The 57,021-nt window shown below is 75.4% G+C and carries 54 protein-coding genes and 1 tRNA gene (1 of these 55 only partly in view); 26 read left to right on the forward strand and 29 right to left on the reverse strand.

Annotated elements, in window-relative coordinates:
- Positions 1–96: 96 nt before the first annotated feature.
- Complete coding sequence (locus tag FN207_RS23070) at positions 97–456, reverse strand: Rieske (2Fe-2S) protein (RefSeq protein WP_142460800.1); 360 nt, start codon at positions 454–456, stop codon at positions 97–99.
- A 99-nt stretch (positions 457–555) separates the two neighbouring features.
- Between FN207_RS23070 and FN207_RS27405 the strand changes: the two genes are divergently transcribed.
- Positions 556–2,607, forward strand: a complete 2,052-nt coding sequence (locus FN207_RS27405) for a TPM domain-containing protein (RefSeq protein ID WP_142460801.1) — start codon at positions 556–558, stop codon at positions 2,605–2,607.
- Between the two features lie 106 nt (positions 2,608–2,713).
- A complete protein-coding gene (locus FN207_RS23080; RefSeq protein WP_142460802.1) occupies positions 2,714–3,475 on the forward strand; it encodes a VOC family protein in 762 nt (253 codons plus the stop codon).
- Between the two features lie 42 nt (positions 3,476–3,517).
- Here FN207_RS23080 and FN207_RS23085 read toward each other — a convergent pair whose 3' ends face one another.
- From FN207_RS23085 to FN207_RS23120, 8 genes are all read right to left on the reverse strand, one after another.
- On the reverse strand, positions 3,518–3,940 hold the full coding sequence (locus tag FN207_RS23085; RefSeq protein ID WP_142460803.1) for a PPOX class F420-dependent oxidoreductase: 423 nt from the start codon (positions 3,938–3,940) through the stop codon (positions 3,518–3,520).
- Positions 3,937–4,908, reverse strand: coding sequence for a pirin family protein (locus tag FN207_RS23090; RefSeq protein ID WP_142460804.1), 972 nt, complete (start codon positions 4,906–4,908; stop codon positions 3,937–3,939). The genes FN207_RS23085 and FN207_RS23090 overlap by 4 nt, the downstream gene beginning before the upstream one ends.
- Positions 4,909–4,936: 28 nt before the next feature.
- On the reverse strand, positions 4,937–5,848 hold the full coding sequence (locus tag FN207_RS23095; RefSeq protein WP_142460805.1) for a DUF5996 family protein: 912 nt from the start codon (positions 5,846–5,848) through the stop codon (positions 4,937–4,939).
- An 82-nt stretch (positions 5,849–5,930) separates the two neighbouring features.
- A complete protein-coding gene (locus FN207_RS23100; protein WP_142460806.1) occupies positions 5,931–6,926 on the reverse strand; it encodes a pirin family protein in 996 nt (331 codons plus the stop codon).
- 114 nt (positions 6,927–7,040) lie between these two features.
- A complete protein-coding gene (locus FN207_RS23105; RefSeq protein ID WP_142460807.1) occupies positions 7,041–8,579 on the reverse strand; it encodes a Mur ligase family protein in 1,539 nt (512 codons plus the stop codon).
- Between the two features lie 45 nt (positions 8,580–8,624).
- A complete protein-coding gene (locus FN207_RS23110) occupies positions 8,625–9,281 on the reverse strand; it encodes a hypothetical protein (protein WP_142460808.1) in 657 nt (218 codons plus the stop codon).
- Positions 9,278–10,783 carry a prealbumin-like fold domain-containing protein gene (locus FN207_RS23115; protein WP_142460809.1) on the reverse strand — a complete coding sequence of 502 codons (1,506 nt, stop codon included), beginning with the start codon at positions 10,781–10,783 and terminating at the stop codon, positions 9,278–9,280. The genes FN207_RS23110 and FN207_RS23115 overlap by 4 nt, the downstream gene beginning before the upstream one ends.
- Before the next feature lie 160 nt (positions 10,784–10,943).
- Entirely contained in the window at positions 10,944–11,714 is a 771-nt protein-coding gene (locus FN207_RS23120) for a hypothetical protein (RefSeq protein WP_142460810.1), read from the reverse strand.
- A gap of 188 nt (positions 11,715–11,902) precedes the next feature.
- Here FN207_RS23120 and FN207_RS23125 point away from each other — a divergent pair, with 188 nt between their 5' ends.
- Positions 11,903–13,714, forward strand: coding sequence for an ABC-F family ATP-binding cassette domain-containing protein (locus tag FN207_RS23125; RefSeq protein WP_142460811.1), 1,812 nt, complete (start codon positions 11,903–11,905; stop codon positions 13,712–13,714).
- An 83-nt stretch (positions 13,715–13,797) separates the two neighbouring features.
- Here the strand turns inward: FN207_RS23125 and FN207_RS23130 are convergent, their stop codons facing one another.
- Positions 13,798–14,505, reverse strand: coding sequence for a hypothetical protein (locus FN207_RS23130; RefSeq protein ID WP_142460812.1), 708 nt, complete (start codon positions 14,503–14,505; stop codon positions 13,798–13,800).
- A 185-nt stretch (positions 14,506–14,690) separates the two neighbouring features.
- Between FN207_RS23130 and FN207_RS23135 the strand changes: the two genes are divergently transcribed.
- The 8 genes from FN207_RS23135 (at position 14,691) to mnhG (ending at position 22,965) form a co-directional block, all read left to right on the forward strand.
- Complete coding sequence (locus FN207_RS23135; protein ID WP_142460813.1) at positions 14,691–15,863, forward strand: sensor histidine kinase; 1,173 nt, start codon at positions 14,691–14,693, stop codon at positions 15,861–15,863.
- Positions 15,860–16,519 carry a response regulator gene (locus FN207_RS23140; RefSeq protein ID WP_142460814.1) on the forward strand — a complete coding sequence of 220 codons (660 nt, stop codon included), beginning with the start codon at positions 15,860–15,862 and terminating at the stop codon, positions 16,517–16,519. Before FN207_RS23135 ends, FN207_RS23140 begins: the two co-directional genes overlap by 4 nt.
- Positions 16,520–16,631: 112 nt before the next feature.
- Positions 16,632–19,508, forward strand: a complete 2,877-nt coding sequence (locus FN207_RS23145) for a Na+/H+ antiporter subunit A (RefSeq protein ID WP_142460815.1) — start codon at positions 16,632–16,634, stop codon at positions 19,506–19,508.
- Positions 19,505–19,996, forward strand: a complete 492-nt coding sequence (locus FN207_RS23150) for a Na(+)/H(+) antiporter subunit C (RefSeq protein ID WP_142460816.1) — start codon at positions 19,505–19,507, stop codon at positions 19,994–19,996. Before FN207_RS23145 ends, FN207_RS23150 begins: the two co-directional genes overlap by 4 nt.
- Entirely contained in the window at positions 19,993–21,678 is a 1,686-nt protein-coding gene (locus FN207_RS23155; RefSeq protein ID WP_185938532.1) for a Na+/H+ antiporter subunit D, read from the forward strand. Before FN207_RS23150 ends, FN207_RS23155 begins: the two co-directional genes overlap by 4 nt.
- Entirely contained in the window at positions 21,675–22,235 is a 561-nt protein-coding gene (locus FN207_RS23160) for a Na+/H+ antiporter subunit E (RefSeq protein ID WP_142460817.1), read from the forward strand. The genes FN207_RS23155 and FN207_RS23160 overlap by 4 nt, the downstream gene beginning before the upstream one ends.
- Positions 22,232–22,561, forward strand: coding sequence for an MrpF/PhaF family protein (locus tag FN207_RS23165; protein ID WP_142460818.1), 330 nt, complete (start codon positions 22,232–22,234; stop codon positions 22,559–22,561). The genes FN207_RS23160 and FN207_RS23165 overlap by 4 nt, the downstream gene beginning before the upstream one ends.
- Positions 22,558–22,965, forward strand: coding sequence for a monovalent cation/H(+) antiporter subunit G (gene mnhG / locus FN207_RS23170; protein ID WP_142460819.1), 408 nt, complete (start codon positions 22,558–22,560; stop codon positions 22,963–22,965). The genes FN207_RS23165 and mnhG overlap by 4 nt, the downstream gene beginning before the upstream one ends.
- A 21-nt stretch (positions 22,966–22,986) precedes the next feature.
- Here the strand turns inward: mnhG and leuA are convergent, their stop codons facing one another.
- From leuA to FN207_RS23185, 3 genes are all read right to left on the reverse strand, one after another.
- The gene (leuA, locus tag FN207_RS23175; RefSeq protein ID WP_246066296.1) at positions 22,987–24,723 is read right to left on the reverse strand and encodes a 2-isopropylmalate synthase; all 1,737 of its coding nucleotides are present in this window, start codon (positions 24,721–24,723) and stop codon (positions 22,987–22,989) included.
- A 175-nt stretch (positions 24,724–24,898) separates the two neighbouring features.
- Positions 24,899–25,543, reverse strand: coding sequence for a helix-turn-helix domain-containing protein (locus FN207_RS23180; RefSeq protein WP_142460820.1), 645 nt, complete (start codon positions 25,541–25,543; stop codon positions 24,899–24,901).
- A 214-nt stretch (positions 25,544–25,757) separates the two neighbouring features.
- Positions 25,758–27,350 carry a phospholipase D family protein gene (locus FN207_RS23185; RefSeq protein ID WP_246066297.1) on the reverse strand — a complete coding sequence of 531 codons (1,593 nt, stop codon included), beginning with the start codon at positions 27,348–27,350 and terminating at the stop codon, positions 25,758–25,760.
- A gap of 94 nt (positions 27,351–27,444) precedes the next feature.
- Between FN207_RS23185 and FN207_RS23190 the strand changes: the two genes are divergently transcribed.
- From FN207_RS23190 to FN207_RS23200, 3 genes are read left to right on the forward strand one after another with little or no spacing between them, the layout of a single operon-like run.
- A complete protein-coding gene (locus FN207_RS23190; RefSeq protein WP_142460822.1) occupies positions 27,445–28,713 on the forward strand; it encodes an aspartate kinase in 1,269 nt (422 codons plus the stop codon).
- The gene (locus FN207_RS23195; RefSeq protein ID WP_142460823.1) at positions 28,710–29,759 is read left to right on the forward strand and encodes an aspartate-semialdehyde dehydrogenase; all 1,050 of its coding nucleotides are present in this window, start codon (positions 28,710–28,712) and stop codon (positions 29,757–29,759) included. The genes FN207_RS23190 and FN207_RS23195 overlap by 4 nt, the downstream gene beginning before the upstream one ends.
- Before the next feature lie 5 nt (positions 29,760–29,764).
- Positions 29,765–31,024, forward strand: coding sequence for a glycosyltransferase 87 family protein (locus tag FN207_RS23200; RefSeq protein WP_142460824.1), 1,260 nt, complete (start codon positions 29,765–29,767; stop codon positions 31,022–31,024).
- On the opposite strand, the gene FN207_RS23205 is transcribed toward FN207_RS23200, so the two are convergent.
- The 5 genes from FN207_RS23205 to FN207_RS23225 form a co-directional block, all read right to left on the reverse strand.
- Positions 30,957–32,738 carry a S9 family peptidase gene (locus FN207_RS23205; RefSeq protein WP_142460825.1) on the reverse strand — a complete coding sequence of 594 codons (1,782 nt, stop codon included), beginning with the start codon at positions 32,736–32,738 and terminating at the stop codon, positions 30,957–30,959. The genes FN207_RS23200 and FN207_RS23205 overlap by 68 nt on opposite strands.
- 4 nt (positions 32,739–32,742) lie before the next feature.
- Positions 32,743–33,864 (reverse strand): hemolysin family protein, encoded by a 1,122-nt coding sequence (locus FN207_RS23210; protein WP_142460826.1) that lies wholly within the window; start codon positions 33,862–33,864, stop codon positions 32,743–32,745.
- Positions 33,861–35,207, reverse strand: coding sequence for a hemolysin family protein (locus FN207_RS23215; protein ID WP_142460827.1), 1,347 nt, complete (start codon positions 35,205–35,207; stop codon positions 33,861–33,863). The genes FN207_RS23210 and FN207_RS23215 overlap by 4 nt, the downstream gene beginning before the upstream one ends.
- 90 nt (positions 35,208–35,297) lie before the next feature.
- Positions 35,298–35,371 (reverse strand) — tRNA-Pro (locus FN207_RS23220).
- A gap of 60 nt (positions 35,372–35,431) precedes the next feature.
- Complete coding sequence (locus tag FN207_RS23225) at positions 35,432–36,343, reverse strand: metallophosphoesterase (RefSeq protein WP_142460828.1); 912 nt, start codon at positions 36,341–36,343, stop codon at positions 35,432–35,434.
- A gap of 69 nt (positions 36,344–36,412) precedes the next feature.
- Here FN207_RS23225 and FN207_RS23230 point away from each other — a divergent pair, with 69 nt between their 5' ends.
- On the forward strand, positions 36,413–36,865 hold the full coding sequence (locus tag FN207_RS23230; protein WP_110908344.1) for a GatB/YqeY domain-containing protein: 453 nt from the start codon (positions 36,413–36,415) through the stop codon (positions 36,863–36,865).
- A 33-nt stretch (positions 36,866–36,898) separates the two neighbouring features.
- On the opposite strand, the gene FN207_RS23235 is transcribed toward FN207_RS23230, so the two are convergent.
- From FN207_RS23235 to bagA, 3 genes are read right to left on the reverse strand one after another with little or no spacing between them, the layout of a single operon-like run.
- Positions 36,899–39,118, reverse strand: coding sequence for a transglycosylase domain-containing protein (locus FN207_RS23235; protein WP_142460829.1), 2,220 nt, complete (start codon positions 39,116–39,118; stop codon positions 36,899–36,901).
- Positions 39,119–39,159: 41 nt separating this feature from the next.
- Entirely contained in the window at positions 39,160–40,416 is a 1,257-nt protein-coding gene (gene bagB / locus FN207_RS23240) for an ATPase BagB (protein ID WP_246066298.1), read from the reverse strand.
- Positions 40,413–41,402 (reverse strand): ATPase BagA, encoded by a 990-nt coding sequence (gene bagA / locus FN207_RS23245; protein WP_142460830.1) that lies wholly within the window; start codon positions 41,400–41,402, stop codon positions 40,413–40,415. Before bagA ends, bagB begins: the two co-directional genes overlap by 4 nt.
- Positions 41,403–41,498: 96 nt before the next feature.
- On the opposite strand from bagA, the gene sp36 reads away from it, so the two are divergent.
- From sp36 to FN207_RS23260, 3 genes are read left to right on the forward strand one after another with little or no spacing between them, the layout of a single operon-like run.
- Positions 41,499–41,672, forward strand: a complete 174-nt coding sequence (gene sp36 / locus FN207_RS23250; RefSeq protein WP_110908346.1) for a Sp36 family protein — start codon at positions 41,499–41,501, stop codon at positions 41,670–41,672.
- A 10-nt stretch (positions 41,673–41,682) separates the two neighbouring features.
- Positions 41,683–42,162: a RidA family protein gene (locus FN207_RS23255; RefSeq protein WP_142460831.1), complete on the forward strand. Its 480-nt coding sequence runs from the start codon at positions 41,683–41,685 to the stop codon at positions 42,160–42,162.
- Positions 42,159–42,953: an NUDIX hydrolase gene (locus FN207_RS23260; RefSeq protein ID WP_142460832.1), complete on the forward strand. Its 795-nt coding sequence runs from the start codon at positions 42,159–42,161 to the stop codon at positions 42,951–42,953. Before FN207_RS23255 ends, FN207_RS23260 begins: the two co-directional genes overlap by 4 nt.
- Before the next feature lie 229 nt (positions 42,954–43,182).
- Here the strand turns inward: FN207_RS23260 and FN207_RS23265 are convergent, their stop codons facing one another.
- Positions 43,183–43,857 (reverse strand): Crp/Fnr family transcriptional regulator, encoded by a 675-nt coding sequence (locus FN207_RS23265; RefSeq protein ID WP_142460833.1) that lies wholly within the window; start codon positions 43,855–43,857, stop codon positions 43,183–43,185.
- A 151-nt stretch (positions 43,858–44,008) separates the two neighbouring features.
- The gene (locus FN207_RS23270; RefSeq protein ID WP_142460834.1) at positions 44,009–44,248 is read right to left on the reverse strand and encodes a hypothetical protein; all 240 of its coding nucleotides are present in this window, start codon (positions 44,246–44,248) and stop codon (positions 44,009–44,011) included.
- Between the two features lie 92 nt (positions 44,249–44,340).
- Between FN207_RS23270 and nth the strand changes: the two genes are divergently transcribed.
- From nth to FN207_RS23295, 5 genes are read left to right on the forward strand one after another with little or no spacing between them, the layout of a single operon-like run.
- The gene (nth, locus tag FN207_RS23275) at positions 44,341–45,123 is read left to right on the forward strand and encodes an endonuclease III (RefSeq protein WP_246066300.1); all 783 of its coding nucleotides are present in this window, start codon (positions 44,341–44,343) and stop codon (positions 45,121–45,123) included.
- Positions 45,120–45,710: a TlpA family protein disulfide reductase gene (locus FN207_RS23280; protein ID WP_246066302.1), complete on the forward strand. Its 591-nt coding sequence runs from the start codon at positions 45,120–45,122 to the stop codon at positions 45,708–45,710. The genes nth and FN207_RS23280 overlap by 4 nt, the downstream gene beginning before the upstream one ends.
- Positions 45,707–46,477 carry an NUDIX hydrolase gene (locus FN207_RS23285; RefSeq protein ID WP_246066303.1) on the forward strand — a complete coding sequence of 257 codons (771 nt, stop codon included), beginning with the start codon at positions 45,707–45,709 and terminating at the stop codon, positions 46,475–46,477. The genes FN207_RS23280 and FN207_RS23285 overlap by 4 nt, the downstream gene beginning before the upstream one ends.
- Positions 46,474–46,926 (forward strand): cupredoxin domain-containing protein, encoded by a 453-nt coding sequence (locus tag FN207_RS23290; protein WP_246066304.1) that lies wholly within the window; start codon positions 46,474–46,476, stop codon positions 46,924–46,926. The genes FN207_RS23285 and FN207_RS23290 overlap by 4 nt, the downstream gene beginning before the upstream one ends.
- A 3-nt stretch (positions 46,927–46,929) precedes the next feature.
- Positions 46,930–48,111 (forward strand): MarP family serine protease, encoded by a 1,182-nt coding sequence (locus tag FN207_RS23295; RefSeq protein WP_142460836.1) that lies wholly within the window; start codon positions 46,930–46,932, stop codon positions 48,109–48,111.
- Between the two features lie 13 nt (positions 48,112–48,124).
- Here the strand turns inward: FN207_RS23295 and FN207_RS23300 are convergent, their stop codons facing one another.
- The 3 genes from FN207_RS23300 to acs form a co-directional block, all read right to left on the reverse strand.
- Positions 48,125–49,078 (reverse strand): alpha/beta fold hydrolase, encoded by a 954-nt coding sequence (locus FN207_RS23300; protein WP_142460837.1) that lies wholly within the window; start codon positions 49,076–49,078, stop codon positions 48,125–48,127.
- Complete coding sequence (locus FN207_RS23305; protein WP_142460838.1) at positions 49,075–49,578, reverse strand: phage holin family protein; 504 nt, start codon at positions 49,576–49,578, stop codon at positions 49,075–49,077. The genes FN207_RS23300 and FN207_RS23305 overlap by 4 nt, the downstream gene beginning before the upstream one ends.
- A gap of 180 nt (positions 49,579–49,758) precedes the next feature.
- Complete coding sequence (gene acs, locus FN207_RS23310) at positions 49,759–51,711, reverse strand: acetate--CoA ligase (RefSeq protein WP_142460839.1); 1,953 nt, start codon at positions 51,709–51,711, stop codon at positions 49,759–49,761.
- Between the two features lie 124 nt (positions 51,712–51,835).
- On the opposite strand from acs, the gene FN207_RS23315 reads away from it, so the two are divergent.
- Positions 51,836–52,543, forward strand: coding sequence for a (2Fe-2S)-binding protein (locus FN207_RS23315; protein ID WP_246066305.1), 708 nt, complete (start codon positions 51,836–51,838; stop codon positions 52,541–52,543).
- Between the two features lie 9 nt (positions 52,544–52,552).
- Here the strand turns inward: FN207_RS23315 and FN207_RS23320 are convergent, their stop codons facing one another.
- The gene (locus FN207_RS23320; RefSeq protein WP_185938533.1) at positions 52,553–53,965 is read right to left on the reverse strand and encodes a glycoside hydrolase family 140 protein; all 1,413 of its coding nucleotides are present in this window, start codon (positions 53,963–53,965) and stop codon (positions 52,553–52,555) included.
- 202 nt (positions 53,966–54,167) lie between these two features.
- On the opposite strand from FN207_RS23320, the gene FN207_RS23325 reads away from it, so the two are divergent.
- Entirely contained in the window at positions 54,168–54,920 is a 753-nt protein-coding gene (locus FN207_RS23325) for a class I SAM-dependent methyltransferase (protein ID WP_185938534.1), read from the forward strand.
- A 9-nt stretch (positions 54,921–54,929) separates the two neighbouring features.
- Here FN207_RS23325 and FN207_RS23330 read toward each other — a convergent pair whose 3' ends face one another.
- Together FN207_RS23330 and FN207_RS23335 are read right to left on the reverse strand one after the other, a co-directional pair.
- Positions 54,930–55,952 (reverse strand): S-adenosylmethionine:tRNA ribosyltransferase-isomerase, encoded by a 1,023-nt coding sequence (locus FN207_RS23330; protein ID WP_246066306.1) that lies wholly within the window; start codon positions 55,950–55,952, stop codon positions 54,930–54,932.
- The gene (locus FN207_RS23335; protein WP_142460843.1) at positions 55,949–56,638 is read right to left on the reverse strand and encodes an SDR family NAD(P)-dependent oxidoreductase; all 690 of its coding nucleotides are present in this window, start codon (positions 56,636–56,638) and stop codon (positions 55,949–55,951) included. The genes FN207_RS23330 and FN207_RS23335 overlap by 4 nt, the downstream gene beginning before the upstream one ends.
- Before the next feature lie 46 nt (positions 56,639–56,684).
- Here FN207_RS23335 and soxR point away from each other — a divergent pair, with 46 nt between their 5' ends.
- Positions 56,685–57,021, forward strand: the 5' portion of a protein-coding gene (gene soxR, locus FN207_RS23340; protein WP_142460844.1) for a redox-sensitive transcriptional activator SoxR. The gene runs 131 nt beyond the window's last position; the window shows 337 of its 468 coding nt (coding positions 1–337); its start codon is at positions 56,685–56,687; its stop codon lies beyond the right edge, outside the window.

Below are 57,021 nucleotides of genomic sequence, written 5' to 3' on the forward strand. Positions count from 1 at the left end.
TGCTTGGCTACACGCCTACAACCACCATCGGCCCCACACCGGCATCGGCGGCCACCCACCCATCAGCCGCTTGACCAACCTGCCCGGTCAGTACACCTAGGCCTCGACGACGACGTCGTCCCCGCGGCGCAGGGCGCGCTTGACCCGCAGCCGCAGGACCTTGGCGTAGCCGCGGACGAGCTGGGTGTAGCCCGGGGTCGGCCCGTGGTAGCCGAGGAAGCCACGCGGGCCCTCGACCATGTCGCCGGTGCGGACGTCGTAGCGGGCCTGGTGCCAGGGGCAGACCAGGCAGCCGTCGGCGTCGAGGGTGCCCTCGGAGAGGTCGGCCAGCTGGTGGCGGCAGCGGCGGGAGACGGCGAAGTACTCGCCGTCGCGGTTGCCGACGGCCCACCTCCCGGCCCGGCCCACCGTCCCGGGGGGCAGCTGGGCGGCGGGGATGCGGTCGGTCTCGCTCACGGGTGGTCCTCCTCGGGCCGGATCTGGTCTGACCGGGCCCTACCCGGTTGCGCCCGTCCTACCCGGCCGCTCCGCGGCGGTCCGCCTAGGGTCGGTCGCGTGCGCCGGCTGATGGGGGTCCTCGCGGTCGCGGCGGCGGTCCTGCTCGCCGGCGGGGCCCCGGCGCTGGCCGAGCCGCCGTTCGACGTCCCCGAGGAGGTCACCGACCGCGCCGGTGTCCTCGGCTCCGGGGACCTCGCCGAGGTGCAGCAGGCCGTCGACGACCGGCAGGCCGACGACGGCACCCAGGTCTTCGTCGTCTACGTCAGCTCCTTCGACGGCGTCCCGCAGGGCCAGTGGGCCCAGGCCACCGCCGAGGCCTCGGGACTGGGCAGCACCGACGTCCTCTTCGCCGTCGCGGTGGACGACCGGCGCTACGGCTACTGGGTCGACGACGCGTTCCCGCAGACGGACGCCGAGATCGAGGACTTCACCGCGCGCGACGTCGAGCCGCAGCTCGGCGCCGACGACTGGGCCGGCGCCGCGGTGGCCTTCGCCGAGGGGGTGGGCGGCGCGTCGTCCTCGGGCTCGGGGTCGGGCGCGCTGACCGCGGCGGTGGTCGGCGGGATCGCCGTCGTCGGCGGCGGCGCCTACCTGGTGTCCCGGTCGCGGCGCCGCCGGGCGGGGACGGCGCCGACGACGACCCGCCTCGAGCGGCCCGACCCGAACGCGGGCGTCCCCACCGAGGAGCTGCAGGGCCGGGCCAGCGCGGCGCTGCTCGACCTCGACGAGGCGGTGAAGACCTCCCAGCTCGACCTCGACTTCGCCCGCCTGCAGTACGGCGAGGCCGCCGTCGCGGGGTTCGCCGAGGCGCTGGCGCAGTCCCGGCAGGAGCTCACCCGCGCGTTCACGCTGCGCCAGCAGCTCGACGACGAGGTCCCGGAGGACGAGCCGACCCGGCGGGCGATGCTGGCCGAGATGCTGCAGCTGACCTCGGCCGCCGACGCCCGCCTCGACGAGCAGGCCCAGGCCTTCGACCAGCTGCGCGACCTGGAGCGCACCGCGCCGCAGGTGCTGGAGGCGCTCGGGCCGCGGATCACCGCGCTGCACGGGCGGCTGCCGCAGGACGAGGAGCGGCTGGCCCGGCTGCAGCGGCGCTACGCGGCGTCCGCGCTGGCGCCGGTGGCCGACAACGTCGGGCAGGCCCGCGCGCGGCTGGCCGCCGCCGAGCAGGAGGCCGCCGAGGCCCGCGCCGCGCTCGAGGGCGGCCGCTCCGGCGAGGCGGTGGGCGACCTGCGCGCCGCCGAGGACGCGGTGGCGCAGGTCGGCACGCTGCTCGACGCCGTCGGCCGGCTGGAGCGCGACCTCGAGGAGGCCGCCGCCCGGGTGCCCGGCGTCCGCGCCGAGACCGAGGAGGACCTGGCCGAGGCCCGTGCGCTGGTCGCCTCCGGTGACTCCGCGGGACTGCGGCCGCAGATCGCCCGGGCCGAGGCCGGCCTGCGCGCCGCCGAGGAGTCGATGGCCCCGCAGGGCGGTGCGCTGCCCGACCCGCTCACCGCGCTGCGCCGCCTGGAGGAGGCCGACCTGGCGCTCGAGCAGGCGCTCGGCGTCGCCCGGGACGCGCAGACCCGGGCCCGCCGGGCGGCGTCGGCGCTGGACCAGACGCTGCTGCGCGCCCGGTCGGCGGTGGCCGCCGCGGCCGACTTCGTCGCCACCCGCCGCGGCGCCGTCGGCCCGGAGGCGCGCACCCGGCTCGCCGAGGCGCAGCGCCACCTCGACACCGCGGTCGGTGTCGGGCGCACCGACCCGGAGAGCGCACTGCGCGAGGCGCAGCTGGCCGACCAGCTCGCCCAGTCGGCGCTGCAGCTGGCGCAGTCCGACGTCGCGACCTGGTCGTCCGGCTACGGGGGCGGGTACGGCGGGGGCGGGTACGGCGGCGGCGGGTACGGCGGCGGCTACGGGGGTGGGCGCGGCGGCGTCGACCTGGGCAGCCTGGTGCTCGGCGGCATCCTGGCCGGCGGCTTCGGCGGGGGCCGCGGCGCCGGCTACGGCGGCGGTGGTCTCGGGGGCGGTCTCGGCGGCGGGTTCGGTGGCGGTGGTGGCGGGCGACCGCGCGGGAGCAGCTTCGGCGGCTCGCGCAGCCGCGGCCGGTCCGGCGGCGGTCGCTTCTAACCCGTTCGGGTGCACATCCGCGGAAGTGCACGGCCCGTCCCGCGGAGGGCTGGGAACTGTCGGCCCGCGGTGGGACGGTGCCCTCCCCGACACCCGAGGAGGAGCCATGCCCACCCGGAACACCCCCTGGCCCGACGGCACGCCCTGCTGGATCGACTACGGCGCCGCCGACCCCGCGGCGGCGAAGTCCTTCTACGGCTCGCTGCTCGGCTGGGACTGGACGGAGGACTCACCCGAGTACGGCGGCTACGTCAACGCGCTCAAGGACGGGCGCCAGGCCGCCGGTCTCGGCCCGCTGACCAACCCGGGCGACTCCCCGGCCTGGACGACGTACTTCGCCGCGAGCGACGCCGCGGCCACCTGCGAGCGCATCCGCGCGGCCGGCGGCACCGTCGTCGTCGAGCCGATGGAGGTCGGGCCGATGGGCACGATGGTCATCGCCCTGGACCCGCAGGGGAACGGGTTCGGCCTGTGGCAGGCCGGCACGCACACCGGCGTGGAGATCCACAACGAGCCGGGGTCGCTGGCCTGGAACGAGGCCGCCGTCGACGACCCCGCCGCCGCGCAGGCGTTCTACGCCGCGGTGTTCGGCTTCCGCTTCGACGAGCTCGACGGCATGGGCGGCTACGCCACCTTCGCCACCGGCGAGCGCCCCCTCGGCGGTCTCGGCGGGATCGTCCCCGGCGCGCCCAAGGGCTGGTCGACCTGCTTCTCCGTCGCCTCCACCGACGACGCGGTGGCCGCGGTCGAGGCCGCGGGCGGCAAGGTCACGATGGCGCCGGAGAACACCGAGTTCGGCCGCTTCGCCGTCGTCGCCGACCCGTGGGGCGCCGGCTTCTCGGTCATGCAGGAGCTTCCCGCGGCCTGAGCCGGGAGCCGGGCCGGCGCGGACGGGGCGCGCCGGCCCGGCTCAGGCCCGGACCTCGCCGTAGGTGTGCTCGGGGGTGAACCGGACGACCAGCCGCCGGTCGGCCACCATCGCCCTGCGGTAGTCGTCCCAGTCCTCGTGCTCGCCGGAGACGCCCCGGTAGTACGTGACGAGCTCCTCGACCGTGGCGTCGTGCGGGTCGGCGGCGACCGGGGTGAGCGCGGCGGTGCCCTCCACGGCCACCCACGACCAGAAGTCGCGCGACGCCACGTGCAGGGTGACCCGGGGGTCGCGCTGCAGGTTGCGGGTCTTGGCCCGGTCGGCGGTCACCGAGACGCGGAACAGCCGCTGCTGCGGGTCGTAGGCGTAGCCGACGTTGGACAGCTGCGGCCGGCCGTCGCGCTTGAGGGTGGTCAGCACGCCGAAGCGGTGCTCGGCGACGAAGGCGAGGTGACGCTCGTTCACCGGACCCGCCCGCGCGCCTTGAGCGGCACCGGCGGCAGCGCCGGCGCGAGCTGCCGCTGGTCCTCGGAGAAGCCCGCGACGACGCCGAACCGCGCGTCGCCGTCGTTCCACCGCTCGGCGTACTCGGTGACCTCCTCACCGGAGCGGCCGACGAAGTTCCACCACATGACCAGCCGCTCCTCGAACGGCTCACCGCCGAGCAGCAGCAGCTTCGTGGGCGCCTCGGTCCGGATCCGCACCGACCGGCGGCCGGTCCCCAGGTAGACCATCGCCCCGTGGGCCAGCGGCGCGCCCTCGACGTCGGCCCCGCCCGAGGCACCGAGCAGCGCGTGCTCGAAGTCCGGCTCCAGTGGCACCTCGACGTCGGCCCCGGCGGCCAGGTCGAGGTCGACGCCGACGATCGGCGTGTGCGCGGTCCCCGGCGAGACCGCGCCGCCGAACCCGCCCATCAGCACCGTCGCGGTGAGCCCGTCGGAGCTGAAGCCGGGCAGGGTCGTGTGGTGCTCGAAGGCCGGCGCGGTGTCGCGCGCGGCGTCGGGCAGGGCCACCCAGAGCTGCGCGCCGTGCAGGAACCGCGGGTGCGGCACCGGCGACTGCTCGGAGTGCGAGATCCCGTGCCCGGCGGTCATCAGCGCGAGCTGGCCGGGGCCGAAGGTGACGTCGCTGCCGAGGGAGTCGCGGTGGTGCACGCTGCCCTGCAGCAGCCAGGAGACCGTCTGCAACCCGGTGTGCGGATGCGGCGTCACCTGCATCCCGGACGTCGCGGCGACGTCGTCGGGACCGTAGTGGTCCACGAACGCCCAGGCGCCGACCATCCGGCGGCCGAGGGTCGGCAGCAGCCGTCGGACCTGCGTCCCCTCGCCCAGCGTCACCTCCTTGGCCGGCAGCAGGTCGAGCGCGGGGCCGGCGGCCGTGTCGTCGAGGCCGCCGATCTCCCGGGCGGACGGGCGGCGGTCGTCGGTGCTCATGGCGCAGGCCTCCGGACGGTGGGTCGTGTCATCGGGACTCGGGAGCGGTCGGGCTGCGCAGCGCGTCGAGGTCCCAACCGGCACGGCGGGCACCGGCGGCGTACGCGCTCTCCAGGAAGTCCAGGACGGTGGCCCGCGGGTCCGCCGCGGTCCGGGCGTCCTCGTAGGTGAGCAGCGCCAGGTGGGCACCGCGGCTGTCGACCCAGCGGGCCGCGGCCGGGCGCAGCGGCTCCTCGGTCAGCCCCGGCGGTTCGGGGGCGGTGTAGGAGTAGAAGGCCGGTTCAGGGACGGTGTCGTCCCCGAACCAGAAGCCGGCGCTGATCACCTCGTGCGAGTAGGCCTCGCGGGTGATCGGGTCGACGGTGTCCGGCTGCGACACCCGGCGATCGGAGAAGCGGGTGACGGCCAGGTCGAAGGTGTGCCAGAAGTGGTGCACCGGGCTGGTCTTGGCGTAGCTGCGCCCGGCGAACTCCTCGAGCACCTGCGCCACCTGCCCCAGGACCACCCAGTAGCGGGTGACCCAGGCGCGGTCGTAGGCGGCGTGGTGCTCGTCCTCGGCGAAGGGCGTGCGGTCGGGCAGGTCGAACGGGACGGGCACCTCGAGGGTGTCCGGCAGGCCGAGTGAGGCCAGGGTGCCGAGCAGCTGCCGGTGGAAGGCCGCCACGCTCAGCCCGGGCAGCGGGAACGACGCCCGCCGGCCGTCGGCCACGGCGATCTCGAGCCGGTGGTCGACGAGGTCGAGGTCGACGGCGAAGACGGGGTCCAGGCCCATCGGCCGGGTGGTCAGCCCGCGGCCGGTGAGGTGCATCGGGACGTGCCACCAGTGGTTGCGCGCCGGTGCGTTGGCCAGCCGCACCTTGCCCACGATCTGGACGAACCGGTGCAGCGTGTCCTTCGTGTCGGCCCACTCGGCCAGCGGGATGGGCGGGAAGACGGACACGGGAGCTCCTCCGTCGCGGATCCGGTCGCGGTCAGCATGCAACCCCCGGCGGCGGCGCGGAAGCCACCGCCGGGGGTCGCGCTCACTGTCCGGTCTCGCCGCGCACCGCGCCGTGCGGGGTGTCGCCGTACGCGGCGGGGATGCTGCCCAGCCGCCCGGCCTGGAAGTCGGTGAAGGCGTCGAGCACCTCCTGCCGGGTGTTCATGACGAACGGCCCGTACATGGCGATCGGCTCACGGATCGGGAGGCCGCCGAGGACGACGACGTCGAGGGCCGGCGTCCGCGACTCCTGGCGCACCGCGCCGCGCACCGTCACGGTGTCGCCGGGGCCGAGGACCGCCAGTTGCCCGGTGCGCACCGGCGCGCCGTCGATGCCGACCGAGCCGGCGCCGGAGAGGACGTAGACCAGCGCGTTGAACGACGGGTCCCACGGCAGGTCGAGCGTCGCACCGGGGGAGACGGTGGCGTGCACCATCGCCATCGGCGTGTAGGTCGAGCCCGGACCGCGGTGCCCGGCGACGTCGCCGGCGATCACGCGGAGGAACGCCCCGGCGTCGGGGCTGGCCAGCAGCACCGAGCGGTCGGCGCGCAGGTCCTGGTAGCGCGGCGGCACCCACTTCTGCGCCTGCGGCAGGTTGACCCACAGCTGCAGGCCGTGGAAGAGCCCGCCGCTGACCACCAGGTGCTCCGGCGGCCGCTCGATGTGCAGCACGCCGCCGCCGGCGGTCATCCACTGCGTGTCGCCGTCGCTGATCGTGCCGCCGCCACCGTGGGAGTCGGCGTGCTGGAACGTGCCGTCGATGATGTAGGTGACGGTCTCGAAGCCCCGGTGCGGGTGCCACGAGGTGCCCTTGGGCTCACCGGGCGCGTACTCGACCTCGCCCATCTGGTCCATGTGCAGGAACGGGTCGAGGTCGCGCAGGTCGACGCCGGCGAAGGCGCGGCGGACCGGGAAGCCCTCGCCCTCGAAGCCCGAGGGCGCGGTGGTGACCGAGCGGGTGCGGCGGCGGACGGTCCCGGGCGCCGGCAGCGGCACACGGGCCAGCGCGGTGGTGTCCTCGACGGTGACGGCGGGCATGGCCGGCCTCCCTTGTTGAGCTCTCAACCAGTGGTGACCGTAGCACCGCGGGAGCCCGTCCTGTTCCCGTTCGACCCCGGGCGGCAGAAATGGCCATTTCTGCCGCCCAGCGGGTCAGGAGGCCTGCTCGGCCAGGTCGTCGTCGGCGGCGACCGGCAGGCCGTGCTCGGCGATGAGCGCGGTGTTGGCCACCTCGGCGTCGTCGAGGTGGACGGCGTCGCGCGGGTCGGTGGTGTCGAGCATCCGGGTCTCGTGGCCGCGGCCGACGACCAGGGCGACGTCGGCGGGGCCGGCGGCACGCACCGCGGCCAGGATCGCCGCCCGGCGGTCGGGGACCGTGCGCACCGACGCGGCCGCGCCCAGCAGGCCGACCCGCAGCTCCGCCATGATCGCCGCCGGGTCCTCCCCGTGGCTGCCCTCGTTGGTCAGCCACACGACGTCGGCGGCGCGGGCGGACTCGCCCAGGCCCTGCCGCTTGTAGCGGTCCCGCCGGCCGCGGGCGCCGAGCACCAGGTGCACCCGCCCGCCGGGCCCGCACAGGTCGGAGGCGGTGGCGATGGCCGCGGCCAGCGCGCGGGGGGTGTGCGCGTAGTCCACGACGACGGTCGGCCGCCCGTCGCCCCCGAGCACGGTGTTGCGGCCCCGCGGCGGGGCGACCGTGGCCAGGCCGTCGGCGATCGTCGTCGCCGGGACCCCGAGCACCCGGCCGGCCGCCCACGCGGCGGCCAGGTTGGGAACGTGCACCCGGCCCACCAGCGGGCTGTGCAGGCGGTGCCCGCCGGTGTCGTCGGCCAGCAGCACCTCGGTGCCGCCGGCGCCGGTGCGCCAGCCGAGCACCCGGACGTCGGCGTCCTCGGCCGAGCCCACCCGCGTCACCGGCACCGGCGCCTGGTCGGCCAGCCGCCGGCCCCACGGGTCGTCGACGACGACGACGCCGGCCGTCGTCCGGTCCCGCTCGAACAGCCGCGCCTTGCTGGCCCAGTAGTGCTCGATGGTCCCGTGGTGGTCGAGGTGGTCCTCCTCGAAGCCGGTGAACACCGCGACGTCGAAGGTCAGCCCGTCGATGCGGCCCATGTCGAGGGCGATCGAGGAGGCCTCGACCACGGCCCGCTGCGCCCCGGCCTCGACCATCCAGGCCAGCAGCTCGTGCAGCTCCGGGGCCTCGGGCGTGGTCAGCGACGTCCCCCGCGAGCGGGTGCCCACCTGGGCGCCGAGCGTGCCGACCACGCCGGCGCGGGTGCCGGCGGCGTCGAGCACCCCGCGCAGCAGCGTGCTGGTCGTCGTCTTGCCGTTGCTGCCGGTGACCCCGGCCAGGCGCAGCCGCCGGGCCGGGTCACCGGCCAGGAGCGCGCCGAGCGGGCCGAGCTGCGCGCGCACCGAGGGGACGTGCAGCTGCGGCAGGCCGACGTCGACCGGGCGGTCGACCAGCAGGGCCGCGGCACCGGCACGCGCGGCGGCCGCGGCGAAGCGGTGCCCGTCGCTGGCGGCCCCGCGGACGCAGGCGAACAGCGACCCGGGCCCCACCCGGCGGGAGTCGGTGACCAGGCCCCGCACGGTCAGGCCGTCGTCGCCCCCGAGCCGGGTGACCGGCCCCCCGGGGACGGTCCCCGCCCGGCGCTCGACGTCCGACCAGGTCACCGGGGGGAGGCGCACCAGACGGACGATAGGCGGGGCGCCATCTAATCGCAGGTCGAGCGCTCAGGCGGGGTCGGGCACCAGGTTGCGCTCCGGCACCCCGACCGTGTCCCCGGGCGGGGTCATCGGCGGCAGCCACGCCCTGCGCACCGGGCGCTGCCAGTACGCGGGGGTCCCGCGCAGCCAGGCCTCCCCGAGGTCGGTGAACCGCCCGTCGGTGGTCAGCGGCGCCCAGCCCAGGACCGCCCGGATCCCCGCGGCCAGGCAGAACAGCTTGACCGCGACCCCCAGGCGCCGGAACCGCGGCGCCACGTAGAGCTGCGCGACCACGCCGGTCGACGGCGACCAGCGCAGCGCCCCCACCTGGTTGGACCACGCGATGCCCAGCGCCTCGAAGTCGGCCCGACCGACGACCGCGCCGTCGCCGAAGTCGCGGGTCGAGAAGGTGACGAGGTCGACCTGGTCGCCGTCGCCGGCCGGGAGCAGCACCGTCCACAGGTGCGGCGCCCCGGGCGCGACGTCGGGGGCGAGGGTGACCCGGCTCGGCGGCAGGCCGGGCGCCGGCACGTGCGCCTCGCCCTGCCAGCCCTCCGGATGGGCCGGCGGCCAGGGCAGCTCGACGACGGCGTCGGCCGGGAACTGCGTGCCCAGCACCCCCACCAGGACCGCCGCGCCGTCGGGGGCGGTGTGGCGCGCGTACCAGACGCCCGGGTCGCTCACGCCGTGCGCCGGCGCCGGGAGACGACGACGGCCGCGCCGCCGGCCGCGACGAGCACGCCGCCGATGCCGATCAGCGGGACCACGTCCGCGCCGGTGGAGGCCAGGTCGCCCTGCCGGGCGGAGGACGACGCGGGCGCGGCCGTCACCGTGAAGGGCACCTCGGCGGTCACGCCGCTGGTCAGGCCGGTCATGCTCACCGTGTGCGCGCCGGCCTCGAGGCCCGCGGGCACGGTGAAGGTGAAGGTGGCCACGCCGGCGGCGTCGGCCCGGACGGTGCCCAGGTCGACCGGCGTCGAGTGCAGGGTGCCGCGGACCAGCTCGCCGGGCCGGAACCCGCCGATGGAGACGGTCTGCTGCCGGCCGGCGGCGACCGTCGCGGCGGCGACCGAGGTGCTCACGGCCTCGGCGCGGGGGGCCGGGGTCGTCGCGGGGGTCGACGGCGTGCCGACCGGGGCGCTGCCGGGACGGGCCACGGGCAGCCGGACGGGGGTGTCGCGCTCGGCCACCGTGGTGGCGGGGGGGACCGTGAGCGTGCGGGGAGCGGGATCGAACGACCACCCGGCCGGGGCCGCGGTCTGGACGACCGGGTAGTCGCCCGGCAGCTGACGGCCCTCGAAGGTGGCGACGCCGCTCGCGTCCGTGGTGGCCGGGACCAGCTCGTCCTCGGTGCAGGCCGACCCGTGGACGGGGCACAGGGCGAACGCGGCGCCGGCGAGCGGGCCGCTGCCCGTGACCGCCACGCCGACCGGCCGGTAGGCGCTGTGCAGCGGCAGGGAGGCCGACGTCGTGCTGCCCGTGCTCGACGCCGTCGTGTAGCCGGCGATCGACGGGTGCTGGCCGGGCAGCAGCGCGCCCGAGGCGGTCGGCGGGCTGACGAGGGTCATCGTGAACGCGGAGTCCGCCGGCAGAGTGGTGCCGGAGAAGACGTCCGTGGTGACGGGGCTGCCCGCGGGGAACCAGCAGTCGGTGGTGGGGAGCGCGATCTCCCCGAGGATCGCCACCGACCTCGTCGCGAAGGTGCAGGTGGTCGTTGCGTCGGCCGGGGCCGGGACGCTGCCCCGCAGCACGCTGAACCGGACCTGGACCTGCGCGCCGGTGGGGTCGAGGACCTCCCGCCCGGCGGCGTGGTCGCCCTGCGCCCAGGCGAGGTCGACGCTGTTCTTCCCCAGGCCGAAGTGGGCGCCGTCGGTGGGCACCGGGACCGTCGGAGGGGCCGGCGGCGTGGTGGTCTCGGTGGCCGTGGTGGTCGGGGCGGTGGTCGTCGGGATCTCGGGCAGCGTCGACGGCGCGCTCGGGGTGGGCGACTCGGTGAGGACCGGCGCCTCGGTGGTGCTGGGCGCCGCGGGCGTGGTGCTGGGAGTCGGGCTGCCGGTCTCCTCGGCGCCCTCGTCCGTGGCCGACGCGGCGGGCGCGAAGGCCCCGGCGACGGTGAGCAGCCCGAGGGTGGCGACGGCGACGCGTCCCTTCGGCTTGGCGACATGTGCCAGTGCGGTGCGCGTCATCTCGGGTCCCTGCTGTCGTCACTGGCCGGTCCAGCACCGGCGGCGCAGCAGATCGTGGGGTAGCTCGACCGGGGCCGGACCCGCCCGCCCCGGCGTGTCGGGAGACGGAACGAGGACGTCCGCCGGGTGCGGGACGGGTGGGACGGCAGGGACGGACGGGTCAGCGGAGCAGCCGGGCCACGCCGGTCAGCTCCTCCTCGACGTCGGCGTCGGGGAGCACCTCGCTGCGCGCGGCCAGCCGTGGCCGCCACGCCGGAGGCGCGGACTCCAGCCACGCCGCGCCGGCGTCGGTGAGCCGGCCGTCGGAGCGCAGCGGCGCCCAGCCGCGGAGGAAGCGCAGGCCCTCGGCGGCGGTGACCAGGGTGCGGGCGACCCCGCGGCCGCGGTACACGGGCTCCACGGTGACGTCGTCGACGAGGCCCGAGCGGATCCACCAGCGGACCTCGGCGATCCGGTCGGTCATCCGCACGCCGGCCGCGGCGACCTCGTGCGGGCGGACGACCGTGCCGGGGCGGAAGGCGTTGCCGCGGAAGGCCAGCAGCGAGGCCGCGGGCACCGCGCTGGAGGCGTGGGTGAGCTCGGCGAACCACATCGGCGGGCAGGTGTCCGACAGCTCCTCGGCGACGTCGATCCGGACCACCCGGTTGTCCGAGGCGCGGTGCCGGACGTCGACCTGCCAGCCGGCCGGGCGGCGGCCGCGGGCGTCGACGGCGGTCATGTCCACCGGGGTGCCGTCGGGGAAGCGGTCGGAGTTGACGGCCACGAGCGAGTACTCGACCGGGCCGGGGCCGCGGCGCAGCAGCCGCGCCCACCACAGCGCCGTCGTCTCCGGGGCGGGCTCGGGCAGCGGGGGCACCGCCCGCAGGTGGGGGGTCGCCGGCGCCGGGATCGCCGGGATCGCCGCGTCGTGGGCCGCTGCGGTCATGCTCATGGGAGTTCCTCCGCTCGTCCGCCCCGGGGGACCGGGGTGTTGCTGCTGCTGACTCTCCGGACCCCGCTTGCGGGTGCCTTGGGGTCCACTAGCGACGCCGCAAGCGGCGCCCGGCCGGCTGCCGCGCCCGCCCCCCGGAGCGCCCGCGGGGCCGGGGATACTGGTGGCCCCATGACCCGGATCCCGCGGTGAGCGCGCCGCTGAACCTGCTCAACCTCGAGCGGGTGTCGAAGGCCCACGGCACGACCGTGCTGCTCGACGACGTCTCGCTCGGCGTCGCGGCCGGCGAGCGGATCGGCGTGGTCGGGCGCAACGGCAGCGGGAAGTCCACGCTGCTCGGCGTCCTCACCGGCCGGGAGGACGTCGACTCCGGGCGGGTGACCCGCCGCGGCGACCTCGCCGTCGGCGTCCTCGACCAGTCCGGGACGCTGCCGCCGGGGGCGACCGTCCGCGACGTCGTGCTGCCGTCCTCGCTGTTCGCCGCCGAGCACGAGTGGGCCGCCGACCCCGCCGTCCGCAGCGTGCTCTCCGGCCTGGAGCTCGACCGGCTGGGCCTCGACAGCCCGGTGGCGCCGATGTCCGGCGGCGAGCGGCGCCGGGTGGCGCTGGCCGCGCAGCTCATCCGGCCGCTGGACCTGCTGGTGCTCGACGAGCCGACCAACCACCTCGACGTCGAGGGCGTCGCGTGGCTGGCCGACTTCGTCAAGGACCGGGTCGGCGCGCTCGTCGTCGTCACCCACGACCGGTGGTTCCTCGACGAGGTCTGCACGCAGACCTGGGAGGTCTCCGACGGGTCGGTGCACGCCTACGAGGGCGGCTACGCGGCCTACACGCTGGCCCGCGCCGAGCGCGCCCGCATCGCCGCGGTGAGCGAGGAGCGGCGGCTCAACCTCGTGCGCAAGGAGCTGGCGTGGCTGCGCCGCGGCCCGCCGGCGCGCACCAGCAAGCCGCGCTTCCGGATCGAGGCGGCCGAGGCGCTCATCGCCGACGAGCCGCCGCCGCGCGAGACGATGGCCCTCAAGGGCTTCGCCGCGCGCCGGCTCGGCAAGACGGTCTACGACGTCGAGGACGTCGACTACGCGGTCCCCTCCGACGACGGTCCGCGGCCGCTGTTCCGCGACCTGACCTGGCACGTCGGCCCGGGCGACCGCATCGGCGTCGTCGGGGTGAACGGGGCCGGCAAGACCTCGCTGCTGCGGCTGCTGGTCGGCGAGACCGAGCCCGACCGCGGCACGGTGGTGCGCGGGCGGACCGTCTCGCCGGCGTACCTGTCCCAGCACGTCACCGAGCTGCCCGCGAAGCTGCGGGTGCTCGAGGCGGTGCAGGAGGTCGCGCGCATCGCCCGCATCGGCGGCCAGGACATCTCGGCGTCGTCGCTGGCCGAGCGCTTCGGCTTCCCGCCGGCGCGGCAGTGGACGCCGGTCGGCGACCTCTCCGGTGGCGAGCGGCGGCGCCTGCAACTGCTGCGCCTGCTCATGGCCGAGCCCAACGTGCTGCTGCTCGACGAGCCGACCAACGACCTCGACATCGACACGCTCAACCAGCTCGAGGACCTGCTCGACTCCTTCCCCGGCACCGTGCTGGTCGTCAGCCACGACCGGTACTTCGTCGACCGGGTGTGCGACTCGGTGGTCGCGCTGATGGGTGACGGCTCGATCGCCGCGCTGCCCGGCGGGGTGGAGGAGTACCTGTCCATCCGCGCCGGCGGCGGTGCGGCGCTGTCCTCGGCGCCGGGGCCCGCCGTCGCGGCGAGCCCGGCACCGGCCGCTTCGGGTCCCTCGGCGGCCGAGGTGCGCGCGGCCCGCAAGGAGGCCGCCCGGCTCGAGCGGCGGCTGGAGAAGCTCACCGCCGAGGAGGAGCGGCTGCACGCCGAGCTCGCGGCCGCGGCCACCGACCACGCGAAGGTCATGGAGCTCGACGGCCGGCTGCGGACCCTGCTGGCCGAGAAGGACCAGGTGGAGTCCGACTGGCTGGCCGCCGCGGAGCTCGCCGAGGCCTGATCCCGCCGGGCTCACCGTGGAGCGTCCTGGCTCACCGTCGGCGGTGAGCCAGGACGCGGCACGATCAGGTGGGCTGATCATGCTCACGCGGCGACGGCGGCCTCGGCCCGGGAGCGGGCGAGCATCCGCAGGCCGACGGCGACCGGGGCGACGGCGCCGACCAGCGCGAAGGCGCCGTGGGTGAGGGGCGAGAAGGGGACCACCGCGGAGGCCACGGTGCAGGCGAGGACCGGCGCCAGCAGCCACCAGCCGGTGACCCCGGCGCGGGCGAGGCCGACGTAGCCGACGACCGGGCCCAGGATCCCGAACAGCGTCAGGACGCCCACGACGGCGACGCCCGGGTTGGCCCCCACCGCGTCGAACAGGCCCAGGGCGGTGGCCGGGTCGAGCTCGCGGCCGATCGCGGCGGTCCAGTAGTCGTAGAGGACGAAGCCGGTCACGGTGACCAGGCCGATCGCCGACATCAGCGCGCCGACGACGGTCGGGATGCGGCCGCGGCGGCCCCGGACGAGCGCCGGGGCGGCCAGCCAGGCCAGGGCCAGCGCCATGTTGCCGTAGTGCAGCAGCATCGCCGAGAGCGTGGTGCGGCCCTCGTCGCGGCCCAGGGCGGCGATGTAGTCGGCGGCGGCGGGGGAGTCCTGCGGCGGCGAGGTCAGCATGCCGGCCACGTAGAGCAGCGAGCCCGCGACCATGGCGCCGCCGGCGAGCGTGAGCATCAGGGCGCCGGTGCCGCGGGCCGGCGGCTCCGCGGCGGCGGGGGTGGCGGGAGCGGGGGAGAAGGAGGTGGTCATCGGTCCTCGTCGGGTCGGGCACCGCATCGGTCGGTGCGTCGGCGAGGACTCTGCGGCCGCGGGGGTGCCCGGCACGTCCGTCCCGGCGGACCGACCGGCGTCCGTCGCACGGGGGAGGCGGGAGCCGCGTCCATCGGCCGCGCGGGGGATCCCGGGAGCCCCCACGGGCCCCTAGCGTGCTCGCCGTGCCCCGCTGGTCCTCCTCCCCGTCCTTGCGCCGGTTCCTCTGGCCGGCCCTCGGCGTGCTGCTGGGGGTGTTGTCGGTCGTCGAGGTGGCCGTCGACGTCGTGTTCGCCTTCCCGCTGGTCGCCGCGCTGCCGGGCATCGCCGTCGGGGCGCTCGTCGCGTCCTGCACGTCGCTGCCCGAGCTGGCGGCGGTGCTGGGTGCACTGTCGGTGCTCGGCAACTACGCCCTGGGCACGCCGGGTCCCGGCGGCGCCCAGCTGGTCGGCATGGCGCTGCTGGTCGGGCACGCGGCCGCCGTCCTGCCGGTGCGGAGGGGGCTGCGGGCCGCCGTCGTCGCGACGCTGGTCGTGGTCGTCGCCGGCGCGGTGTTCGGGCCCTCCGTCTGGGAGAGCGTGTTCTACCTGCTCGTGACCGGTGCGGCCTGGGGCGTCGGCGTGCTGGTCCGGCAGTCGCGCGAGCGCGCCCGCGAGCTGCAGGTGCTCGCCGCCCGGCTGGCCGGGCAGCAGGAGGCGGTGGCCGGCGCCGCGGTCGTGGCCGAGCGGGCGCGCATCGCCCGCGAGGTGCACGACTCCGTGGCGCACGCGGTCAGCGTGATGGTGCTGCAGATGGGCGGCCTGCGGCGGCTGCTGCCCGACCACCCGGAGGCGCAGGAGGTGCTGCTCGGGCTGGAGCGGCTGGGCCGGGAGTCGGTCGACGAGATGCGCCGGGTGGTGGGCATCCTGCGCGAGGGCGCCGACGGCGACACCGCACCGCAGCCCTCGCTGTCGCGCCTCGACGCCGTCCTCGCCGAGCTGCGCGCCGGCGGGATGCCGGTGGAGCTGGTGGTCACCGGGGAGCCCGCCGAGCTGCCGCCGCTGGTCGACGTCTCGGCCGTGCGGGTGGTGCAGGAGGCGCTGTCCAACGTCGTGCGGCACGCCGGCGCCGCGGCCACCCGCGTGGAGGTGGCCTGGACGCCGGGCCGGGTCACGGTCACGGTGACCGACGACGGCCGGCCGCGCGTGGAGCCGGTCCCGCACGCGCCGGGCGGGCACGGGCAGCTGCACATGCGCGAGCGGGTCGCCGTCGCCGGGGGTGACCTCGACGTCGGGCCGGTCCGGGGCGGCGGCTACCGGGTCCGTGCCGGCTTCCCGGTGCCGGCGCCGGCCACCGTTCCCGCGGCGGTGGGCGCGTGAGCATCCGGGTGGTGCTGGTCGACGACCAGTCGATGATCCGCACCGGCCTGCGGATGGTCCTGGCCGCCGAGCCCGACATCGAGGTGGTCGGCGAGGCCGGCGACGGCGCGAGCGGCGTCCGCGTGGTCACCGAGCTGACGCCGGACGTCGTGCTGCTCGACGTCCGGATGCCCGGGATGGACGGCTTGGAGGCGGCGCGGCGGATCGTCGACGCCGGCCTGCCCACCCGCGTCGTCGTGCTCACCACCTTCGACGAGGACGAGTACGTCGCCGCCGCCCTGCGGGCCGGGGTCAGCGGGTTCCTGCTCAAGGTGGCGCCGCCGGAGGACCTGGTCGCCGCGGTCCGCACCGTGGCCGCCGGGCAGGGACTGCTCGACCCGGCCGTGACCCTGCGGGTGATCCGGTCCTTCGCCACCGCGCCCGCGCCCGACCCCGGGCGGGCCGCGGAGCTGGCGCAGCTCACCGAGCGGGAGACCGACGTCCTCGCCCTGGTCGCCGCCGGGCTGTCCAACGCCGAGATCGCCGCCCGGCTGTACCTCGGTGAGGCGACGGTGAAGACGCACGTCAGCCGCGTGCTGCTCAAGCTCGGCCTGCGCGACCGGGTGCAGGCGGTGGCCTTCGCCTACGAGTCGGGACTGGTCTCCCCGGGCCGCTGACCGGCCCGCGCCCGGAGGGTCCGGCCGGCGTGCCCGGTACGCTGGGCTCACCGCCGGCCGTCCTGACCGACGTCCCTGGTGTCCCCGAGCCGCCCACGACTCCCGGAGACACGTGCTCGTACTGCTGCTCCTCCACCTGCTCGCCGGCCTGCTGGCGCCCGCGCTCGTGCGGTGGTGGGGGCGGCAGGCCTTCCTCGCCCTGGCCCTCGTGCCCGCCGCCGGCTTCGGCTGGGTCCTGTCCCGGCTCGGCCCGGTCCTGGCCGGCGAGGAGCAGCGCGAGACGGTGCGGTGGATCCCCGCGCTCGACCTCGACGTCGCGCTGCGCCTGGACGCCCTGGCGCTCACCTTCGCCGCGCTGGTCACCGGCGTCGGGGCGTTGGTGCTGGTCTACTGCGCGCGCTACTTCTCCCCGGGCGAGGAGGGCACCGGCCGCTTCGCCGGGTGCCTCACCGCCTTCGCCGGGTCGATGCTCGGCCTGGTCCTCGCCGACGACATGCTCCTGCTCTACGTCTTCTGGGAGCTCACCACCGTCTTCTCGTTCCTGCTGATCGGCGGGTCGGGACGGCGGCTGGCCGCGCGGCGGGCCGCCTCGCAGGCGCTGATCCTCACCACCGCCGGCGGCCTGGCGATGCTCGTGGGACTGATCCTCGTCGGCCAGGCCAGCGGCTCCTACCTGCTGTCGGACGTCGTGGCCGACCCCGGCAGCGGCACCGCCATGACCGTGGGCACGGCTCTGGTGCTCGCCGGCGCGGTGACGAAGTCCGCGCTGGTGCCGTTCCACTTCTGGCTGCCCGCGGCCATGGAGGCGCCGACGCCGGTCAGCGCCTACCTGCACGCCGCCGCGATGGTGAAGGCCGGTGTGTACCTCGTCGCCCGGCTGGCCCCCGGCCTGGCCGACGTCCCGGGCTGGCGGCCGGTGGTGCTGGGCCTCGGCGTGGCCACCATGCTCGTGGGCGGCTACCGGGCGCTGCGGCAGAAGGACCTCAAGCTGCTGCTCGCCTTCGGCACGGTCAGCCAGCTGGGCTTCCTGGTGACCCTGGTGGGTGCCGGCAGCGCCGAGCTCGCCGCCGCCGGGCTGACCATGACCCTGGCGCACGGGCTGTTCAAGTCCACGCTCTTCCTCACCGTCGGCGTCGTCGACCACGCCACCGGCACCCGCGACCTGCGCCGGCTGTCCGGCCTCGGCCGGCGGCTGCCGGTCCTCGCCGCGATCGGCGTCACCGCCGCGGCCTCGATGGCCGGGCTGCCGCCGCTGCTGGGCTTCGTCGGCAAGGAGGCGGCGTTCACCGCGCTCCTCGACGGCGGCCTGCCCGACCCGACCGCCGCCGCGGTCGTCCTCGTCGGCCTGGTCGCGGGCTCCGTGCTCACCGCCGCCTACACCGCCCGCTTCGTCTGGGGCGCCTTCGCCCGCAAGCCCGGCACCCCCGACACCGCGGTCGAGCACCGGCCGGAGGCGCTGTTCCTCGCCGCGCCGGCCGTCCTCGCGCTCACCGGTCTGGTGCTCGGGCCGGCCAGCCCGCTGCTGGACCCGCTGGTCGCCGCCTACGCCGAGACGCTGCCGCTCCTCGCGCCGGAGGCCGAGCACCTGGCGCTGTGGCACGGCTGGCAGCCGGCGCTGGCGCTGTCGGCGCTCACCGTGCTCGGCGGTGCCGCGCTGTTCGCCGTCCGCGGGCCCGTCCAGCGCCTGCAGGGGCGGGTGGCCGTCGGGGCCTCGGCCGACGAGGGCTACTGGAACGTGGTGCAGGGCGTCGACCGGCTGTCGGTGCTGGTCACCGGCACCACCCAGCGCGGCTCCCTGCCGGCCTACCTCGGCACGATCCTCGTCGTCGTCCTCGCGCTGCCGGGCACGCTGCTGCTCACGCAGGCGCCCTGGCCCGGGGAGTGGCGGGCGTGGGACACCCCGGTGCAGGCGGTCGTCGGCGTCGTCGTCGTCACCGCCGCCGCGCTGACCCTGCGGATCCGCCAGCGGCTGTCCGCGGTGCTGGTCGTGGGCGTCACCGGCTACGGCATCGCCGTCGTCTTCGCGCTGCAGGGCGCCCCGGACCTCGCGCTCACCCAGTTCCTCGTCGAGACGCTGACCCTCGTCGTCTTCGTGCTGGTGCTGCGCAAGCTGCCCAAGGACATCTCCGAGCGGCACCGGCCCCGCGAGCGCGCCGTCCGCGGGGTGATCGCCGTCGCGGTCGGGGCGTTCATGGGCGCGGCCGGCGCGGTGGCGCTGGCGGCCCGGACGGCGACGCCGGTGTCGGCGGGCTGGCCCGAGTCGGCGTACGAGTTCGGCGGCGGCAAGAACGTCGTCAACGTGACGCTGGTCGACATCCGCGCCTGGGACACCATCGGCGAGATCTCGCTGCTCGTCGTCGCCGCCACCGGCGTGGCCAGCCTGGTCTTCCTCCGCGGCCGCACCGGCGGGGTGGACCGGGTGACCCGGGCCGAGCTGTCCCGCTCGGGCGAGCGCGGCCGCCGGGCGCCGCGCGACCGCTGGCTGGCCGCCACCGCGACGCTCGACCCGGCGCGCCGCTCGGTCGTGCTCGAGGTGGTCACCCGGCTGCTGTTCCACACGATCATGGTCTTCTCGCTGTACCTGCTCTTCAGCGGGCACAACGAGCCCGGCGGCGGGTTCGCCGGCGGGCTGGTCGCGGGCCTGGCGCTGGTGCTGCGCTACCTGGCCGGCGGGCGCTACGAGCTGGGTGAGGCCGCGCCGGTCGCCCCGGGCCTGCTGCTGGGCAGCGGGCTGCTCATCGCCGGGGTCACCGGCGTCGCCGGCCTGCTGCTCGGCGGCGGGGCCCTGCAGACGGCGGTGCTGGAGACGACGCTGCCGGTGCTCGGCGACGTCAAGCTCGTGACCTCGCTGTTCTTCGACTGCGGCGTCTACCTGATCGTCGTCGGGCTCGTCCTCGACGTGCTGCGCAGCCTGGGCGCGGAGCTCGACCGCCAGGAGGACCAGGAGGACCCGATCGAACTGACCCCCGGGGAGGTGGTGCTGCGATGACCCCCACGATCGTGCTGCCGGTGATGATCGGCGGGCTCTACGCGGCCGGCGTGTACCTGCTGCTCGACCGCAGCCTCACCCGCGTGCTGCTCGGCTTCCTGCTGCTCGGCAACGCCACCAACCTGCTGCTGCTGTCCACCGGCGGCCCGGCCGGGCTCGCGCCGATCCTCGGCTACTCCGACGCCGAGGACATCAACGACCCGCTGCCGCAGGCGCTCATCCTCACCGCCATCGTGATCACCTTCGGCGTCTCGGCGTTCCTCCTGGCGATCATCCACCGCTCCTGGCGGCTGGCCCGCAACGAGGTCGTCGGCACCGACGAGGAGGACCGCCGGGTCGCCGCCCGCCGGGCCACCGACGCCGACGAGCTCGACCCCGACGACCTCGCCCCCGAGGACCGCGCGGCCATGCACGCCGACTCGCTGCCCGCCGACCTCGAGGAGCTGGCCGACGACGTCGACGTCCCGGCCGGGCGCGGTGCCCCGTGATCGAGGTCCTCGCGCCGCTGCCGGTGCTGCTCCCGCTGCTCGGCGCGGCCGGCGCGCTGCTGGTCGCGCGGCGCCCCACCTTCCAGCGCACCCTGAGCACGGTCGTGCTCGTCGCGGTGCTCGCCGTCTCCGTGGCGCTGCTGTTCATCGCCGACGCCGAGGGTGCCGGCGCGGTCTCCGTCGGCGGCTGGCCGGTCCCGCTGGGCATCGTCCTGGTCGTCGACCGGCTGTCGGCGCTGATGCTGGTGGTCGCCTCGACCGTGGCGCTGGGCGTCCTCGTCTTCGCCGTCGGGCAGGGCGCGGCCGACGGGTCGGAGGAGACGCCGCTGTCGATCTTCCACCCGACGTTCCTCGTGCTCGTCGCGGGCGTGAGCAACGCCTTCCTCGCCGGCGACCTGTTCAACCTCTACGTCGGCTTCGAGATCCTGCTGATGGCGTCCTACGTGCTGCTGACCCTCGGCGGGACGGCGGCGCGCATCCGCGGCGGCATCACCTACATCGTGGTGAGCCTGACCAGCTCCCTGCTGTTCCTCGCCGCGATCGCCCTGGTCTACGCCGCGACCGGCACGGTGAACATGGCGCAGCTGGCGGTGCGCCTCGGCGAGCTGCCCGAGGGCACGCAGCTGCTGCTGCAGTCGATGCTGCTGGTCGCCTTCGGGATCAAGGCCGCCGTCTTCCCGCTGTCGGCGTGGCTGCCCGACAGCTACCCGACCGCGCCGGCGCCGGTCACCGCCGTCTTCGCCGGCCTGCTCACCAAGGTCGGCGTCTACGCGATCATCCGCACCCAGACGCTGCTGTTCCCCGGCGGCGCGCTCGACGACGTGCTCATGTGGGCGGCGCTGGCGACCATGCTCGTGGGCATCCTCGGCGCCGTCGCGCAGAGCGACCTGCGCCGGATGCTGTCGTTCACGCTGGTCAGCCACATCGGCTACATGGTGTTCGGCATCGCCCTGGGGACGGCGGCGGGCCTGGCCGGTGCGGTCTTCTACGTCGCCCACCACATCGCCATCCAGACCACGCTGTTCCTCGTCGCCGGGCTGGTCGAGCGCCAGGGCGGGACGACGGCCGTCGACCGCCTCGGCGGCCTGGCCCGGCGCTCGCCGCTGCTGGCGGTGCTGTTCTTCGTGCCGGCGATGAACCTGGCCGGGATCCCGCCGCTGTCGGGCTTCATCGGCAAGCTCGGCCTGCTCGAGGCCGGCGTCGCCGAGGGCAGCGCCGCCGCCTACACGCTGGTCGCCGGCGGGGTGGTCACCAGCCTGCTCACGCTGCTCGCGGTCGGCCGGGTGTGGACCCGCGCCTTCTGGCGGTCCCCGAACCAGGCCCCGGCCGAGGACACCGCCGCGGCCGCTGCCGCCGACGCCACCCAGCGGCGGCGCCCCTCCGACGACCTCGCGTCCACCGACGACGACGACCGGCCGCGCACCCCGCTGCAGGACGCCTGGCGCCGGCACACCGCAGTGGCGACGGCGACCGAGGTCGAGACGCCGCCCGCCGCCGGCGCGGTCCGGGCGCTGCGCCCGCTGCCCCGGACGATGGTCGGGGCCACCGCGGCGCTGGCGGCGCTCACGGTGGCTCTCACCGTGCTCGCCGGACCGCTCTACGGCCTCGCCGACCGGGCCGCGAACGACCTCGTCGACCGTGCGCCCTACGTCTCGTCGGTGTTCGGGGAGGAGGCGCCGTGACCGTCGAGCCCGCCGCCACCCGGCTGCGCCACCAGGTCCCGCTCGCCGTCTGGCTGGTGCTGGTCTGGATGCTGCTGTGGGGCAGCTGGTCGTGGGCGAACCTGCTCTCCGGCCTGGCCGTGGCGCTGGTCGTGCTGGTCCTGCTGCCGCTGCCGCACGTGGTCGGCGGCGTGCGGGTGCGCCCCGCGCCCCTGCTGGCCTTCCTCGGGCACTTCGTCACCGACCTGTTCGTGTCCGGGGCCGAGGTCGCCTGGCAGGCCGTGCGCCCGCAGGGGGTCCGCCGCACCGCCATCATCCAGGTGCAGCTGCGCGTGGACTCCGACCTGCTGCTCACGATGGTCGCCGAGGCCACCTCGCTGGTGCCCGGCTCGCTGGTGCTCGACCTGGACCGGGAGCAGCGGCTGATGACGCTGCACCTGCTGCCCGTCCGCGACCACGCCGACGTCGAGCGCAAGCGGGCCAACGTCCTGCTGGTCGAGGAGCGCCTGGTCCGGGCCTTCGGGGCGGCCGAGGACGTCGACGCGCTCGACCGCGCCCGCACGGAGGTGGCGGCGTGACGGTCGTGGGCGCGGCGCTGTACGCGCTGATCGGCGGGGGTGCGCTGCTCGCCCTCGTCCGGCTGGCGCGCGGGCCGTCCCTGCTGGACCGGGTGGTCGCCACCGACACCCTGCTGGTGATCATCTCCGCGGGGCTCGCGGTCCACGCCGCGCTGGTGCGCGACCCGACGCTGGTCCCGGTGCTGGTCGTGGTGTCGCTGCTGGCCTTCGTCGGCTCGGTGTCGGTCGCCCGCTACGTCGGCGGGATGCTCCTGCGCTCGCGCACCGGGGACGGCCGGGACCTCGGCCTGCCGGTGGCCGCCGAGGAGACGGAGGGACGGTCGTGACCGCACTCGCCGACGTCGTCGCCTTCGGCTGCCTGCTGGCCGGCGCCGTCCTCTGCCTGACCGCCGGGCTGGGGCTGGTCCGGTTCCCGGACGTGCTGTCCCGGATGCACGCCGGCACCAAGCCCCAGGTGCTCGGCGTCCTGCTCGTCATGGTCGGCGCCGCCATCCGGCTCGACGGCTGGGCCAACGCCTGGATGCTGCTGCTCGTGGCGGCGTTCCAGCTGCTGACCGCCCCGGTCAGCGCCCACCTGATCAGCCGCGTCGCCTACCGCCGCCGGCACGTCCGGCGCGACCTGCTGCTCGTCGACGAGTTCACCGGCACCGGCCACCAGGACGAGGCCTACCGGGGCGACGAGCCCGGCGACGCCCCGCCCGAGCACCCGGCGGCCCGGCCGGGCGGCTGACCGCCCGGCCGGACCCCCTGCCTACCGCAGGGCGCGGTTGACCGCGGAGACGACGGCGCGCAGCGAGGCGCTGACGATGTTCGGGTCGATGCCCACGCCCCACAGCACCCGCTCGCCGACGGCGCACTCGACGTAGGCGGCGGCGCGGGCGTCACCGCCGGCGCTGAGCGCGTGCTCGGCGTAGTCCAGGACGCGGACGTCGACGTCCAGGCTCCGCAGCGCGTCGACGAACGCCGCGATCGGGCCGTTGCCGCGGCCCTGCACGGTGACCGGGACGCCGTCGTCGGTCAGCTCGACGACCATCTCGTCGAGCTGCTCGCCGTGGGCGGTGTGCCGGTGCCCGGCGAGGGCGAAGCGGCCCCACGGGGCGTCGAGGTCGGGCAGGTACTCGCTGCTGAAGGCGGCCCACATCTGCTGCGCGGTGACCTCACCGCCCTCGTCGTCGGTGTGCCGCTGCACGACAGCGCTGAACTCGATCTGCAGCCGGCGCGGCAGGTCGAGGTGGTTCTCGGTCTTCATGACGTAGGCGACGCCGCCCTTGCCGGACTGGCTGTTGACCCGGATGACCGCCTCGTAGCTGCGGCCGACGTCCTTGGGGTCGATGGGCAGGTACGGAACCGCCCACGGCATCTCGTCGACGGGCGTGCCGGCCTCGGCCGCGTCGGCCTCCAGCGCCGTGAAGCCCTTGTTGATGGCGTCCTGGTGGGAGCCGGAGAAGGCGGTGTAGACCAGGTCGCCGCCGTAGGGGTGCCGCTCGTGCACGCCCAGCTGGTTGCAGTACTCGACGGTGCGGCGGATCTCGTCGATGTCGGAGAAGTCGATCTGCGGGTCGATGCCCTGGCTGAACAGGTTCAGGCCCAGGGTGACCAGGTCGACGTTGCCGGTGCGCTCGCCGTTGCCGAACAGGCAGCCCTCGATGCGGTCGGCGCCGGCGCGGTAGCCCAGCTCGGCGGCGGCGACGGCGGTGCCCCGGTCGTTGTGCGGGTGCAGCGACAGGACGACGGCGTCGCGGCGGCCCAGGTTGCGGTGCATCCACTCGACCTGGTCGGCGTAGACGGTCGGCTCGGCCATCTCGACGGTCGCCGGCAGGTTGAGGATGGTCGGCCGGTCGGGGGTCGGCTCCCACACGTCGGTGACGGCGTTGCAGATCTCGACGGCGAAGTCCAGCTCGGTGCCGGTGAAGGACTCGGGGCTGTACTCGAAGCGGATCTCGGTGTCCCCGGCCTGCTCGGCGAGCTTGCGGACCAGCTGCGCGCCGTGGACGGCGATGTCGACGATGCCGGCGCGGTCGCTGTTGAAGACGACGCGGCGCTGCAGGGTGCTGGTCGAGTTGTAGAGGTGCACGATCGCCTGCCGGGCGCCGCGCAGGGACTCGAAGGTGCGCTCGATCAGCTCGTCACGGGCCTGGGTGAGGACCTGGATCGTGACGTCGTCGGGTACCAGGTCGTCCTCGACGAGCTGGCGGATGAAGTCGAAGTCGGTCTGGCTGGCCGCCGGGAAGCCGACCTCGATCTCCTTGTAGCCCATCCGCACCAGCAGCTCGAACATGCGGCGCTTGCGGTCGGGGGACATGGGGTCGATCAGCGCCTGGTTGCCGTCGCGCAGGTCGACGGCGCACCAGCGCGGGGCCGCGGTGGTGACGCGGTCGGGCCAGGTGCGGTCGGGCAGGTCGATCTGCTGGAACGGGGCGTAGCGGGAGATCGGCATCCCCGAGGGACGCTGCGGGTTGCGGGCGTGCGGGTGCTGCGGGCTGCTCACGGTGGTCTGACTCCTCTGGCGCGGGCTGGACTGTCGCTCCGGGGGCGGTCAGCGGGCGCCGGGGACGTCTTCGACCACGGCAGGATCTCCGCGGCGAGGGAGCCGACCTAGGAGAGGGCCTCGCCGCGGCGGGTAAGCAGGAGGCTGCCGCGCACGCGCCCACGGTAGCAGCGGGTCAGCTCAGGTCGCAGTGACACACGCAGTCCGGCGCGTGCGGCGCCGGGCGGCCCGGGGTGGGCGGGCGCTCGTCGAGCAGCAGGTCCTCGCAGGCCGGCGGGCACTCGCACAGGAAGTCGTCGACGAACGGCTCCGCCGGGCGCCGGGCGCGTTCTGCGGCGCGGACCCGCTCCACCGCCGCCCGCCGGGCCGCGGCCCGCTGGGCCAGCGAGTCGCCGGCGCGCGGGATCTGATGGTCGTCGGGAGTGCCGCCGCGCGCCTGCCGCAGGCGGTCCCGCCAGGGCCGCACGCGGGTGAACGTGTACGTGACCGGCGTGCGGTCCCGGCGGTGCGGCCCGTGCCACCAGCCGTCGTCGCCGTGCCGGGTGTCGAGGTGGGCCGGGAAGAAGCGGCCGCCCTCGTCCCGCACCGCGTCACCGTCCATGGGCGCGACCTCGTCGCCCCGCGCGTCCACCAGGACCAGCCGCAGCCCGGCGACGGCGGCCAGCCGGGCCAGTGCTCGGGCATCGAGCCCACGTTGGCCACCCTCGATGGCCGCGATGCTCGACTTGGACAGCTCGGACACTCCAGCCAGCTCGCGCTGGGACAGGTCAGCCGTCCTGCGGATGCGCCGCACGGCGCCCGCGAGATCGAAGTCGGCCATGCGCTGAGCGTGGGTCGATCAGGCCCCGAGAGCGGGCCTGCAGGTCCACCTGGGGAAGCTCGTGCTCTGCCCACAGGCACGGGGCACAGCACGAGCTTCGGTGGTGTAGCACCGGCCCCGTCCCTCGTGCTCTGCCCCGCGGGCGGGGGCAGAGCACGAGTCGGCGGGGGAGAGGTCGGTCCGGGGGAGGGGCGGCTGCCGGGGCGCGTCCGGGTCAGAACTCGCCGCGGCGGCGGAGGCGCAGGGGGCGGCCGTCGGGGTCGTCGACGAGCCGGTACAGCGGCGTCGCCCAGAGACGGGTGGTCAGGGACAGCTGCTCGGGCCGGTGGTGCCGCAGCCGGCCGCGGGGGCGGGGGCCGCGGCGGCCGCCGGCGTGCCAGGCGTCGAGCTCGTCGGCCTGGGCCTCCAGCGTCGTGACGAAAGCCGCGGGGTCGAGCAGGTCGGCGTCCTCGCTGCCGTCGGCGGCGCGGTCGGTGTGCTCGCGGGCCAGGACCAGCCGCAGGTCCCGGGCGAAGGTGCGCGCGCCGTCGCCGGTGCCGGCGGGGTCGCGCGGCTCGCGCGGGTCGAGGGTGGTGTCGAGGACGGCGCTGGAGAGCTCGCTGTCGTGCGTCCACGAGCGGCGGTTGAAGTTGTCGCTGCCCACGCTGGCCCACACGTCGTCGACCACGCACACCTTGGCGTGCACGTAGACCGGCGTCCCCTCGTGGTTCTCGATGTCGAACACGTGCACCCGGTCACGGCCGGCCTTGCGGCACAACTCCAGCGCCTGCCAGCGGCCCACGTACTGCGGGGTCTTCCCGATGGCGCCGTCCTGGTCGGGGACACGGGGGACGACGACGACCAGGTGCAGGTCCGGGTGCTCCCGCAGCGCGTCGGCGAACAGCTGCGCGACCTCGGAGGACCACATGTACTGGTCCTCGAGGTAGATCAGCCGGCGGGCCCGGCGGATCGCCTTGGAGTAGCCGCGGGCCACCGAGCGCTCGCCATCGGGGGCGAACCGGTACCCCCGCCGCAGCGCCGGGTAGGTGCGCAGGTTCTGCACCAGGTGCGGTCCCATGTGCGGCGGAGGAGGCAGCTGGGGCTCCAGCCGGTCGGCGAACATCCGGCTCTTGCTCAGCCGGTCGATGACGTGGGCGATGGGGTTGCCCTCGTCGGGGTCCATCGGGTCGTCCCAGCGCTCCCGGAACACCGTGTCCAGCGCCGCGACCGCCGGCCCGCGGATCATCAGCTGCACGTCGTGCCACGGCGGCGTCGGGCCGTAGGCCGCCGCCATCGGCAGCGACTGCGGGTCGCCACGGTGCTCGGCGTCGTCGCGACGGCTGTGGCACAGGTCGATGCCGCCCACGAACGCGGCGTCCTTCGTGGGGTCCTGGTCGTGCCGGCAGACGACGAGTTTCTGGTGGTGGCTGCCGCCGCGGCGCACGCGCTGGTCGAGCACCACCAGCCCGCCGCCGTCCTCGACCTCGCGGTCCAGCGCCCGGTTCTCGCGGGCGCTGAACGACAGCCAGTCGACGTGCGAGCGCCACACCAGCCCGCGCACCGTCACGCCGCGCTGCACCGCCTCGGTGAACAACTGCGCGACGGTCGGCCCGCCGGGGCGCAGCTCCTCGTCGGGATCGCCGCGCCAGTCGGTGAAGAAGAGGTGGTCGTCCTCGTCGAGCGCCTCGACGCAGTCGACCAGCCGGTCGAAGTACTCCGAGCCGTGCACGAGGGGCACCGCGAGGTTGCCCTCGGTCCAGGCGGGCAGGTCGGTGGCCGCGTTGCCCCGTTCCTCGGCGCTGAGCAGCCAGTCCTCGGGAGCGGTCACGCGGTGATCACATCGTGCGCCGGGGAGGGGCGCAATGGGACGGCGCCGGACTGGATCCCGGGATCGGGTGCGGGCATCGGTAGCCTGTGGACCCGTGGCCCTCGTCGTGCAGAAGTACGGTGGCTCCTCCGTGGCCTCCGCCGCCCACATCAAGCGCGTCGCGGAGCGCATCGTCGCGGAGAAGACGGCCGGCAACGACGTCGTCGTCGTGGTCTCCGCGATGGGTGACACCACCGACGAGCTGCTCGACCAGGCCGCGCAGATCACCGACGACCCGCCCGGCCGCGAGCTCGACATGCTGCTCACCGCGGGTGAGCGCATCTCGATGGCGCTGCTGGCCATCGCGATCAACACGCACGGCTACGAGGCCCGCTCGTTCACCGGCTCGCAGGCCGGTGTGATCACCACCAGCAGCCACGGCAAGGCGCGGATCATCGACGTCACGCCCGGCCGGCTGCGCTCGGCGCTCGACGAGGGGTCGATCGTCATCGTCGCCGGGTTCCAGGGCGTCAGCCAGGACACCAAGGACATCACCACCCTCGGCCGCGGCGGCTCGGACACCACCGCGGTCGCCGTCGCCGCGGCGCTGCGGGCCGACGTCTGCGAGATCTACACCGACGTCGACGGCGTCTTCACCGCCGACCCGCGGATCGTCCCGAACGCCCGGCGGCTCCAGACCGTCACCTACGAGGAGATGCTCGAGCTCGCGGCCTCCGGCGCCAAGGTGCTCATGCTCCGCTGCGTCGAGTACGCCCGCCGCTACGGCATCCCGGTGCACGTCCGCAGCTCCTACTCACAGCTCCCCGGCACCGTGGTGGCCGGCTCGATGGAGGACCTCAGCGTGGAACAGGCGATCATCACCGGCGTCGCGCACGACCGCAGCGAGGGCAAGATCACCGTCTACGGCGTCCCGGACCGCCCGGGCGAGGCCGCGCAGCTCTTCCGCGTCCTGGCCGACGCCGAGATCAACATCGACATGATCGTGCAGAACGTGTCGGCCGAGGCCAGCAAGCTCGCCGACATCTCCTTCACGCTGCCCAAGAGCGACGGCCCGGCCGCGATCGCCGCGCTGGAGAAGGTCAAGCACACCGTCGGCTACAGCGACGTCCGCTTCGACCAGCACATCGGGAAGGTGAGCCTGGTCGGCGCCGGCATGCGCAGCCACCCCGGCGTCTCGGCCCGCTTCTTCGGCGCCCTGGCCGACGCCGGCGTGAACCTCGAGCTCATCAGCACCTCGGAGATCCGCATCTCCGTGGTCTGCCGCGACACCGACGTCGACGTCGCCGTCCGCGCGGTGCACGACGCCTTCGACCTCGGCACCGACGAGGCCGAGGCCGTGGTCTACGGAGGGACCGGACGATGACCGCGTTCAGCAGTGACGGCCTGCGGGTCGGGATCGTCGGCGCCACCGGCCAGGTCGGCGCCGTGATGCGCCAGATCCTCGCCGAGCGCCGCTTCCCGCTGAGCGAGCTGCGCTTCTTCGCCAGCGCCCGCAGCGCCGGCAGCACGCTCCCCTGGGGCGACGGCGAGATCACCGTCGAGGACGCCGCCACCGCCGACCCCACCGGTCTCGACGTCGCGCTGTTCTCCGCGGGCGCGAGCACCTCGCGGGTGCAGGCGCCGCGGTTCGCCGAGGCCGGCGTCACCGTCGTCGACAACAGCTCCGCGTTCCGCCGCGACCCCGACGTGCCGCTCGTCGTCGCCGAGGTCAACCCGCACGCGCTGGCCGACATCCCCCGGGGCATCGTCGCCAACCCGAACTGCACCACCATGGCCGCGATGCCGGTGCTGCGGCCACTGCACGACGAGGCGCAGCTCGTCCGGCTCGTCGCCAGCACCTACCAGGCGGTCTCCGGCAGCGGCGTGGCCGGCGTCGAGGAGCTCGACGGGCAGGTCAAGGCGGTCGTGGACAAGGCCGCCGAGCTGACCCACGACGGCGCCGCGGTGGCCTTCCCCGAGCCGCAGAAGTACGTGCGGCCGATCGCCTTCAACGTGCTGCCGATGGCCGGCGCACTGGTCGACGACGGCTCGTTCGAGACCGACGAGGAGCAGAAGCTCCGCAACGAGAGCCGCAAGATCCTCGGCATCCCCGACCTGCGCGTCTCGGGCACCTGCGTGCGGGTGCCGGTCTTCACCGGCCACTCGCTGTCGCTCAACGTCGAGTTCGCCCGCCCGCTGACCGTCGCGCGCGCCACCGAGCTGCTCGGTGACGCGCCGGGCGTGCAGCTCACCGACGTCCCGACGCCGCTGCAGGCCGCCGGGCAGGACCCGAGCTACGTCGGGCGCATCCGGCAGGACCAGAGCGTCGACGACGACCGCGGGCTGGTGCTGTTCGTCAGCAACGACAACCTGCGCAAGGGCGCGGCACTCAACACCGTGCAGATCGCCGAGCTGCTGCTCCGGCGCTGAGCGGGGTGGCGCCCGTCGGCCGGCGGGTCGCCGCGCAGACCGCCGCGGTCCTCGCCCTGGTGGCGCTGGCCGCGCTGGTCTCGGTCGTGGTGCCGAACGACCCCTGGCACAACTGGTTCGACCTGCGGGTCTACGACGGCGCGGCCGAGTGGTGGCGCTCGGGCCGGCCGCTGTACGACTACACGTACGGCCGCACGCAGTACGGCTTCACCTACCCGCCGTTCGCCGCGCTGCTCATGCTGCCGATGACGCTGCTGCCGATCGAGGCGGTCGCGGCCGTGCACGCCACGGTCAACCTCCTCGTCCTCGCCGGCGTCACCTGGTGGCTGGTCGCCCCGCTGGCCCGCCGGCACGGGTGGCCGGCCGGGTTCAGCGTGGCCGCCGCGGTCCCGGTGCTGTTCGTCCTCGAGCCGGTGCGGGAGACCATCGGCTTCGGCCAGGTCAACCTGGTGCTGCTGGCGCTGGTGCTGGCCGACGTCGCCGCGCTGCGCCGCGGTTCGCGGTGGGCCGGCGTCGGCATCGGGCTGGCCGCGGCGCTGAAGATCACGCCCGGCCTGTTCGTGGTGTACCTGCTGCTGACGCGGCGCTGGCGCGCAGCGGCGGTGGCGGCCGTCACCGGGGCCGTCGCGACCGGCCTGGCGTTCGCGGTCGCGCCGGACACCTCGTGGCGCTTCTTCACCGCCACGCTGTGGCAGACCGACCGGGTCGGCCGGCTGGACAAGACCTCCAACCAGTCGCTGCTGGGCGGGCTGGCGCGGCTCACCGACCCGGAGCAGCCGCCGCGGCTGGTGTGGCTGGTCCTCGCCGTCGCCGCCCTCGCGCTGGTGCTCACCCGCGCGGTGCGCGCCGCCCGGGCCGGCGACGACCTGGCCGGTGTCGCGCTCACCGGGCTGGCCGCCTGCCTGGTCAGCCCGATCGCCTGGTCGCACCACCTGGTCTGGCTGGTGCCGGCGCTGGTCGTCCTCGTCGACGTGGCCGCGGGGAGCCCGGCGGCACCGGGGACGCCGTCCTGGGCACGGTCCCGCCGGTCCGCCGGGGCGCTGGCCGCCGTCGCCGCGCTGGTCCTGGCGTCGTCGTCGATCTGGTTCGCCGAGGCCGACCCCGGCCACCACCACGACCTCGGCGTCCCGGGGCTCGTGGTCGAGGACCTCTACCTGCTGGTCGTCCTGGTGGTGGCCGCCGTCCTCCCGGCGCGCGTCACGGCCGGACGTGCCGCAGCGCGAACGACAGCGCCGTCTCCACCTGCCGGATCGTCTCCTCGATGACCAGCGAGCCGTGGCCGGCGTCGAAGCGGTACACCTCGTGCTGCTTGCCCAGCCGCTCGAGCTCGCCGAGGTAGTTCTCGATCTGGCGGATCGGGCAGCGCGGGTCGTTGGCCCCGGCGACGACGAGCACCGGCGCGCGCACCTGCTCGACGTAGGTGATCGGCGAGGACCGCACGTAGCGCTCGCGCACCTCGTCGGGGGAGCCGCCGAACAGCGCCCGGTCGTAGGCCCGCAGGCCCTCCATCTCGTCCTCGTAGGCGGCCAGGTAGTCGGCCACGGGGACCTCGGCGATGCCCGCCGCCCACCGCTCGGGCTGGGTGCCCAGGCCCAGCAGGGTGAGGAAGCCGCCCCACGAGCCGCCGGTGATCAGCGCCCGCGCCGGGTCGAGGAAGCCCTCGGCGACCAGTGCGTCGTAGACGGCGGCGACGTCCTCGAGCTCGGTGGGGCCAGGGCGGCCGGTCAGCGCGTCGCGCCAGGCGCTGCCGTAGCCGGTGGAGCCGCGGTAGTTGACGTGCACGACCGCGTAGCCTGCGTCGACGTAGGCGGCCCGGCGGGCACGGTAGGAGTCGTCGTCGGCCGACTCGGGGCCGCCGTGCACCAGGAACGCCGTCGCGTACGGCGCCTCCCCGGCCGGCCGCACCACCAGGGCGTGCACGTCCCCGCCGGGGCCGGGCACCCAGCGGTCCTCGACCGGGTGGGCCGCCGGGGGCTCCTCGCCCGGCGCGGCCAGCACCACGGGGCCGTCGGCGCGGCGGATCACCGGCGGGAGCGCCGAGGAGGACCAGGCCAGCTCCACGGTGCCGTCCGGGCGGGCGGTGGCGCCGCGGACGACGCCGGGCGGGGTGTCCAGCCGCTCCAGCGCCCCGCCGGCGAGGTCGTAGCGGTACAGCTCGCTGCGGGCGGCGTGGTCGTGCCCGACCAGCAGCGCCGACCCGTCGGGGTACCAGCCGGCGGTCACGTCGCCGGGCAGGTCGAGCACGATCTCGACCTCGCTGTCGGCCGCGACGTCCCAGACCAGCAGCTCCTCGCGGCCGCGCCGCTCGTGGCCGACCAGCAGCCGCCGGTCGCCGGGGAGGGGCGCGAACTCCAGCGCGTGCAGGCCGCGTCCCTCGCCGTCCCACTTCTCGGCGACGACGGCGTCGTCGGACGTCCGCAGCACGCGCAGCGCCGGGTAGCGCGGGTCGCCGTGCTCGGAGTGCGAGATGACCAGCAGCTCGTCGTCGAGGGTGAGCGCGTCGACCGAGGCGGGGTCCTCGTGCCGGTAGACCACCCGCGGCGTCCCGCCGGCCGGGGCCAACCACAGCTCGCTGCCGTCGTCGGTGGACCGGCCGATCGCGACCACCGAGTCGCCGATCTCCAGGCCTGCCGGGTAGGCGGGGCCGACCTCGGGGACGGCGACCCGGTCCTCGCCGCCGGCGAAGGGCTGCACCATCCAGACGCCGAACTCGTCGCCGTCGGTGTCGGCGAACCACCAGACGGTCTCGCCGTCGGGGGACAGCGTGCCGATCAGCGTGCCGTTGGGCCGGTCGGTGGCCTGGCGGTGCGCGTCGGTGGTGCGGTCCCACGCGTACTGCTCGACGACGCCGCTGACGTCGGAGGCGTACAGGCAGCGCTGCGGCGCCCGCAGCGCCCAGTCGGGCAGGCTGACGCGGGGCGCGCGGAAGCGCGCCTGCCAGCGGGTGGTGACCTCCGGGGACAGGACGGGCGCGCTCACCCGGTCATCTTCCCCCGGCGCCCGCGCCGGCCGGTCGGCCGCCCCGGCCGCGGGCGGCCCGGTCGGCGATGACCCGGGCCTGCTCGGCCGCGGCGTCGCGGACGTCGCCGATGAGCAGCTCCAGCACGTCCTCCAGCGCCACCAGGCCCACGGTCCGCCGCTCCCCGCCGGAGGCGTCGACGACGCCGCCGAGGTGGGCGCCCTGCGCGCGCATCTCGGACAGCACCTCGGGCAGCCCCGTGCCGGGCGCGATGGGCACCAGCCGGTTGACCAGGTCCTCCGGGATCGGCCGGTCGCGGCCGGCGGCCTCGATCCCGAGGACGTCCTTGACGTGCACGAAGCCGACCAGCGACCCGTCGTCGGCCTGCACCGGGTAGCGGCTGAAGCCGTGCTCGGCGACGACGGCCTCCAGCTGCCGCGGCGTGGTCGAGCGCGGCACCGTGACGACGGTGTCCATCGGCAGCAGCACGTCCTCGACGGCGTGCTGCTCGAAGGTCAGGGCGCCGGCGGCCAGTTCGCTGACCTCGCTGCCCAGCAGCCCCTCGCGGCGCGACTGCGTGATCATCGACCGGATCTCGGTCTCGTCGAAGCTGGCGGCGACCTCGTCGGTGGGCGTGGCGCCGAACAGCCGCACGAAGACGTTGGCCGTGGTGTTGAAGAACCAGATCACCGGCCTGAGCAGCCGGGTGAAGGCGGCCAGTGGCGGACCGAGGGCGATCGCGGCGCGGTCGGGGCCGGCGATGGTGATGTTCTTCGGCACCATCTCGCCGAGCACCATGTGCAGCACGGTCACGATCGACAGCGCGATGACCAGGGCGATCGGGTGCAGCAGCGCGTCCGGGACGCCGAGCGCGTGCAGCGGGGCCTCGATGAGGTGGGCCACCGCCGGCTCGCCCACGGCGCCCAGGCCCAGCGAGCACAGCGTGATGCCCAGCTGCGCGCCGGCCATCATCTGCGACACGTTGCGCATCGCCGCCAGCGTCCTCGCCGCGCGCACCGAGCCGGCGTCGGCCCGCGGCTCGATCTGGTCCACCCGCGCGGACACGAGGGCGAACTCGGCCGCCACGAAGAACGCGTTGCCCAGGAGCAGCGCGATGAGGATCAGCAGGCTGACGACGTCGCTCATGCCGCCGTCCGCTCCGCGCGCACCCGCGAGGCCGTGGCGCCCGGGGGCAGCACCACCGTCCGCTCGGCCTGCACCCGCGCGATCCGGCGGCCGTCGAGGGTCTCCACGGTCAGCCGCGCCCCGTCGAGCTCGACGGTGTCGCCGACGTCGGGCAGCTTCTGCAGCCGCTCGGCGAGGAAGCCGGCCAGCGTCTCGTAGCGGCCCTCGGGGACGACGATCCCGGTGCGGTCGAGCACCTCGTCGGGGCGCAGCAGCCCGGAGAGCACCCACCGGACGTCGTCGACCCGGCGCGCGGTCCGCAGCGGCCGGTCGGTCTCGTCGGTGATCTCGCCGACCAGCTCCTCCACGATGTCCTCCAGCGTCACGACGCCGTGCGTGGCGCCCCACTCGTCGACCACCAGGGCGATCTGCAGGCCCTGCTCGCGCAGCAGGTCCAGCAGCCGCTCCAGCTTCAGCGACGACGGGACGGCGAGGACCGGGTCGGCGAGCTCACCGGCGGTGCGGCGGCCCCGCTCGGCCTCCGGGACGGCGACCGCGCGCTTGACGTGCACCACGCCGGTGACCTCGTCGAGGTCGGAGCCGTAGACCGGGAACCGCGAGTTGCCCGACTCGGTGGCCGCGGTGATGACGTCGGCGGCGGTGGCGCTGGCCCGCAGCGTCCACAGCCGGGTGCGCGGCGTCATGACGTCGGTGGCGTACTTGGCGCGCAGGCCCAGGGAGCGCTCGAGCAGGCGGGCGGCGACGGGGGAGAGGTCGCCCTCCTGGGCCGAGCGGCGGGCCACCGCGGCCAGCTCGTCGGCGCCGCGCGCGGAGTCGAGCTCCTCGCGCGGCTCGAAGCCCAGCCGGCGCACGATCGCGTTGGCCAGCCGCTGCAGGGAGTTGACGACGGGGCCGGAGACCGCGGTGAACGCCCGCATCCCCGGCGCGACCCAGCGGGCCACCCCGAGCGGGTTGGCGATCGCGAGGTTCTTGGGGCCGAGCTCGCCGAGCAGCATCTGCAGCGTCGTCGCCAGGGCCAGCGCCAGGCCGTAGGAGACGCCCGTGGCCGCGGCCTGCGAGAGCCCCAGGGACTCCAGCGGGCCGTGCAGGAGCTGGCCGATCGCGGGCTCGGCGAGGTAGCCGACGACCAGGGTGGTCAGCGTGATGCCCAGCTGGGCGGCCGAGAGCTGGGTGGACAGCGACCGCAGCGCCGCCACGACCCCGCCGGCGCGCGTGTCACCGGCCCGCGCGGCCTCCTCGGCACGGCCGCGGTCGACGGTCGTGAGGGAGAACTCGGCCGCGACGAAGAAGCCGGTGAGTGCCGTGAGCACCACGGCGGCGAGGAGGAGCAGCCACTCGGTCATCAGGTCCCCGGTGCCCGCCGCGCGCTGATCCCAACCGGAAGGCGCCCGGAACGGCCGAGGGGCCGCCTTCCGGCGGCCCCTCGGCTGGAGTCGGGGTGACAGGATTTGAACCTGCGGCCTCGTCGTCCCGAACGACGCGCGCTACCAAGCTGCGCCACACCCCGGCGTTCCTCGACCACTGTAGCCGAGCCGCGCGACCCGCCCGGCGGCGGGTCGGCCGCGCGTCAGGCCGGTCGCGCCGTCAGCGTGAGCAGTGTCGCCTCGGGCGGGCAGGCGAACCGGGCGGGCGCGTAGGGGCTGGTGCCCAGGCCCGCGGAGACGTGCAGCCAGGTGCCGTTCGGCCGCCCCGGCGCGGGCTCCGCCCACCGGTGCAGCCAGCGGACCCGGTCCCGGTCGATGCCGCAGTTGGTCACCAGCGCGCCGTAGAACGGCACCCGCAGCTGCCCGCCGTGGGTGTGCCCGCACAGCAGCAGGTCGTAGCCGTCGGCGGCGAAGCGGTCGAGCACCCGCGGCTCGGGGGAGTGGACGACGCCGATCCGCAGGTCCGCCGTCGGGTCGGCCGGGCCCTCGACGAGGTCGTAGCGGTCCCGCCGGATGTGCGGGTCGTCGCACCCGGCGAACACGATCCGGCGGCCGTCGACGGTCAGCTCACCGCGCGCGTTGGTGAGGTCCAGCCAGCCGCGGCCGGTCATCCCGTCGCGCAGGTCGTGCCATGGCAGGTCGATGCCGTGGATCCGCTTGTCCGGCTTGGTCAGGTAGCTGAGGGGGTTCTTCGGCCGCGGCGCGTAGTAGTCGTTGGAGGAGGTGACGAACGCGCCGGGCCGGTCGAGCAGCGGGTCCAGCGCCTGCAGCACGGTGGGGACGGCGTCCATCCCGGCCAGGTTGTCCCCGGTGTCGACGACGAGGTCGGGCTCGAGGCCGTCGAGGGCGGCCACCCAGTCCCGCTTGGAGCGCTGCCCGGCGGTCATGTGCAGGTCCGACAGGTGCAGGACCGTCAGCGGCGCCGAGCCGGGCGCGAGCACGGGCACGTCGAAGCGGCGCAGCGTCCAGCGGTTGCGCTCGACCAGGGACGCGTAGGCGACCGTGGAGGCGCCCGCCGCGACGGTGGCCGTGGGGAGGGCGGTGTACCAGCGCACGGGCCGGAGCCTACGGGGGCGCCGGACGCCGACCGGTCCCCGCCGGGGACGTCGTGCCAGGCTGGGGGCGTGTCTGACCTCAAGGACCAGCTGCGCGCCGACCTGACCACCGCGATGAAGTCCCGCGACGAGCTGCGCACCGCCACGCTGCGGATGGTGCTCGCGGCGGTCAGCGCGGAGGAGGTCGCGGGCAAGGAGGCCCGGGAGCTGTCCGACGACGAGGTGCTCGGCGTGCTGCGCCGCGAGGCCAAGCGCCGCCGGGAGGCCGCCGAGGCGTTCGAGTCCGCCGGCCGCGCCGAGCAGTCCGCGCGCGAGCGGGCAGAGGGCGAGGTGGTCGCCGGCTACCTGCCCGCCCAGCTCGACGACGCCGACCTCGCCGCGATCGTCGCCGACGCGGTCACCCGCACCGGCGCGAGCGGGATGCGGGACATGGGGAAGGTGATGGGCGCGGCCAACGCCGTGGTCGCCGGCCGCGCCGAGGGCTCCCGGGTGGCCGCGGAGGTCCGCCGCCAGCTCGGCTGAGCGCTCCTCCGCGAGGGAGGGGCGCCCGACCGGCTAGTTCCCGAAGCCGCCGCCCCAGCCGCCGTTGCCGGGCCAGCCGTTCGCGGTGCCCGGGTCGGGGGCGGGCTGCTCGGCGGGGGGCTGGTCGCCGGCGCCCTGGTCGGGAGCCGGCTGCTCGGCGCCCTGCGTCGGCTGGGTCGGCTGCGGAGCCGGCCGGCCGGCGCCCATCAGCCCGGGGTCGGCTGGCGCGAAGGCCGACGTCGGCTTGTCGGCGAGGAACGGCGCCATCGCGTCGTGCCAGATGGTGGCCGGCTTGTTGCCGCCGAAGCCGCCCACGTTCTGGTTCCGCTTCGGGTTGAGCACCATCACGCTGGCCGCGTACTCGGGCATGACGCCCACGAAGGCCGCGGAGAAGTTGCTCTGCGAGGTGCCCGTCTTGCCGGCGATCACGTGGCCGGGCACCGCGGCCCGGGTGCCGGTGCCCTCGGGGTTGGCGACGTCGCCGACGAGGATGTTGGCCAGCGTGTTGGCGACCGGGGCCGGGATGGCCTCGGGGGTGCAGTTGCCGCCGGTCACGAGCGGCTGGCCGTCGTCGCCGGTGAGCGGCTGGCCGTTGCGGTCGAGCACCTGGGTCACCGGCACCGGGTCGCACTGGGTGCCCTGGGCGGCCAGCGTGGCGTAGGCGTTGGCCAGGTCCAGCGGGCTGGTGGCCTCCGCGCCCAGGGTGAACGAGCCCCGGTTCTCGGCGATGATCTGGTCGGCCGGCGTCTGGTTGGGCTGGTCGAAGCCCATGCCCATCCGCTCGGCCATGCGCACCGGGCCCTCGACGCTGCCCAGGCGGTCCTCGAGGGCGAGGAAGTAGGTGTTCGAGGAGCGGACCAGCGCCCCCACCATGTCGAGGGTGTCGGGGTAGTTGCCGGCGTTCTGCACGCAGTACTTGCCGTTGGACGTCTCGCGGTCGCCGCCGCAGGACGGGCCGTTGTAGATCCGCGAGGTGTACTGGTTGCCCGGCGTGCTGATCACGGTGTTGGCCGGGATGCCGGCCTCGAGCGCGGCGGCGGCGGTGAACACCTTGTAGGTGGACCCGGCGCCCTGGCTGGCCACGGTGTTGAGGACGACCGACTCGCACTGCGGGTCCGCGCAGCCGAACTGGCGGTTGACGCTCATCGCCAGGACCGCGCCGGTGCCCGGCTGCACGGCGGTGAAGATGCCGGCGAGCTCGGCGCCCATGGGCAGGGTGTTGAGGACGGCCTGGTCGCCGAGGGTCTGCAGCTGCGGGTTCAGCGTCGTCTGGATGGTCAGGCCGCCGTTGTCGAGCAGCTCCTGGGTGATGCCGAGCGTCTGGGTCAGGTACTGCTGCAGGAACGCGCAGAAGAACCCGCCGACGGCGGCGTCGATGCAGCCGTTGGCGGGGCTGACCCCGGGCGCGACCTGCACCGGCTCGGCCATGAGCGCGGCGAGCTGCTCGGGGGTCGTGCCCTCGAGGTGGCCGAGGTCGAACATGCGCTGCAGCACCTGGTTGCGGCGGGTCTGCCCGTTCTCCGGGTTGGTGATCGGGTCGTCGTTGGTCGGGCTCTGCACCAGCCCGGCGAGCATCGCGGCCTGGGGGAGGGTCAGGTCGGCGGCGTTGACGCTGAAGTACCGCTGGGCGGCGGCCTGGATGCCGTAGGCGCCCTGCCCGAAGTACACGATGTTGAGGTAGCGGGTGAGGATCTCGTCCTTGGGATAGGTCTCCTCGAGCGCCAGCGCCAGCCGGGCCTCGCGCAGCTTGCGCGACAGGCCCTCGACGCCGTCCTGCTCGACGGCGGCCGTCCGCTCCTCGGCGCTGTCGGCGGTCTCCAGCAGGGTCTGCTTGACCAGCTGCTGGGTGATCGTCGAGCCACCCTCCTGGACCGAGCCCGCGGCCACGTTGGTCACCGCGGCGCGCAGCGTGCCCTGCACGTCGAGGCCGTTGTGGTCGTAGAAGCGCGAGTCCTCGATGTCGACCAGCGCCTGCTTCACGACGTCGGCGATCTGGTCGGAGGCCACCACCGTGCGGTTGTGCGCGTAGAAGTTCGTGATCAGCGAACCGTCCGCGGCCAGCACGCGGGAGTTGCCCGCGGGGGTGGCGTCGGTGAGCTCCACCGGCAGCGCGTCCAGCAGCGACGCGGAGTTGCGTGCCGCCAGCCCGGTGCCGCCGACGAGGGGGAAGAGCATGCCGGCGACGAGTGCGCCGGCCACCACGATCATCGCGGCGAGCTTGCCCAGGACCCGGGCGCGGGAGACAGCAGACATCACCCGGAAGGGTACGGGGCGCGACGACCCTCCGAGGGGGATCAGGCGCGGCGCGCGGGCAGCACCCGGGTCCGCGGGACGCCGGTCGGCGTGTCGCCGTCGGCGCCGGTCAGGGCCTCGGCCATCGTGCGCAGCCCGTCGAGGTCGTGGACGTCGCCGGCGGCCGCCGAGACGGTCCGCAGGCCCACCTCCGGGTGGGCGCTGGTGAACCGGTCGGCCAGCCGCTGCTCGCGGGCGGCCAGCAGCATCCGCTCGGCGTGCACCCGCAGCGCGCCGGCGGCCAGCGCCGCGGCCGGGTCGTCGTCGCCGGCCTCGGCGGCGGCCTCCGCCGCGGTCTCCGCGCGGGTGGCCGACAGCCGCGTGCTCGCCGGCGGGTGGGTGCGGTTGAGCACCAGCCCGGCCAGGGGCATGCCCTCGGAGGAGAGCCGGTCGACGAAGTAGGAGGCCTCGCGCAGCGCGTCGGGCTCCGGCGTCGCGACGACGACGAACCACGTGCCCGGCCGGCGCAGCAGCTCGTAGGTGGCGGTGGCCCGCTCGCGGAAGCCGCCGAACATCGTGTCGAGGGCGCTGACGAACGCGGAGATGTCGCGCAGCAGCTGGCCGCCGAGGACCTTGCTGATGATCCGGGTGAAGACCATGAACCCGGCGGTGGCGAACTTGAACCCGGCCCGCCCGCCGGCCCGCGCGGGGGCGGTGAGCAGCCGGATCATCGTGCCGTCGAGGAAGCGGCTCATCCGGTTGGGCGCGTCGAGGAAGTCCAGCGCCGACCGGGACGGGGGCGTGTCGACGATGATCAGGTCCCAGGTGTCGGACGCGCGCAGCTGGCCGAGCTTCTCCATCGCCATGTACTCCTGCGTCCCGGAGAAGGACGAGGACAGGGTCTGGTAGAAGGGGTTGGCCAGGATCTGCTCGGCCCGCTCGGGCGTCGAGTGCGAGACGACGATGTCATCGAACGTCCGCTTCATGTCCAGCATCATCGCGTGCAGCTCGCCCGCGGCCCCCGGGACGTCGACCCGCCGCGGCTCGTTGTCCAGCTCCACCAGGCCCAGCGACTGCGCCAGCCGGCGGGCCGGGTCGATGGTGAGGACGACGACCCGGCGGCCGGCCTCCGCGGCGGCCAGGGCCAGCGCCGCCGACGTCGTGGTCTTGCCGACGCCGCCCGAGCCGCAGCACACGACGATCCGGGTGTCGGCGTCCTCGATCAGCGCGGCGAGGTCCATCGCCGGCGCCTGCCGGTCGGCCGCCGGGCGGGCGGCGGCGCGGGCCGGGCGGGGCGTCGTCTCCTCGGCGGCACTCACGCGGCCACCTCCGCACCGAGGTGCTCCTCGAGCCGGCCGGCGAGCTCGAACAGGCACCCGAGGTCCATCGGGCCGGGCAGCAGCGGCAGCTCCGCCACCGGGCGGTCCATCTTCTCCACCCGGTCGCGCAGCGCGTCCTGCGATGCCCACCGCTGTGCGTGCTCGACCGCCTCGGTGGCCAGCGCCTCGGCGAGGTCGGTGTCGGCTGGCAGGCCGCTCGCCGCCAGCCCGGGTGCCAGGTCGGCGCCGGTGAGCACGCCCTCGACGGCGCGGTCGAGGGCGTCCACCGGGAGCACCGGCTCGCTGGCCATGTTGACGATCACCGACCCCACCGGCAGGCGCGCCTCGGTGAGCTCGGCGATGGCGTCGGCGGTCTCCTGCACGGGCATGTCCTCGAGCAGCGTGACCAGGTGCACCGCGGTCTGCGGGGAGCGCAGCACCGCCATGACGCCGTCGCTCTGGGTCTTGATCGGGCCGGAGCGGGTCAGCTCGGACATCTCCCCGGTGACGTTGAGGAACCTGGTGATCCGCCCGGTCGGGGGTGCGTCGACCACGACGGCGTCGTAGACCCGCCGGCCGTCCTTGCGGCGGGTGACGGCCTCCTTGACCTTTCCGGTGATCAGCACGTCCCGCAGGCCCGGGGCGATCGTCGTGGCGAAGTCGACCGCGCCCATCTTGCGCAGCGCCCGGCCGGCCCGGCGGAGGTTGTAGAACATCTCGAGGTACTCGAGCAGGGCCTCCTCGACGTCGATCGCCAGGGCCCGCACCTCGCCCCCGCCGCGGGTGACCGCGACCCGGCGCTCCTCGTAGGGCAGCGGCGGGGTGTCGAAGAGCTGGGCGATGCCCTGCCGACCCTCGCACTCGACCAGCAGGACGGTGCGCCCCTCGGAGGCCAGGGCCAGGGCCAGGGCGGCGGCGACCGTGGTCTTGCCCGTCCCGCCCTTGCCGGTCACGACGTGGCAGCGCACGGGGAAGTCGGGGCTCACCCGCACCAGCCTAGGAGCACTCGGCGACCTCCGGCCTGCCGCGGCCCGGGCGCACCCCCGGCTGGGCGCCGCCGCCCTGCGCTAGCGTCGTCCCCCATGAGCGAACCGGCCCGCCGCAGGTGGGAGTACGCCACCATCCCGCTGCTGATCCACAACACCAAGGCGATCCTCGACTCGTGGGGCACCGACGGCTGGGAGCTGGTGACGGTGCTGCCGGGGCCGACCGGGCCCGAGCAGCCGGTCGCCTACCTCAAGCGCCCGCTGTCCTGAGGCGGCGGCGATGACGCAGGGGACGCAGACGCCGAGCTGGCGCGCCCGCCTCGCCGAGCTGGGCATCCGGCTGCCACCGGTGGCCGCGCCGGTCGCCTCGTACGTGCCGGCGGTGCGCACCGGGCAGCTGGTGTTCACCTCCGGCCAGCTGCCCTTCGTCGACGGCGGGCTGCGGCGCACGGGGAAGGTGGGCGGCTCGGTCGACCCGGAGGACGCCGCCGCCGACGCCAAGCTGTGCGCCCTCAACGCGCTGGCCGCCATCGACGACCTGGTCGGCCTGGACTCCGTGGCCCGCATCGTGCGCGTCGTCGGCTACGTGGCCAGCGCCGAGGGCTTCAGCGGCCAGCCGCGGGTGGTCAACGGCGCCAGCGAGCTGCTGGGCAAGGTCTTCGGCGAGGCCGGACACCACGCCCGCAGCGCGGTCGGCGTCGCCGAGCTCCCGCTGGGCGCCCCGGTCGAGATCGAGCTCACCGTCGAACTGCGCGGATGACCGAGGTCATCCGCCCGGCGGCGACGGTCCTGCTGCTGCGCGACGGCGCCGAGGGCCTGGAGGTCCACCTGCTGCGCCGCACCCGCGGCATGCCGTTCGCCGGCGGGATGACCGCCTACCCGGGCGGGGGTGTCGACCGGCGCGACGGCGACACCGACGTCGCCTGGGCCGGTCCGGCACCGGCGGAGTGGGCACAGGCGCTCGGCTGCGACGAGCGGACCGCGCGGGAGCTGGTGTGCGCCGCCGTCCGGGAGACGTTCGAGGAGGCCGGCGTCCTGCTGGCCGGGTCGCCCGACGGCAGCGACGTCGTCCCGGACGTCTCCGGGGACGACTGGGAGGCCCAGCGGCAGGCGCTGCTGACCCGCGAGCTGTCGCTGGCGGAGCTGCTGGCCACCCGCGGGCTGGCGCTGCGCGCGGACCTGCTGCGGCCGTTCGCGCACTGGATCACGCCGCCCCAGGAGACCCGGCGCTACGACACCCGGTTCTTCGCCGCGGCGCTGCCGGTCGGCCAGGAGGCCCGGGACGTCTCGGGAGAGGCCGACGAGGCCAGCTGGCTGACGCCGGAGGCCGCGCTGACGCAGATGCGCGCCGGCACCCGGCCGATGCTGCCGCCGACCATCCACACGCTGAGCCAGCTGTCGGCGTTCGCGGACGTCGCGGCCGCGCTGGCCGGCTCCCCACCGGAGCCCCTGCACCCGATCATGCCGGAGCTGCGGACCACGCCCGAGGGACGCTTCGCCGAGCTCCCCGACGGCACCCGCATCGGCTTGGTCGTGCCGCTTCCCTCGTGACCCTCCGGGTCACACCGCGGCCAGGTGCCGTCCCCCTGCTGCACTGAGCCGGACCGTCGCGTCCGGCGGGGACCCTCCGGGCCCGCCACCGGCCACGACACCCCGCGGCCAGGTGCCGTCCCCCTGCTGCACTGAGCCGCTCCCGCGCCCCGCAGGGCGCCTCGCGTCAGCGGGGTGGGACGTCAGAGGCCCGGAACCGTGTCGGTTCCGGGCCTCTGACGTACGGGGATCAGCGTGCGCGGCGGCGGAGGCGGTCCTCGTCGAGGACGACGACCGACTTGCCCTGCAGCTGGATCCAGCCGCGGTGCACGAAGTCGGCCAGCGCCTTGTTGACCGTCTCGCGGGAGGCGCCGACCAGCTGGGCGAGCTCCTCCTGCGTGAGGTCGTGCTTGACGCGCAGACCGTCGGACTCGCGGCTGCCGAAGCGGTCGGCCATCTGCAGCAGCGCCTTGGCCACGCGGCCGGGGACGTCGGTGAAGATCAGGTCGGCCACCGAGTCGTTGGTGCGCCGCAGCCGCCGGGCCAGCACGTGCAGCAGGCGCTCGCCGACCTCGGGGTGCGCCTCGATCCACGGCCGCAGCACCGACTGCGGCATCTTGGCCAGCTTGACGTCGGTCACCGCGGTGGCCGTCGCCGTGCGCGGGCCCGGGTCGAACACCGACAGTTCACCGAACTGGTCGGAGGGGCCCATGACGGCGAGCACGTTCTCGCGGCCGTCGGGGGAGCGGCGGGACAGCTTGATCTTGCCGCTCAGCACGATGTAGAGGCTGTCGCCGGGTTCGCCCTCGTTGAACACGACCCGGCCCCGCGGCAGGGTGGTCGTCTCCAGACGACTGGCGACCGGGTCGACGGCCTCCTCCGAGAGCCCCTGGAAGAGCCCCGACTGGGCCAGCACCTCGTCCACCACGTGTCCTCTCCACCCCACAGTTCTCGCTCGACGTGCGGGCCGACAGCACCCGCGTCCACGGCGAGTCTAGGGGGCTGTGCCCACGGTCACCCGTTCGGAGACACGCGGCATACCCCCGCGGGGTGAGTCCGGGCCCCGCCGGCGCGGCCTAGACGAGGGAGTCGGTGCTCTGGCGGACGCGGGAACGGCGGCGGCGGCGCCAGCGCGCCATCGCCCGGCGGATGCCCGAGGCGGCCAGGGTGTCGACCTCGCCCGGCGTCGCGGAGTCGAGGAACTCGGCCACCTCGCGCGGCGACGTCGGCCGGCGCAGCGGCTCCTCGACCCGTTCCATCACCAGCAGGAAGGCGATGACCATGGGCGGGAAGAGGATCACGATGAGCGCGACCACGTCCACCTCCTGTCCGGTCGCTGCGAGCAGGCCTGTGTCGCGATGATGACACGGGACCGGGACCGTCGCCGGTGACGCATACCCTCGACCGCGTGTCCACGCCGGCCTACGCGCGCCCCGCAGCGCGCCGCGCACCCGCCCGCCGTCCGGCCGAGGTGCCGTTCGACCCGGACGAGACGCCCCTGGCCCGCACCCGCCGCGCCCGCCGGATGGCCCGCGAGCTCGCGGTGATCCACCCCGACGCGCACTGCGAGCTCGACTTCACCAACGCCTTCGAGCTGCTGGTGGCCACCGTCCTGTCCGCGCAGACCACCGACAAGACCGTCAACCGGGTCACCCCCGCGCTGTTCGCGAAGTACCCGGATCCGGTGGCGCTGGCCGGTGCCGACCGCGGCGACCTCGAGGAGATCCTCAAGCCCACCGGCTTCTTCCGCGCCAAGGCCACCTCGGTCCTCGGGCTCGCGCAGGCGCTGGTCGAGCGGTTCGACGGCGAGGTCCCCGGCCGCATGGCCGACCTCGTCACGCTGCCCGGCGTCGGCCGCAAGACGGCGAACGTCGTCCTCGGCAACGCCTTCGACGTCCCGGGGCTCACCGTCGACACCCACTTCGGCCGGCTGGTCCGCCGCTTCGGGTGGACCGCCGAGGAGGACCCGGTCAAGGTCGAGGCGGAGATCGCCGAGCTCGTCCCGAAGCGCGACTGGACGATGTTCAGCCACCGCGTGATCTTCCACGGCCGGCGGGTGTGCCACGCCAAGAAGGCCGCCTGCGGCGCGTGCGGGCTGGCGCGCTGGTGCCCCTCCTACGGCATCGGCCCCACCGACCCCGAGGTGGCGCTGAAGCTGGTCAAGACGCCCGCGGCGTCGGACACCGAGTGAGCGCCCGCCGCACGGCCGCGCTGCTGCTCGGCCTGGGGCTGGCGCTGTCGGCGTGCACGGCCTCCGGCGAGGGCGACGAGCCCGACACCCCGCAGCGGGCCACCGTCGCCGGCACGCAGACGGACCTGGCGGCCTGCCCGGAGCAGCCCGACCGGCCGGCGGCCGACGGCGACCTGGCGGGCGTCGCGCCGATCGAGTGCTTCACCGGCGGCACGCTCGACCTCGGCCGCGCGCCCGGCACGCCCACCGTGCTCAACCTGTGGGCGAGCTGGTGCGGTCCGTGCCGCGAGGAGCTGCCGCTGGTGCAGCAGCTGGCCGACCTCGCCGGCGACCGCGTCCGGGTGGTGGGCGTCATCAGCCAGGACGGCGTCCCGCAGGCGGCCTCCTTCGCCGCGGACGCCGGCGTCACGCTCCCCGGCGCCTTCGACGGGCAGGGCGACGTCGCCGCAGCCCTGGGACTGCGCGGCCTGCCGCACACGGTGTTCCTCGACGCCGACGGCGCGGTGGCCTTCGTGCGGACCGGGTCGGTGGAGTCCCTCGACGAGCTGCGCGGCCTGGTCGCCGAGCACCTCGGGGTGGCGCTGTGACCGGTCTGCTGCCCGGCGCCGACACCACCGGCCTGCCCGGCTACCTGCAGCGGCTGGTGACCGCGGCCGGCGACCTGCCGCTGCGCCACCGCATGGGCGGCGCCACCGACACCGCGCGCCGCTCGGCGGTCCTCATCCTCTTCGGGGAGGGCCCGCGCGGTGCCGACGTCCTGCTCATCGAGAAGTCCGCGCGGCTGCGCACCCACGCCGGGCAGCCGGCCTTCCCCGGCGGCGGCGCCGACCCGGGGGAGGACTACCCGGTGGGCACCGCGCTGCGGGAGGCCCAGGAGGAGGCCGGCGTCGACCCCGACGGTGTCCGGGTGCTCGCCACGCTGCCCGAGCTGTTCCTCGGGCCCTCGGACAACCTCGTCGTCCCGGTCGTCGGCTGGTGGGAGGACCCGCGCGACGTCATCGTCGGCGATCCGCTGGAGGTCGCCCGGGTGGCCCGCGTGCCGCTGGCCGAGCTCGCCGACCCGGCCAACCGGTTCCGCGTGCGCCATCCGGCCGGCTACGTCGGCCCGGCGTTCGGCGTCGCCGGGATGGTCGTGTGGGGCTTCACCGCGGGCCTGCTCGACGCCGTCCTCGAGGCCGCCGGCCTGGCCCGGCCGTGGAACGCGCGCGACGTCCGCCCGCTGGAGTCGGCGGGCGCCCGGGTCGCCGGCGCGCCCGGGTCGCTGGGGGAGGGCGGCGCCGAGGACGCCGCCGCGCCGACGGTGGCCGACTCAGGTCCCGGGGACGCCGCGACGCGTACGGTTCCCCGCCGATGAGCGGAATCTGGACGCGCTGCCTCCCGGCGGCGCTGACCGGCGTCGTCCTGGCGGCCGGCGTGCTGGCCGGCTGCGGCTCCGACGACGGGGGTGCCGCCGCGGCACCGTCGAGCAGCGACGCGTCGCTGGGCACCGTGACGGTCGCGGAGGACGGCGTCCAGGAGGTCACCATCCAGACGCCGGACGACTACGTGTTCGTGCCCGACACCTTCACCGTGGCGCCCGGCCGGGTGCGGCTGACCGTGCAGAGCACCGCCACGCAGGCCACGCACAACTTCCGCTTCACGCCCGGCGCCGGTGTCGAGGAGATCCCCGAGGAGATCCCGCTGCTGGCCGCCGGCGCCACCGAGACGATCGAGTTCGAGGTCACCGCGCCCGGCGAGCACCCCTTCGAGTGCAGCTTCCACGTCCAGCTCGGCCAGACCGGCGTCATGACGGTGCGCGGCTGAGCCATGTCGCTGGTCGACCTCGCCCTCATCATCCTCGCCCTGGTCTTCGCCTTCTCCGGCTTCCGCCAGGGCCTGGTGGTGTCGGCCACCTCCTTCCTCGGTTTCCTCGGCGGTGCCGTCCTCGGTGCGCAGCTGTCCGGGCCGGTCGCCGACCGGCTCGACGGGTCGCCGGTGACCCGGGTCTTCGCCGCGCTCGTCGTCGTCCTGGCGGGGGCGCTGCTCGGCCAGGTGCTGGCCGGCGCGATCGGGCGGGCGGTGCGCCGCCGGGTCACCTGGGAGCCGGCCGAGGTGCTCGACTCCGTGGCCGGCGCGGTGGTGTCGGCTGTGGCGGTGCTGCTGGTGGCGTGGATGGTGGCCACCCCGCTGGCCACCTCCCCGTTCCCCGGGCTGGCCGGTCAGGTGCGCAACTCGGCGCTGGTGCAGGCGGTCGACCGGGCCGTGCCCGACAGCGTGCGCGCGGTCTACGACTCGCTGCACGAGGCGATCGACCGGCGCGGGCTGCCCGACGTCCTCGACCCGCTCACGCCGACGCAGGCCCGCGAGGTCGAGGCGCCGGACGCGGCGCTGGCCAGCAGTCCGGTCGTCGGCCAGGTGCAGGGCTCCGTGGTCAAGATCAGCGGCATCGCGCCGTCGTGCTCGCGGCAGATCGACGGCTCCGGCTTCGTCTACGCGCCCGGCCGGGTGATGACCAACGCGCACGTCCTCGCCGGGGTCGACGACCCGGTGGTCGAGGCCGAGGGCGAGGAGTACGAGGCGACGGCGGTCTACGTCGACGAGGAGGTCGACATCGCGGTGCTCGCGGTGCCCGACCTGCCGCAGGTGGCGCTGGCCTTCGCCCCGGAGGTCTCCGACACCGGCGACTCCGCGATCATCATGGGCTACCCCGGCGGCGGCGAGCTGTTCGTCGGCCCGGCCCGCGTCCGCGACCAGGGCCCGATCAGCGGCCCGGACTTCCGCAACACGCGCACGGTGCAGCGCGACGTCTACGCGCTCTTCGGCGAGGTGCGCGCCGGCAACTCCGGCGGGCCGCTGTTCGACCCCGTCGGGCAGGTACTCGGCGTGGTCTTCGCCTCGGCGATCGACGACCCGTCCACCGGGTACGCGCTCACCGCCCAGCAGGTCGCGCCGGCCGCCCGCGCCGGCGCCACCGCGACCGCCGAGGTCGACACCGGCCCCTGCGAATGAGGCTCCGCCCGGGTCAGCGGGGGTCCGTGCTCCAGTCGGCGATGGCGGTGCCGATCTCGGCCGCGGCCTCCTCGGGCGGGAAGTGGCCGATGCCGGGGAGCTCGCGCCACTCGTAGGCGCCGGCCACGTAGCGGCCCGAGCCCCGGGCGGTCCGCGGCAGCACGAGCGGGTCGGCGCCGCCGTGCAGCTGCAGGGTCGGCGCGGTGACCGGAGCGGCCATCCGGCGGGCGTAGCGCAGCCCGTCGGGCCGCAGCTGCGAGCGCCCGGCCCAGCGGAAGTACTCCATCGACCCGTAGGCCGCCTGGGGGATCCGCGCGGCCGAGCGGTAGCGCTCCACCGCCTCGGCGAAGTCGGTGGTCTGCGTCCAGTCGGGCCCGGCCCACCGGCGCAGGAACTCCGCCACCGGGTCGTCGTCGGTGCGGGTCAGCCGCCGCTCGGGCAGCCGCGGCAGCTGGAAGCCCAGGACGTGGCGCAGCGCCCTGCGCTGGCGGGCGTCGCGCAGCCCGCCCCGCAGCAGCCGCGGGTGGGCCATCGAGACGACGACCAGCCGGCGCACGACCCGCGGGTGCAGCGCGGCCATCGTCCAGGCGACCAGCCCGCCCCAGTCGTGCCCGACGACGACGGCGTCGCGCTCGCCCAGGGCACGGACGAGCGCGGCGACGTCGCTGGCCGCCGTCGGCAGGTCGTAGCCCCGCGGCGGCTTGTCGCTGGCGCCGTAGCCGCGCAGGTCCGGCGCGACCGCCCGGAAGCCGGCCGCGGCGAGCACGGGCAGCTGCGCCCGCCAGGCCCACCAGAACTGCGGGAAGCCGTGCAGCAGCAGGACCAGCGGGCCCTCCCCGGCCTCGGCCAGGTGCAGCCGGACGCCGTTGGCCGAGGCGTCGCGGTGGATCCAGGGGCCGGGCAGCAGGACGCTGGTGGCGTCGGGCCGCTCGTCCGCGGGAGCGCCCCCGGTCGTGCCGGCGCTCAGACCAGGTAGCTGTCGGGGGAGCGCCGCTCGACGCGCCCGTTGCTCACCGTGGGCAGCGCGCGACGGCGCTGGCCCGGCTCCTCGCGGTGCATGACGTCGGGCAGCTCGCGCAGCGACTCCATCGTCCGCTCGGGCTTGTCGATCTTCTTGATCATCCGCAGGCCGATCAGCGCCGCGAGCCCGGCGACGAGCAGCAGGCCGGCGGTGACGATGAGGTAGGACACCCAGCGGGGCAGGCCGAGCCAGGTGAGGAACTCGGCGATCATGACGAACAGGTAGATGCCGGCGAAGGCCAGCAGCACCCCCGCGACGGTGAACAGCGCGACGCTGACGCCCGCCTTCTTCGCCGAGCGGCTGATCTCGGTCTTGGCCAGTTCGATCTCCGCGCGGACGAGCGTGGAGACGTCGGCCATGGCGCTCTGCACCAGCGCACCCACGGAGGGGTCGGCGCTGGCGGCATGCCGCGCGGCGGGCTGGGTGGACGACGCGCTGTGGGCCACGGGGGCTCCTCCCTGATCGGACTGTCGGACGGGCCGCGGACGGCCTGCCGAGGATCGTCCCCCATGATCGCCGGGCGCGCGTCCCGGCTCCCCCTCTCGTGCACGGGGAGCCGGCACGGTGGCCCCCCTGCAGGGTCCCGCCGCGAGCGTGCGAGCGGTGGGGGGCAGGGGGGTCCTTGCTCAGTCCTCCGAGCCGCTGCTCGCGGGCAGCTTGTCCTTGATCAGGTTCATCACCGAGGAGTCGGTGAGCGTGGTGACGTCACCCATCTCGCGGTTCTCGGCGACGTCGCGCAGCAGCCGCCGCATGATCTTGCCCGAGCGGGTCTTGGGCAGCTCCTGGACGACCATGATCTGGCGCGGCTTGGCGATCGGGCCGATGTCCTTGGAGACGTGGGTGCGCAGCTGCTGCACCAGGTCGTCGCCGGAGTCGGTGGCCGAGCCGCGGAGGATCACGAAGGCGACGATGCCCTGGCCGGTGGTGGGGTCGGACGCGCCGACGACGGCGGCCTCGGCCACGGCGGGGTGGGCGACCAGCGAGGACTCGACCTCGGTGGTGGAGATCCGGTGCCCCGAGACGTTCATGACGTCGTCGACCCGGCCGAGCAGCCAGATGTCGCCGTCGGCGTCCTTCTTCGCACCGTCGCCGGCGAAGTAGACCTCCCGGCCGAAGCGCGACCAGTAGGTGTCGACGTAGCGGTCGTCGTCGCCCCAGATGGTGCGCAGCATCGCCGGCCACGGCGCGGTGAGGACCAGCAGGCCGGTGGCGTCGTCGCCGAGCTCGTTGCCCTCGTCGTCGACGACCTTGGCGGCGATGCCGGGGAACGGCGTCTGCGCCGAGCCCGGCTTCAGCGAGGTGACGCCCGGCAGCGGGGTGATCATGTGCGCGCCGGTCTCGGTCTGCCACCAGGTGTCGACGATCGGGCAGCGCTCGCCGCCGATGTTGCGGTGGTACCAGAGCCAGGCCTCGGGGTTGATCGGCTCGCCCACCGACCCCAGCACCCGCAGCGAGGACAGGTCGAAGCCGGCCGGGATGTCCTCGCCCCACTTCATGAACGTCCGGATGACCGTGGGGGCGGTGTAGAGGATCGAGACGCGGTACTTCTCGATGAGCTCGAACCAGCGGCCGCGGTGCGGCGTCTCCGGCGTCCCCTCGTACATGACCGACGTCGCCCGGTTGGCCAGCGGCCCGTAGACGATGTAGCTGTGGCCGGTGACCCAGCCGACGTCGGCGGCGGTCCAGTAGACGTCGGTGTCGGGCTCGAGGTCGAAGGTCGCCCAGTGCGAGTAGGCGACCTGGGTGAGGTAGCCGCCGGAGGTGTGCAGGATGCCCTTCGGCTTCGCCGTCGTGCCTGACGTGTACATGATGTAGAGCGGGTGCTCGGCGTCGAAGGCCTCGGGCGTGTGCTGCGGCGACTGCCGGTCCACGACGTCGTGCCACCAGAGGTCGCGGCCCTCGGTCCACTCGACGTCCTGCTCGGTGCGCTTGACCACCAGCACGTTGCGGACGCCCTCGGTGCGGCTCAGCGCGTCGTCGACGGCGGGCTTGAGGGCGCTCGGGGCGCCGCGGCGGTAGCCGCCGTCGGAGGTGATCACCAGGACGGCGCCGGCGTCGGTGATGCGGGAGGCCAGCGCGTCGGCGGAGAAGCCGCCGAAGACGACCATGTGGACCGCGCCGATGCGGGCGCAGGCGAGCATCGCGACGATCGTCTCGGGGATCATCGGCATGTAGATGGCCACCCGGTCGCCGGCCTGGATCCCGAGCTCGAGCAGCGCGTTGGCGGCGCGGCAGACGTCCTCGGTGAGCTGGGCGTAGGTGAGCGTGCGGGTGTCGCCCGGCTCGCCCTCCCAGTGGTAGGCCACCTGGTCACCGTGGCCGGCCTCGACGTGTCGGTCCAGGCAGTTGTAGGCGACGTTGAGCTTCCCGCCGACGAACCACTTGGCGAAGGGCGGGTTCGTCCAGTCGAGGACCTCGTCCCACTCCTGCGCCCAGGTGAGCCGGCGCGCCTGGGTCGCCCAGAAGGCCAGCCGGTCTGCCTCGGCCTCCGCGTACACGTCGGGGCCCACGTTCGCGGACGCGGCCAGCTGCTCCGGCGCCGGGAACCGGCGGCCCTCCGACCCGGTCGACTCGCTCACGTGGTGCTCCCTCCGTCTTCGTGGCCCGCGCACCGCCGGCGGGCGGCGTGTCCCATCACACACCGTAGGGCCCGCGCGGGCCGAGGGGCAGCCGCCCGCAACGAGGTTGCAGCACACTGGCCCGGTGGACGGCGGGCCCCAGGCGGTCGTGGCGGCGCGGGTGCCCGGCGCCGCCGGCCTCGGCCTGCTCGCGCCGCCGTCGGCCCGCCCGTTCCCGGCCGCGCTGCTGGCCGACCCGGCGTGGACGGCCGGGCGCGTGGCGGCGCTGGGCCGCCGCTACCGCAGCGCCGACCGGCGGGCGCTGGCGACGGTGTGGTGGTACTCGGCCTCGGCGGTGCTGCTGACGCCGGTCGCCGCGGGACTGGCCACCGGCCGGCCGCTGTCGGCGCGGCTGGCCGACACCACGCTGTACGAGATCGCCGGCGGCACCGTGCTCGCCGGGGTGTCACGGGCGCCGGCCGGGCCGGACCCGGCGGGGGAGCTGCGCGAGGCGCTCGGCTCGGTGATCGCCGTGGTGGCCGCGGCCGGCGGGATGCGGCAGCGCCCGCTGTGGGCGGTGGCCACCGACTCGCTGGCCGGCCGGCTGCTCGCCGTCGGCCGGGCGCTGGGCGACGTCGGCACGGTGACCGCGCTGGCGGCCCCGGTGGCCGCGGCCGTCGGCGACCCGATGCCCGCGCCGCGCTACACCGACGTCGGCGGCGTCCGGTTCGTCCGCCGCGCCTCCTGCTGCCTGCTGGTCCGGCTCCCCGGCGAGGCCATGTGCACCGCCTGCCCCGCCCGGCCGCCGGCGCACCGGCAGGTGCTCCTGGAGGACGCCGCCGGCCTCTGGTGAGGTGGGTCCTCAGGCGGTGAACAGCAGGATCCAGTCCCCGTCGCCGGCGTCGTTGGGTCCCGGTGGGGTGAAGGTGTCCGCGAGGGGTGTCTCCGTCCGCGCGCCCGATGTCGGGTCCACCCACGCGGCGCGGGTGCCGGGCGCCAGGAGGCCGGTGTCCACGGCGATGGTCCGCGGGGTGGGCAGGTAGACGACCGCCTGGCCGCCGTCGGGGGTCCGGGCTGCGGTCACGTGGTCGTCGTCGAGCACGTCCATCGCCGTGACCTCGGTCAGCGGGGTGCCGCGGCCGGCCGTCACCAGGTCGCCGCCGGTGTCGGGCACCAGCTCCCACCAGCGCAGGCCCGCGAACAGGTCGCGCAACCGCTGCGCCTGGGTGACGGCGACGGTCGACAGCCGCGTCTGCCACCCCGGCGGGAAGTCCCAGTCGGCGCTGCCGGAGACCTCGCCGGCGGCGCCGGAGGTCAGGCTCCACAGCACCTGCCGACGCAGCGTCTCGTCGGTGGTGGGTCGCGACTCGGGCTGGTTGTTCTCACCCTCGTAGTTCGCCTCACCCATGAGGACCGGTCGGGGTGGCGTGCGTGCGTACGCGTCGAGCACGGCGCGGTAGGTGGGGTGGTAGGTGTAGGCGAAGTCCCAGTCGATCCGCCGGGCCCAGAACGGGTTGTCACTCGAGATCGACTCGTCGAAGGAGAGCTGGATCGAGAACGGGCGGCCGTCCCCGGTCTCCCGCACGCCGCGCATCACGGCGTCCCAGCACCGGTCGACGTCACTGCCGCGAGCGGGGTCGTCCGTGGCCGGTACGTAGTCACCTCCGGCCATCCACAGGACGTTGGGCAGGTCGGCGAGGCGCTCGGCGACCCGCCGCCCGTACTGCCGGCACTGGTCCACCGACGACGGGACGAACGAGTGGCCGATGGTCCAGCCGTCCACCGCGTAGAGCAGGACCGTGATGCCCTGGTCGGCAGCCGTCCGCAGGTAGGACGTGACCCGGTCCCAGTAGGGCTCGTTCCAGCTGAGCACGTCCCCGTCCGCGAAGGGCCGGATCCCGTCGTACGTGCTCCCGTCGTCGCGAGGACCGCCGTTGCCGGTGGATCCCAGCAGGGACACGACCACCGCGTTGTAACCCTGCTCCGCCCGGGTGGAGAGGTAGAGCTCGGCCTGGGCGGGGGAGACGTCGGTCATGAACGACCAGGGCGCGTCGCCCCTGACGAGGATCGGCTGCCCGTACTGGTCGAGGAAGTACCGGCGGTCGGGGCTCACCGACGTGACGAACGGCGGACCCGTCCGGGCCGCCCTCGGCGTGGCGGGGGGCCACGGGCCGTCCGGGTAGGCGCCCGCACCGGTGATGCGCAGGGCCTGTCCTCGTGGACGGTCCCGCCAGGAGTCGTACGCCGCGGCCCCGGCCACCAGGAGGAGCGTCACGACGACGCCTCCCACCAGCAGCCGCGCGGAACGGCGCGGCACGGTCGGCCTCGCTGGTGCCATCTCGCTCCCTGCCGGGCGATGGGCGCAGACGCAGGAGACTACGACGGGATGCGGCGGCCCGACCACGGTCTCGCGTGCGGTGCTCGCCTGTTTCCGCAGGTCATGGACACGTCTTCGCCCCCCGCCCTACGGTGCGGCCATGGAGAACCCCCGTCCGGGTGCCGGTCCTGCCCTCGAGAGGCAGGTCCGCTTCTGGGGGGAGTGGAACCTCGCCCACCACGCCTTCTCGCAGCGGGGGCATCTCCAGCTGAGGCAGCTCGACTGGGTGCGGCGGCGCGCGGAACGCCTCACGCGATCGACCGACCAGGACGGGCCGCTGCGCGTCCTCGACCTCGGATGTGGGACCGGATGGCTCGGCGCCTCGCTCACGGACCTGGGCGAGGTCACGGGCACCGACCTGGCCCCGGCGGCGATCGAACACGCCCAGCGCGAGTTCCCCGACGTCCGTTTCCTGGCGGGTGGCTTCTGGGAGGTGCCTCCGTCCGGACCGTTCGACCTGGTGATCAGTTCCGAGGTCATCGCCCACGTCGCCGACCAGCAGGCCTTCATCCGGCGTGCCGCCGAGCTGCTGCGTCCCGGTGGGGTCTTCCTGCTGATGACCCAGAACGGCTTCGTGTGGCGCCGGTGGAGTGAACTCAAGCCGACGAGTGAGGGGATGATCCGCGACTGGCCCCGCCTGGGCGACCTCCGCACCATGCTGAATGCCAGCGGGTTCACGGACCTCCGCGTCCGGTCCCTCCAGCCGGCGGGGGACCAAGGGGTCCTCCGCGTGCTCAACAGCCGGGTCCTCCGAGGCGGTTTCCGGGTCCTGCGCCTCGGCACCGTGTGGAGGTCGGTGCTCGAGCGGGTGCTCGTGGGCCGGGACCTGGCCATCGCCGCACGCCTCGGGTGACGGCGCCGCTCAGGGCAGGAAGAGCATGGAGTCGCCGAACTCGTGCCACAGGTAGGTGCCGGCCGCGGCGTCGTACGCGCGGCGCACCAGGTCCCGCCCGGCGACCGCCTCGAGCAGCAGCAGGTGGCTGGCCTCGGGTTCGTGCAGGCCGGTGACCAGCCCGGTCACCGCGCGCACCGGCCGGTCCGGGCCGAGCACGAGGTCGGTCCAGCCCTCGCCCGGCCGGGTGACGCCATCGTCGCCGGTGGCCGTCTCCAGCGCCCGGGTGACCGTCGTGCCGACGGCGACCACCCGCCGCCCGGCCGCCCGCGTGGCGGTGACCAGCCGGGCGGTGACCTCCGGGACCCGGTAGCGCTCGGGCGCCGGCGGCTCGTGCAGCTCGGGGCTGGACACCCCCGCGTGCAGGACCAGCGGCACCACCGGGACCCCGCGGGCCATCAGCCGGACCAGCAGCCGGTCGGTGAACGGGCGGCCGGCGCTGGCGTTCTCCGCGCTGCCCGGCTCGGTGGCGTAGACGTTCTGGACGTCGCCGAGGGCGAGCGGCCCGCGCAGGTGGCGGTAGCGGACCGGCTCCCCGTGCCGCGCGAGGTACGCGGGGACGGCGACGGCCGGGGTCGCGACCGCCCGCCACAGCCGCCCGGGGCGGGCCGGGTCCGGGAAGCCGCCGCGCAGGACCAGCCGCACGCCGCCGGGCAGGTCCAGCGCGGCGCCGGGTTCCAGGCCGGACTCGGGGCCGTCGTCGCCGGGGCGGCGGACCTCGACCACCCAGGTGCCGTCGTCCAGCGTCGTGGACACGTGCACCGGCGTGGTCGTGCCGTCGGCCCGGCGCGCGGTCAGGCGGGCCGGCAGCGTCGCCGAGGTGTTGACGACGACGAGGTCGCCGGGCTCGAGCAGGCCGGGCAGGTCGGCGAACCGGGCGTGGGTGAGGCTGCCCGGGCGGACGGCCATCAGCCGGACGCCGTCGCGGGACAGGCCGCGGCGCTCCGGCGGCTCGGTGGCCTCCGCGCCCATGGGGACGGCGAGCGCGGTCACCGCGCGCCCTCGAGGTCAGCGACGCGCACGCGGGCGCCGGGCAGGTCGCCGTCGAGCAGGTGCAGCAGCGCGCGGGCGACGTCCGCGGGTGCGGCGAGGTCGGCGGGGTCGGTGTCGGGGTCGGCGGCGGCGTGCAGGTCGGTGGCCATGTCGCCGGGGTCGACGGCGACCACGCGCAGCCCCGGGTGCTCGACGGCGAGCACGGCGGTGAGCAGGTCCAGCGCGGCCTTGCTCGCGCCGTAGCCGCCCCAGCCGGCGTAGGGCTCGACCGCGGCGTCGCTGCTGACCGAGACCACCGTCCCGCCGGCGCGCTCGAGGGAGGGGAGCAGTGCCTGCAGCAGCGCGAGCGGGGCGACGGTGTTGGTGCGCAAAACGTCCTCCAGCGCCGCCGGCGGGAGGCCGGCCAGCGGCGGCAGCGGGGTGGGGCCGAGCGTCGAGGCGTTGTTGACCAGCAGGTCCACCGACCCGCCGGCCGCGGCGGCGAGCGCGGCACGGTGGTCGGGGTCGGCGACGTCCCCGGCCACGGCGGTGACCAGGTCGGGGCGGGGGAGCCCGGTGACGGCGGCGGCGAGGCGGCCGGCGTCGCGGGCGTCGACGACGAGCCGCCAGCCGCGCTGCGACAGCTCGGTGGCGAGGGCGAGCCCGAGGCCGCGGGAGGCCCCGGTGATCACTGCGGTGGAGGTCATGCGGTTACCGTGGGACCTCGAGTCGACTTGAGGTCAAGGGGGCGCGGTGGAGCTGCTGCCGATCGGGGAGGTGGCCGCGCGGTCGGGGCTGGCGCCGTCGGCCCTGCGGCACTACGAGGCCGAGGGGCTCATCGCCGCGAGCCGCACGCCCGGCGGCGCCCGGCGCTTCCCGCGCTCGGTGCTGCGCCGGCTGGCGTTCGTGCGCGCGGCGCAGAACGTCGGCCTGTCGCTGCCGGAGATCCGCGAGGCGCTGGCAACGCTGCCCGACGCGCGCACGCCGTCGGCCGGCGACTGGGCCCGGCTGTCGGCGGGGTGGCGGGACCGGCTCGACGCGCAGATCGCCGCGCTCGAGCAGCTCCGCGACGGCCTGTCCTCCTGCATCG

Source organism: Geodermatophilus aquaeductus (assembly GCF_900182545.1).
In the GTDB taxonomy this organism is placed as follows: Bacteria; Actinomycetota; Actinomycetes; order Mycobacteriales; family Geodermatophilaceae; genus Geodermatophilus; species Geodermatophilus aquaeductus.

Excerpts from the sequence above, each read along its gene's own strand:
- FN207_RS23080 (WP_142460802.1), top strand. The coding sequence starts at position 2,714 with ATGCCCACCCGGAACACCCCCTGGCCCGACGGCACGCCCTGCTGGATC.
- FN207_RS23100 (WP_142460806.1), bottom strand. The coding sequence starts at position 6,926 with ATGCCCGCCGTCACCGTCGAGGACACCACCGCGCTGGCCCGTGTGCCG.
- FN207_RS23120 (WP_142460810.1), bottom strand. The coding sequence starts at position 11,714 with ATGAGCATGACCGCAGCGGCCCACGACGCGGCGATCCCGGCGATCCCG.
- FN207_RS23255 (WP_142460831.1), top strand. The coding sequence starts at position 41,683 with ATGACGCAGGGGACGCAGACGCCGAGCTGGCGCGCCCGCCTCGCCGAG.
- FN207_RS23235 (WP_142460829.1), bottom strand. The coding sequence starts at position 39,118 with ATGTCTGCTGTCTCCCGCGCCCGGGTCCTGGGCAAGCTCGCCGCGATG.
- FN207_RS23150 (WP_142460816.1), top strand. The coding sequence starts at position 19,505 with ATGACCCCCACGATCGTGCTGCCGGTGATGATCGGCGGGCTCTACGCG.
- FN207_RS23335 (WP_142460843.1), bottom strand. The coding sequence starts at position 56,638 with ATGACCTCCACCGCAGTGATCACCGGGGCCTCCCGCGGCCTCGGGCTC.
- FN207_RS23210 (WP_142460826.1), bottom strand. The coding sequence starts at position 33,864 with ATGAGCGACGTCGTCAGCCTGCTGATCCTCATCGCGCTGCTCCTGGGC.
- FN207_RS23115 (WP_142460809.1), bottom strand. The coding sequence starts at position 10,783 with ATGACGCGCACCGCACTGGCACATGTCGCCAAGCCGAAGGGACGCGTC.
- FN207_RS23130 (WP_142460812.1), bottom strand. The coding sequence starts at position 14,505 with ATGACCACCTCCTTCTCCCCCGCTCCCGCCACCCCCGCCGCCGCGGAG.
- FN207_RS23090 (WP_142460804.1), bottom strand. The coding sequence starts at position 4,908 with ATGAGCACCGACGACCGCCGCCCGTCCGCCCGGGAGATCGGCGGCCTC.
- FN207_RS23195 (WP_142460823.1), top strand. The coding sequence starts at position 28,710 with ATGACCGCGTTCAGCAGTGACGGCCTGCGGGTCGGGATCGTCGGCGCC.
- sp36 (WP_110908346.1), top strand. The coding sequence starts at position 41,499 with ATGAGCGAACCGGCCCGCCGCAGGTGGGAGTACGCCACCATCCCGCTG.
- FN207_RS23295 (WP_142460836.1), top strand. The coding sequence starts at position 46,930 with ATGTCGCTGGTCGACCTCGCCCTCATCATCCTCGCCCTGGTCTTCGCC.
- FN207_RS23325 (WP_185938534.1), top strand. The coding sequence starts at position 54,168 with ATGGAGAACCCCCGTCCGGGTGCCGGTCCTGCCCTCGAGAGGCAGGTC.
- FN207_RS23290 (WP_246066304.1), top strand. The coding sequence starts at position 46,474 with ATGAGCGGAATCTGGACGCGCTGCCTCCCGGCGGCGCTGACCGGCGTC.
- FN207_RS23180 (WP_142460820.1), bottom strand. The coding sequence starts at position 25,543 with ATGGCCGACTTCGATCTCGCGGGCGCCGTGCGGCGCATCCGCAGGACG.
- FN207_RS23215 (WP_142460827.1), bottom strand. The coding sequence starts at position 35,207 with ATGACCGAGTGGCTGCTCCTCCTCGCCGCCGTGGTGCTCACGGCACTC.
- FN207_RS23260 (WP_142460832.1), top strand. The coding sequence starts at position 42,159 with ATGACCGAGGTCATCCGCCCGGCGGCGACGGTCCTGCTGCTGCGCGAC.